Source organism: Bradyrhizobium sp. C-145 (assembly GCF_023375135.1).
GTDB classification, from domain to species: Bacteria; Pseudomonadota; Alphaproteobacteria; order Rhizobiales; family Xanthobacteraceae; genus Bradyrhizobium; species Bradyrhizobium zhanjiangense.
The window spans coordinates 3,398,499-3,456,169 of the sequence record NZ_CP088150.1 but is presented as its reverse complement, the minus strand read 5'-3'; the positions used below and the strand labels follow the sequence as shown (position 1 = coordinate 3,456,169).

Sequence of the window (57,671 nt, the reverse complement as noted above, 5' to 3'; positions counted from 1 at the left end):
CTTTTCGCTCAGCTCGAGCAAATTCGTCTTGCTCGCTGCGACGACCCGGCAGTCCACCGAGATCTGCTTGTTGGTTCCGACGCGTTCGATCGACCGGTCCTGCAACGACCGGAGCAACTTCACCTGAACGCTCAGCGGCATGCTCTCGATCTCGTCGAGGAACAGCGTCCCGCCATTGGCATACTCGATCTTCCCAATGCGCTGGCGGGTGGCTCCGGTGAAGGCTCCCACTTCGTGGCCGAACAGCTCGCTCTCGACAAGCGACTCGGGCAGGCCGCCGCAGTTGACGGCGACGTAATTGCCGTCGCGCCGCCCGCTGTGATTGTGCAGGCAACGCGCGACCACATCCTTGCCGGTACCGGTCTCGCCGTAGATCGTGACATCGACATTGGTCGAGGCCAGCGTGGATACGAGCCTGCGCACTTCCTGGATCTGCGGAGACCGGCCGAGCAGGCTCGCCTCGATTCCCTGGCGGTCCGACAGCGCGGATCGCAGCGAGCGAACCTCCAGGGTCAGGCGCCTCTTTTCAGCCGCCCTGCGGACGACGGAAACGAGTTGCTCCGACGAGCATGGCTTCTCGATGAAGTCGTAGGCACCATTTCGCATCGCCTGCACGGCCATGGAAATATCGCCATGCCCGGTGATCAGGATCACCGGCAGATCCGGATCCAGCCTGCGTAGATCGGCCTGCCATTCAAGGCCGCTCTTGCCGCGCAGCCGCACGTCACAAACCATGACGAAGGGCATCTCGGCACGCACGGATGCGCTCGCGGTCTCGACCGACGCAAAGCCTGCGACCGGGAACCCCGCAAGCTCGAGTGCCTGAACACCGCCGATGCGGACATCTTCGTCGTCCTCGACGTAGATCACACCAATAGATTGATCATCACCCATGCGAAGCCGCCTCTGTCATCTCGGCCAATGGAAGGATCACGACAAATTCGACGCCGCTTGGAAGGTTTCGCCCCTGCAATTCGCCGCCGAAGGAACGCGCGATGTGGTTCGACAGCATCAGGCCAAGGCCAAGGCCCTTACCCGCAGGTTTGGTCGTCACGAACGGCTCGAACATGCGCCTGAGAACATCGGAGGCGATCGCGGGGCCGCTGTTGCTGATGGCGATGCGGCAGCAGGCAGGGCGCCCCTCTTCCCTGGCGGCCCGGATCACGATCGACTTTCGCTCGGCGCCCTCGACGGCATCCAGCGCATTCGCCACGATGTTGCACAACAGCTGCTCGAGCCGCGTGTGGTCGGCAAGGACGCTGAGGTCGGCGTCAATGTCTGTGACGATGCGGACGTCCCCCTCCTTCACGCGCGCGGCGAGTATCTTGAGCGACTCATTCACGGCCTGGTCGACCGAGACGCTATCAAGCGGGCTGCTTGACTTGTAGGCGAAAACCCTGAGCTGGCTGGTCAGCCGCCCCAGCCGGCGTACCAGCTCGCCGATCCGGGTGAGGTTACCCCGAGCGTCGGCGACCGACCCGCGATCGACCAGCAGGATGGCGTTATCGGCCGCCGTCTGCAGCGCGGCCAAGGGCTGGTTCAGCTCATGCACAATGCCGGCTGACATCTGCCCGAGAGCTGCCAGCTTGCCGGCATGGACCAATTCATCCTGTGCCGCCCGCAATTCGGCGGTGCGCTCCTGCACTCTGGTCTCGAGTTGATCATTGGCTGCCTGCAATGCCACTTGGGTGGCCAACCTCTGCTTGATCTCTCTGCGCCGCTGCATGACAAGCCCAAGCGCCAGCAAGACAGCGACGGAGGAAAGACCCGACAACGCGCCGATGATCAGCGCGGTCTGCCGGATCGGCGCTTCGTCATCGAGGAGGACAAGCTTCCAGAGGCCCCGATTGATTGGAAGTTCGCTGACCGTGTAGGCGGTCCCGTTCCCGGTCGTGACGCGTGCGGCGGACTGAGCGATGACGGTCCATCCGAGCGGCGTCAGATCGTAGTCTGCATAAGGCTTGGACCGCGCAATATCCTCGAGCATTTCACGCGAAAGCGGCGCCATCGGGCGATAACGCCATGCATCGCGGGAGGCGAGTATCGTCACGCCCCGTTCATCGACGAGAAGTGCGTCGCCCGCAAGATCGCGCCATCCGCGCTCGAACGAATCCAGACTGACCTTGACGGCCGCGATTCCCTTGATGGCCCCGCCCTCCTTCAGGGCATAGGACAGATAATAGCCGGCGCGCGCACTGGTGATGCCGACACCGAAAAAAGCGCCCCGGCCGCGCGCGAGCGCCTCGCTCACATAGGGGCGATATGAAAGATTCCGGCCGACCGGCGTGCCGGGGTCATCGAAATCGGCCGCGGCCAAAGCTTCTCCCGAGACGCTGAGGACGTAAAGATTGTCAGCCCCGGCAAGCAGGTTGATCGACTTCAGGTACAGGCTGACCGATTGCTGCAGCGCGGGATCGCCGGGATCGCCGAGCAGTTTGAATACGCTTGGAGATGTCTCAAGCAGCGATGGCAGATATTCAAACCTGGAGAGATAACCATCGAGCCTGGCGGCCTCCACCGCAAGCCGCTGCTCAGCGGCAACGTGCAAATGGTCAAGGCCCCGTTGGAAGGACAGGGCATATCCGAGCCAAGAAGCGGCTGCGACCAAGACGAGAGCAGCTGTTCCGCGAACAAGCCAGCGCATGGAGCCGGATGCAGTCGAGCCGACTTCAGACCTCCTTTTGACGTCCACCGGGAATGGAAGCTCCGTCATCTTGTGAACCAGGACAAACCGAGGAGCGTCGGCCACGACAAAGGATGGCTCACGCATAGTCCAACTCTATGGTTTTGCCCCTGAATACGCGATAGGAAAATCCGGTATAGGCAACGATGACGGGCAGCGTGACGCAGACCCCGATCAGGATGATCTTGAGCGACTCCGGGCTGCTGGCGGCCTCCCAGACCGTGAGCCTGTCGATCACCACGAAGGGATAGATGCTGTAGCTGAGGCCGAGAAAACTCAGCAGAAAGACCAGCACGAGCAAGGCAAAGGGTAACCAGCAGAGGACGCCGCGCACGGCGGACGAGCCGAGCAGCGCACGCACGGTCACGAGCGCGATTCCTGCGGTCATTGGGATTGCCGCCACGGCGATGATCGCCGGCAAGGTGAACCACCGCTCGCGAACCGTCTCGCTGATCCAGGGCGTTGCCATCGAAATCAGAATCAGGCCGAGGACCATGGGCGGCCAGGCGATCTTGCTCCACTCGATCGCCTTGTCCTGCAGCGGGCCATCCGTCTTCATCACCAGCCACGTGGCGCCGAGCAGCGCGTAGGCCATCGGCAGCGCGACCGCGATGGCGCCGGCAAAGATCGGATAATTCCAGCCCACGCCGAAACCGCTGATATAGCGGCCGAGCATCCACCCCTGACAGACGGATGCCAGCATTGAGCCCGCGATGAACAGGCGGTCCCACATCGCCTTCCGGCTGGCCCTCGCCTTGACCCTGAAATCGAAGGCCGCGCCGCGCAGGATCAGGCCCACCAGCATGAGCGTGGTCGGCAGGTACAGTTCCGACAGCACCAGCCCGTGCGCCTTGGGGAAGGCAATCAGGAGAAGACCGACGCCGAGCACGAGCCAGGTCTCATTGGCATCCCAGAACGGACCGATGGATGCAACCATCGTATCCCGCTCCTCAGGGGTCGCTCGGTGCATCAGCATGCCGACGCCGAGATCGTAGCCGTCGCTCACGACGTAGACAAGCAGCGACACGCCCATCAGCCCGATGAAGATCAGCGGCAGCAATTCGTCGAACGACATCGATGTCATGCGAATTCTCCCTCGCCCTGATACGGCTGCGGCTCGCCTGGCACGCCCTCGGGCGTAGTCGCATAAGCCTTCTTGTCAGTGGTCTCGGCCAGGTATTTGAGCACGCCGATATAGGCCGCGAGCAGCACCACATAGAGCGCGACATAAACGGAGAACGTCACGGCGATGCTCGACGACGGGACCCGCGAAGCGACGTCAGCGGTTCGAACCAGACCGGACACTATGAAGGGCTGCCGGCCGATTTCCGTGACGTACCATCCGGCAATAGTCGCCACCCAGCCGGCAAAGGTCATGCCCGCGAATAGCCCGAGCATCGGCCGCGGCATTTTAGCGAAATCCCAGCCATCGCGCCAATGCCGCCACAACCCGACCCAGCTGACGAGCAGCATCAGGATGCCGGTGCCCACCATGATCCGAAACGACCAGAACAGCGGCAAGACCGGCGGATGGGCCGAGGGAAACTCGTTCAGCCCCGTGAGCTCCCCGTCGGGATCGTGCCGGAGAATCAGGCTCGCGAGCTTCGGCACCGCCAGCTCGAAATGGTTCGTTCTCGCCGCATCATCCGGGATGGCGAACAGCAGGAGCGGCGCGCCGCGCGTGGTTTGCCAAATGCCTTCGACCGCAGCGATCTTCTGCGGCTGATGTTTGAGCGTATTGAGCCCGTGAAAGTCGCCAGCCACCATCTGTGCCGGCGCGGCCAGCGCGGCAAGGATGAGCCCGGTCCGCAGCACGCGTGACGCACTGGCGGTGGCGACGCCTTTCAGCAGCTGCCAGGCACTGACCCCGATCAGCAGAAACGCACAGGTCAGCGCGGACGCGAGCATCATATGGACCAAGCGATACGGGAAGGACGGATTGAAGACGATCTCCAGCCAGCTGCGCGCGTGAAATTGTCCGTTGACGATCTCGTATCCGGCAGGCGTCTGCATCCACGAATTGAGAGCCAGGATCCAGAAGGCGCTCATCAGCGTGCCAACCGCGACGAGGACGGTCGCTCCCAGGTGGACCATCTCGCCGACCCGGCGATGGCCGAACAGCATGACGCCGAGAAAGCCCGCTTCCAAGAAGAAAGCCGTCAGCACCTCGTAACCGAGCAACGGGCCGGCGATGTTGCCGACGCGCTCCATGTATCCGGGCCAGTTGGTGCCGAACTGGAAGCTCATGGTGACGCCGCTGACTACGCCGAGCGCAAATGTCAGGGCGAACACCTTCGTCCATTGACGGTAAGCGCAAAGCCAATCGAATTTCTGCTGCGGATCAGTCGCGCGCAGGTGCTTGAATCTGAAGAACAGCAGCACCCAGCCCAGCGCGATCGAAATCGATGGGAACAGAATATGGAACGTGATGTTGGCGGCAAACTGCATGCGCGCAAGGAACACGGCGTCCATCAACATTCCTCCGACTTCCCGCAGCACCCCTTGCGAGAATCAACTGTCAGTGCAGCTTCACATGCGGTTCGGTGCGCCGGGTGATCAGCCGGGCCAGCGTGTCGAGTGCGACCTTGATCGAACCATGCAGCGCGCGCTCGTGCATTTTGTAGAGCGACAGGTACATCATCCGCGCGAACATGCCTTCGAACACGAGGCTGCCGCCTACGAGCGCGCCCATCATCGATCCGACCGTGCTGAATTCGCCGAGCGATACCAGCGAGCCGAAATCCCTGTAGCGATAGTCCTTCAGCGGCTCGCCCCGCAGGTAGCGCGGAATCTGCGAATAGAGGTGAGAGGCCTGCTGGTGAGCCGCTTGCGCGCGCGGCGGCACGTTGCCGCGCTCGCCCCATGAGCAAGCCGAGCAGTCACCGATGGCGAAGATGGCGTCGTCGCGCGTCGTTTGCAGCGTCGGCCGAACGACGAGCTGGTTGATCCGGTTGGTTTCGAGGCCGGCGATGTCCTTCAGGAAGTCGGGCGCCTTGACGCCGGCCGCCCAGACGATCAGCTCGGCGGGGATCGTCCCGCCGTCCGTCAAGCTCACATGGTCCGAGCCGATTTCGGACACTTTGGCGCCGGTGAGCACGTTGACCCCTAGTCTGGCAAGCAGCTTCTCGGTCTCCTTCGAAACCCGTTCGGGCAGCGCGGGAAGCACCCGATCGGCAGCTTCGATCAACGTGATGCTAATGTCTTTCTGCGGATCGACCTGGTCGAGGCCATACGCCACCACTTCTCGCGTCGTGCGGTGGAGCTCGGCGGCCAGTTCGACGCCAGTCGCGCCGGCGCCGATGATCGCGACCTTCAACTGATGAATTCCCAAAGGCGATGTCTGGGCATGGGCGCGGATGCAGGCATTGACCATGCGCTCGTGGAACCGCCGCGCATCAAGCTGCGATTCCAGCTTGATCGCATGATCGGCGACGCCAGGCGTACCAAAATCGTTGTTCTGGCTGCCAACGGCGACCACGAGGGCGTCATAGTCGAAGATCCGTTTTGGAGTGACTTCACGGCCTTCGGAATCATGATAGGGCCCGACCAGCACCTGGCGCTTATCCCGGTCGATCCCGATCATCTCCCCGATGCGATAGCGGAAGCCGTGCCAGTAGGACTGCGCGAGATAGTCGACTTCGTGAGCCGAGATATCCATGCTGCCGGCTGCGATCTCGTGCAGCTTCGGCTTCCACACATGGGTGCGGTTTCGCTCGATCAGCGTGACATCGAGCTTACCTTTGCGCCCGTATTTGTTGCCGAGGCGGGTCGCAAGCTCCAGTCCGCCGGCTCCGCCTCCGACGATGACAATCCGGGGCTTTCCCAATTGCGGCTTACCCATGATGGCCTCGACCAATCGCGCTCACAACCCACCCCAAGCATGTCCTACCGATCAGGCCCGTTCGGACACTGCATCCGCGACCGCGACCGCCGCCATGTTCACGATTCGCCGCACGGTGGACGATGGCGTGAGGATGTGGGCCGGCTTCGCCGCGCCGAGCAGGATGCCGCCGACCGTCAGTCCCTGTCCCGCCGCCATCCTGAGCAAATTGTAGGAGATGTTGGCGGCGTCGAGATTCGGCATCACCAGCACGTTCGCCGGCCCCTCGAAACCGGAATCCGGAAACTCGTGGTGCAGCACGGACGGCGACAACGCAGCGTCGCCGCGCATCTCGCCTTCGACCGCGAGATCGGGGGATCGCTCAAGAATGATCGCCCGCGCCTCCCGCATCTTGTGCGCTTCCGGGACCGCGGAGCTTCCGAAGCTCGAATGCGACAGCAACGCCACCCGAGGGGTAATGCCAAATCGGCTCACCTCCGCCGCGGCCATCAGTGCGATGTCGGCGACCTGTTCGGCGGTCGGATTGAGATTGCAATGGGTGTCGCAAATGAACAGCTGATGCTGCTGCAGGATGAGCATCTGCATCACGGCAAGCGTCCGCAGGCCGTCGCGCGTTCCGATCATGTTGCGGATCGCCTTCAGGTGATCGGACGTGCTGCCGATGACGCCGCACAGCATCGCATCTCCGAGCCCCCTTTCGAGAAGGATCGAGGCGAGCACGGTCGCATTGCTGCGCGTCTCCGAAAGCGCCAACGCGGCTGATACGCCATCACGCTTCCTGCGCCCGTGGTAGACATCCGCACACTGGGAATAGACTTCAGAATCGTGCGGATCGATGATCTCGCAGTCGCTCCCTGGTCTGAGCCGGAGACCGAAGGACTTGATCCGCTCCTCGATGGTCGAGGGCCGGCCGACCAGCAACGGCTTTGCGATCCGCTCGTCGACGACCACCTGTGCCGCGCGCAGCACGCGCTCGTCCTCACCCTCGGCCAGAAGCAGCGACTTGCCGCTTCCCTTCGCCACCGAGAACACCGGCTGCATCGCGTTGCCGGAATGATAGACGAACCGGCTCAACTGCTGGCGATAGGCCTCCATGTCCGCAATCGGACGCCTGGCGACGCCGCTGTCCGCCGCAGCCTTTGCAACCGCGGGCGCCACGACCTCGATGAGCCGCGGGTCGAGCGGCTTTGGAATGAGATAATCGCGGCCAAAGCGAAGATTCTCCCCCTTGTACGCGACAGCGACCACCTCGGGCACTTCCGCCATCGCCAGATCCGCGAGCGCTCGCACCGTCGCGAGCTTCATCTCCTCGTTAATGGTCGTCGCCCCGCAGTCGAGCGCGCCCCTGAAGATGAAGGGAAAGCAGAGAACGTTGTTGATCTGGTTGGGATAATCCGATCGTCCCGTGCCGATGATCGCATCTGGACGAACCGCCAGCGCATCTTCCGGCATGATTTCCGGAATCGGGTTGGCCATGGCAAAGATCAGGGGATCCCGTGCCATCCGCTTGACCATGTCTTGCGTCAGCACCTTGCCGGCTGACAGGCCGAGAAAGATATCGGCGTCCTGGATGATCTCGTCGAGCTTTCGCGCCTCCGTTTTGACCGCATAGCGCGCCTTGTTGTCGTCCATGCCTTCCGTGCGGCCGGCATAGACGACGCCCTTTGCGTCAGTGACGATGATACGGTCACGCCGCAAGCCGAGGCTGACGATGAGATCGAGACAGGCCAGCGCAGCTGCGCCAGCGCCCGAGCATACCAGCTTGACGTCAGCGATATCCTTCTTGACCAGCTTCAACCCATTGAGGATTGCCGCCGCAGCGATGATCGCGGTGCCGTGCTGGTCATCGTGGAAGACCGGAATCTTCATGCGCTTGCGGAGCTGCTGTTCGATGTAGAAGCATTCCGGCGCCTTGATGTCCTCCAGGTTGATGCCGCCGAAGGTCGGCTCCATCCTGGCGATGGTTTCGATCAAAGCGTCGGGGTCCTCCTCGGCGAGTTCGATGTCGAACACATCGATGCCGGCGAACTTCTTGAACAGGCACGCCTTGCCTTCCATGACGGGTTTGCCTGCCAGAGCCCCGATATTACCAAGCCCAAGCACAGCGGTGCCGTTGGTGACGACGGCCACCAGGTTGCTGCGGGCGGTCAGTTGGTCCGCCTGTAACGGGTCCTTGGCGATGACAAGACAGGGCTCCGCGACGCCAGGCGAATAGGCGAGCGACAGATCGCGTTGTGTCGCCATCGCCGTGGTCGGCACGACCGAAATCTTTCCCGGCCTCGGCAGGCGATGATATTCGAGTGCGGCTTCCCTCAGATCCTGGTCCATCCTATTCCCCGTTCTCACGCCTTTTCGATGGGCGGATACGCCCCTGTTGCCTTTTGCGGCTGGTCGACATCAGGTGCTTCCGCCACGCGCCCGCATTGCAGCCATTCCCTCGTCGAAACGCCGCCGCAATATGTCGATCATCTGCTTCTGCTGTTCCGTTGTGGTCTCGGCGAGCTGCCGCATGTTGGCGAGCGCCGTCTCGAATCCCTGTCGGGCGATCTCGGCGCGCCTTCCCGCCACGGCCTCGTTGCCGGCCTCGGCGGCGATCGCCGTCATTGTTTCCTGGAAGACTTCCGCCTGTCGCGCCATCAGGTTTCGCCAGCTTTCATAGGCCGAGCGGTTGACCGCGATCAGGGCCTCGATGTTTTTCTTCTCCATATCGAGCAGCGCCTTCATATCGACGCCGCTGATCTGGCAGGATTCGATGAGCTTAGCGAAGTCGAGACCCGGAAGGCCCCAATCGGTCGCGCCTGCCTTCGGTTTTCCGTCGGACATGTCCCTCTCCCTGATTGGTCGTTACTGCTCGTCTCGACCGGCCGGGATCGGCGCAGGTCGTCCCTCGGCATCCAGTGCAACGAAGGTGAAGATCCCCTCCGTCACTTTCACACGTTCCCCCAGGCGCCTGCGCAGTGCCCAGGCCTCCAGGCGGATCGCCAGCGACGTGCGCCCGATGCGCTCGGGCGACGCGTAAACGCACAGGACATCCCCGACATGGACCGGCTTGATGAAATGCATCGCCTCGATCGCCACCGTCGCGACTCGTCCCTGCGCGCGCTGGCCGGCATGGATGCCGCCGGCAATGTCCATCTGCGAGAGCACCCAGCCGCCGAAGATGTCGCCGCTCGGATTTGCGTCCGCCGGCATGGCGAGCGTTCGCGTCGTGAGGTCCCCTCGTGGATGAATCGACATCGCGGTCGCTCAAGCCATGTGCTGGCCGCCGTTCGCTGAAATCGTCGAGCCGGTGATGAAGCCGGCGTCATCGGACGCCAGAAACACAACCACTCGCGCGATCTCATGCGGCTCGCCCAGGCGACCAACGGGAATCTGCGGCAGGATGTTCTTGGCCACCACCTCCGGGTTGATCGCCTTGACCATCTCGGTCGCGATATAGCCCGGGCAGATCGTATTGACGGTGATGCCGGCGCGCGCGCCCTCCTGCGCCAACGCTTTGACGAAGCCGATGTCACCCGCCTTGGCGGCGGAGTAGTTGACCTGCCCCATCTGGCCCTTCTGGCCGTTGATCGACGAGATGCAGATCACTCGGCCGAACTTGCGCTCGCGCATCCCTTCCCATACAGGCCGGGTCATGTTGAACAGCGAGTTCAAGTTGGTATTGATGACCGCGTACCATTGCTCCGGCGTCATCTTGTGGAACATGCCGTCCTTGGTGATGCCGGCGTTGTTGACGAGTACGTCCACCGGCCCGAGGTCCGCTTCAACCTGCTTCAGGCCGGCGGCGCAGGCCTCGTAGCTCGACACGTCCCATTTGTAGACGTTGATGCCGGTCTCGCTCTTGAATTTGGCGGCCGCTTCGTCATTGCCGGCGTAGCTCGCAGCCACCTTGTAGCCGGCTGCCTTGAGCGCAACCGAGATTGCCTCGCCGATGCCGCGCGTTCCGCCGGTCACCACCGCAACTCTGGACATTGTCCCCTCCTCATCCTGATCGGTTCGTATTGTATTTGCCGGCTCCGGGGAGCCGTGGTCGTTCGCGGACGGCCTGTGGTCGTCCGCTTCTCGTTCCAGCCGAATGGACCGGCCGCAGAGGCCTAGCGCTCGACCGTCAGGGCGACGCCCATGCCGCCGCCAATGCACAGCGTGGCAAGGCCCTTCTTCGCGCCGCGCTTCTGCATCTCGAACAGAAGCGTCGTCAGCACACGCGCGCCGGAGGCCCCGATCGGATGGCCGATGGCGATGGCGCCGCCGTTGACGTTGACGATCGACGGATCCCAACCCATGTCCTTGTTGACAGCGATAGCCTGCGCCGCGAAGGCTTCATTCGCCTCGACGAGATCGAGATCCTTGACCTGCCAACCGGCCTTCTCGAGCGCCTTGCGGGAAGCAGGAATCGGCCCCGAACCCATCACTGCCGGGTCGACGCCCGCGGTGGCCCAGGACACGATCTTTGCGAGCGGCGCGAGGCCGCGTTTCTTGGCTTCATCCGCGCTCATCAAAACCAGGGCAGCCGCGCCATCGTTGATGCCCGAGGCGTTGCCGGCGGTCACGCTGCCCTCCTTGTTGAAGGCGGGCTTCAGCTTGGCGAGCGCGTCCACCGTGGTGCCGGCACGGATATACTCGTCCTGGTCGACGACAACGTCGCCCTTCCTGGTCTTGACAGTGACGGGAACGATCTCATCCTTGAACCGACCGGCTTTTTGCGCGTCCTCGGCCTTGTTCTGCGAGCTGGCGGCGAACGCGTCCTGCTCTTCCCGGGTAATCTGCCATTTGGCGGCGATGTTCTCGGCGGTGACCCCCATGTGATAGCCGTGGAAGGCATCCAGCAGACCATCTTTCAGCATTGAGTCCACGAACTTGACGTCGCCCATCTTAGTGCCGTTCCGCAGGTGCGACAGGTGCGGGGCCATCGACATGGACTCCATGCCGCCGGCGACGATGACCTTGGCATCACCATTGGCGATCTGCTGCAGGCCAAGGGCGACCGAGCGCAGTCCCGAGCCGCAGAGCTGGTTCATGCCCCACGCCGTCTTCTCCTGCGGAATGCCGGCTGCCATCGCGGCCTGCCGTGCCGGATTCTGCCCCTCGCCGCCTGCGAGGACTTGGCCGAGAATGACCTCGTCGACCTCTTCGGGGGCGACTTTGGCGCGCTCGAGAGCGCCCTTGATCGCCACAGCCCCGAGCTCATGGGCGGTCAGCGCGCCGAATGCTCCGTTGAAGGAACCAACCGGCGTTCGCGCCGCCGAGACAATTACCACGTCCGTCATGATCAACTCCCCGTTCTCTTCTGATTTGAACGAATGGCCATTTGCACTGCGCCGCCGTCAGAGACCTCGTCCCTCGGTGACGGCGGTCTCGAAGTCCGTCGGATCTATGTCCCGCTCGAGTCCGGAACGCAACTTCTCGCGATCGAGCTCGCCCTCCCACCACGCCACCACCACGCAGGCAACGCCGTTGCCGCAGAGGTTGGTGAGCGCCCGGCATTCGCTCATGAACTTGTCGATGCCGAGCACGATCGCCATACCGGGGAGCAGTTCGGGCCTGACAGCGGCAAGCGTGCCGGCGAGCGTGATGAACCCCGCACCCGTGATGCCCGAAGCGCCTTTCGAGGTCAGCATCGCGACGACGAGGATCGTCATCTGTTCGCCGAAGGAAAGCTCGACGTTCATCGCCTGGGCGATGAACAGCGTCGCCAGGGTCATATAGATGTTGGTGCCGTCGAGGTTGAAGGAATAGCCGGTTGGCACCACCAAACCGACGACTGACTTGGAGCAGCCGAGTTTCTCCAGCTTCTCCATCATCTGCGGCAGCGCGCTCTCCGAGGACGAGGTGCCGAGCACGATCAGCAACTCGTCCTTGATGTATTTAAGGAACTTGAGGATCGAGAAGCCGGCGATGCGGGCGATGATGCCGAGCCCAACGACCACGAACAGAAGCGCCGTGAGATAGAAAGTCGCGATCAGGCCGGCGAGATTGCCGAGCGCCTGGGGGCCATAGCGACCGATCGTGTAAGCCATCGCACCGAAGGCTCCAATCGGCGCGGCCTTGACCACGATCGAAATGACGCCGAACATCGCATGGGCAACGTCGTCCACGAACGACCGGACGGTATGAGCCCGCTCGCCGAGTCCCATCAGCGCGAAGCCGAACAGGATGGCAAACAGCAGCACTTGCAGGATTTCGCCTTGCGCGAAGGCTCCGACGACGGTATCCGGAATGATGTGCAGAACGAAGTCCACCGACTTCATCTCGCTCGCCTGTTTCGCGTAACCTGCGACGGCCGCGGCGTTCGACTGCCCCTGGAAACCTGAGCCGGGGTGCAGCACATTGGCGACGATCAGGCCCAACGCCAGCGCAAAGGTCGAAACGACTTCGAAGTAGATCAACGCCTTGATCGCGACCCGGCCGACCTTCTTGACCTCCGAAATGTGGGCAATGCCAGAGACGACCGTGCAGAAGATGATCGGTGCAATGGCCATCTTGATCAGCTTGACGAAGCCGTCGCCCATCGCCTTGATCCAGTCGTTCTTGCCGAGATCGGGCCAAAGCCAGCCGACAATGACGCCGAGCACGATCGCCGCGAGTACCTGAACATAGAGAACCCGGTACAACGGCTTCTTCTGTGTCGCAGCTATCGTTCCGGACGTCACGGTGGTCGCTCCAGACATTGTGTCTCCCTCCCTGATCTCGCTGTGTCCTGCGTTGGCAGGCCGCGCTACTTCTTTTTCTGCGGTGGCAGATCGGTGCAGTGGCCTTCAAAGACTTCCGCCGCCATGCCGATGGACTCGCCGAGCGTCGGATGCGGATGAATGGTCTTGCCGATATCTGCCGGCTCGCAGCCCATCTCGACTGCAAGGCAGATCTCGCTGATGAGATCGCCGGCATGCGTGCCGACGATTCCGCCCCCGATGACGCGGTGCGTCGTCGTGTCGAACAGCAATTTGGTAAAACCCTCGTCGCGGCCATTGGCGATGGCGCGGCCCGACGCCGCCCAGGGGAAGACCGACTTGCCGAACTTGATGCCCTCCGCCTTGCACTGGTCTTCGGTCTTGCCGGCCCACGCGACTTCGGGATCGGTGTAGGCGACGGACGGAATCTGCCGCGCGTCGAAATACGACTTCTCGCCGCGGGCGACTTCCGCGGCCACATGACCTTCGTGGACGGCCTTGTGCGCCAGCATCGGCTGCCCCACAATGTCGCCGATCGCAAAGATATGCGCCACATTTGTGCGCATCTGCTTGTCGACCTCGATGAAGCCCCGCTCAGTCACCGCGATTCCGGCCTTGTCGGCGTCGATCTTCTTGCCGTTCGGGCTGCGGCCGACCGACACCAGAACGAGGTCATAAACCTGCGGCTCAGGCGGCGCCTGCTCGCCCTCGAATTTCACTTCAATTCCGGCTTCGGTTACTTTCGCGCCGACCGTCTTTGTCTTCAACATGACCCTGTCGAAGCGACGCGCGTTCATCTTCTCCCAGACCTTGACCAGGTCGCGATCGGCGCCCTGCATCAGACCGTCGAGCATTTCGACGACGTCGATGCGGGATCCGAGCGTCGAATAGACCGTGGCCATTTCAAGCCCGATGATGCCGCCGCCGATCACCAGCATGCGCTTGGGGATCGATTTGAGCTGCAGCGCGCCGGTCGAGTCGACGATGCGCGGATCTTCCGGGAGGAGTGGCAGCTTCACGGCCTGGCTGCCGGCGGCAACGATTGCCTTGGCGAACTTGATTGTCTTCTTGTCACCGGCTTCCGACACGACTTCGAGATGATGCGGATCGAGAAAGGCACCGACGCCGGTCACGACCTCGACCTTGCGCGCCTTTGCCATGCCGGCAAGGCCGCCGGTCAGCTTCTCGATCACGCCATCCTTGAATCCGCGCAGCTTGTCGAGATCGATCTGCGGCGCACCGAAGGTGATCCCATGGTCGGGGAGATGCTTGACCTCGTCCATCACGAATGCCGTGTGCAGCAGTGCTTTGCTTGGAATGCAGCCGACGTTGAGACAAACGCCGCCGAGCGTGTCGTAACGCTCGACCAGCACGGTCTTCATGCCGAGATCGGCGGCGCGGAAGGCGGCGGAGTAGCCGCCGGGACCGGCACCCAGAACCAGCATGTCGCATTCGAGGTCCGCCTTGCCCGAATGGGACGCGGCGGCGGGCGAAACGGGTGGCGTCGCGGCGGCTGGTGGCGAGGCCGGTGCGGACGTTGCTGCGGCCGCGGCTCCCGTCGTCTCCAGCATGAGGATGACGGATCCCTCGCTGACCTTGTCGCCCACCTTGACCTTGACTTCCTTGACGACGCCGGCGTCCGAGGACGGAATCTCCATCGACGCCTTGTCGGATTCGACCATGACGAGGCTGGTATCGACCGCGACGGTCTCGCCGGCCTTCACCATCACCTCGATGACAGCGACGTCCTTGAAATCGCCGATGTCAGGAACCTTGACTTCGATCTGAGCCATACTGCGCTCCCCAACCTTAGAACAACACGCGCCGCAGATCGGCGAGCACATTGGCGAAATAGACGTTGAAGCGCGCGGCCGCCGCGCCGTCGATGACGCGGTGGTCCCAGGACAGCGACAGCGGCAAGATAAGGCGCGATGTCCAGGTCTTGCCGTCGGCCGAATGCTGCTTCCAGTAGCCTTTGCAGACGCCCATGATGGCGACCTCGGGCGCGTTGATGATCGGCGTGAAATAAATGCCGCCGATGCCGCCGAGCGAGGAGATCGAGAAGGTGCCGCCCTGCATCTGGTCCGGCTTGATCTTGCCCTCGCGTGCCAGCTTGGCCAGCGCGTTCATCTCGTTGGCGATGTCCGGTATCGATTTCTTGTCGGCATCGCGGATGACGGGCACCATCAGGCCGTTCGGCGTGTCCGCGGCGAACCCGATGTGCCAGTAGTTCTTGTAGACGAGCGTGCCGCCGTCGAGGCTGGCGTTGAACTCCGGAAACTTCTTCAACGCCGCGACGGCCGCCTTCACCATGAACGGCAGCAGCGAGAGCTTGACGCCGCTCTTCTCCAGCTCCTTGTTCATCTTCACCCGGAACTGCTCGAGTTCGGTGATGTCGGCCTCGTCATGGGTGGTGACGTGCGGGATGACGACCCAGTTGCGATGAAGATTGGCCGCGGAAATCTTCTTGATACGGCCGAGCTCCTTGCGGTCGACCGGACCGAATTTGGCGAAATCAATCTTGGGCCAGGGCAGTAGATCGATGCCACCGACGCCGCTACCGCCTGCTGGCGCGGCCTGCGGCTTGGATGGCGCAGCCCCGCTCTTGGCGAAGGCCTGGACGTCCTCGCGCAGGATGCGGCCATGATTGCCTGTCCCCTTGACCTTGCCGAGATCGACGCCGAGTTCGCGCGCCAGCTTGCGGACCGCGGGACCCGCATAGGCGAGCGCGAAGGCCTTCTCGTCCACCGCACCGGCCTGCGCCACGGGGACCGCAGCAGGCGCCGTTGACACGGGTGTTGTCGGCGCAGCAGCTGCCGGCGCGACCGCCACCCCCTCGCTGGTCGCGAGCACGAGAATGACGGCGCCCTCGCTGACCTTGTCGCCGGTCTTCAGCTTGATCTCGCGCACGATACCCGAGAGCGGCGCCGGTACTTCCATCGTCGCCTTGTCCGATTCGAGCGCAATCAGCGGATCCTCCGCCTCAACGCGGTCGCCGGGCTTCACGAAGATCTCGATGACCGGAACGTCCTTGAAGTCGCCAATATCAGGAACACGCACCTCGGCGAGGCCGGCCGGCGCGCTGACGGGCGACGGCGGAGCACTGACGACCGGTCGCGCCTCGGCCTGTTCGGCGCCGACGCCCTCGAATTGCACGATCACCGTGCCTTCGCTCACCTTGTCGCCGACCTTGACGACTACCGACTTCACCATGCCTTCACGCGGCGACGGCACCTCCATGGTCGCCTTGTCGGATTCCAGCGCGACCAGCGGATCTTCGGCCATTACCTGGTCGCCCGGCTTGACGAAGACCTCGATCACCGGAACTTCCTTGAAGTCGCCGATGTCGGGAACCTTGATATCGATCAGACTCATCGCTCTGCCCTCGGCTCGCTGTCTCACACGGTCCACGGCGCAGCGCGCCCGGCGTCGATCTGGTACTTGGCGATGGCTTCCGCGACGATCGCGGGCTTGATCGTGCCTTCGTCGGCCAGCGCCTTGAGCGCGGCGATGGCGACGTAATGCCGATCGACCTCGAAGAATTTGCGCAGCTTGACGCGATAGTCGCTGCGGCCGAAACCGTCGGTGCCGAGCACGACGTAGCGGCGTCCGGCCGCCTGGACATATTCACGGATTTGATCGGGATAGTTGCGCATGTAGTCGGTCGACGCCACGACCGGGCCCGGATGCGTTTCGAGCTGCGCTTCGACCCAGCTTTTGCGGCGCGGCTCTGTCGGGTGCAGCAAATTCCACCGTTCCGTGGCCATGCCGTCGCGACGTAACTCGTTGAAGCTCGTCGCGCTCCACACGTCCGCCGTCACGCCGAAATCGGCCTTTAGCAGATCCGCGGCCGCGATCACCTCGCGCAGAATCGTGCCCGAGCCGACGAGCTGGACGCGAAGTCCCTTCTTCGGCGTCTCGCCGCCGTTCTTGAGGAGATAGAGCCCCTTGAGAATTCCTTCTTCCGCCCCCTTGCCCGCTTCGGCGAGCGAGGGGTGCGAATAGTTCTCGTTCATCAGCGTGATGTAGTAGTAGACGTCCTCCTGCGCCTCATACATCCGGCGCATGCCTTCGCGCACGATCGTCACGACCTCATAGGCGAAGGTCGGATCGTAGGAGACGCAGTTCGGGATGGTGCCGGCCAGGACGTGGCTGTGGCCGTCCTCGTGCTGCAAGCCTTCGCCGTTCAGCGTGGTACGGCCCGCGGTGCCGCCGAGCAGGAATCCCCGCGCCCGCATGTCGCCGGCAAGCCAGGCGAGGTCGCCGACGCGCTGCAGGCCGAACATCGAATAGTAGATGTAGAACGGGATCATCGGCACGTTGTTCGTCGAGTAGGACGTCGCCGCGACGATCCAGCTCGACATCGCGCCGCCTTCGTTGATGCCCTCCTGCAAAACCTGCCCGGTCTTGTCCTCGCGGTAGTACATGAGCTGGTCGGCATCCTGCGGACGGTAGAGCTGGCCGACCGACGAATAGATGCCGAGCTGGCGGAACATGCCCTCCATGCCGAAGGTACGGGATTCATCGGGCACGATCGGCACGATGTGCTTGCCGATCGCTTTGTCGCGCACCAGCGTGCCGAGCATCTGCACGAACGCCATCGTGGTCGATATCTCGCGGTCACCGGTGGCGTCGAGCAGCCGCTGGAACGTCGACAACGGTGGAATTTGCAAGGACGCGGATTTGCGCCGGCGCTGCGGCAGGCTGCCGCCGAGCTTTTCGCGCTGGGCGCGCAGATACTTCATCTCCGGACTGTCTTCCGCCGGACGGATGAAGGGCACCTTGGTCAGGTCCTCGTCGGCGACCGGCACTTGGAAGCGATCACGGAATCCGCGCAGCGCGTCCTGCGTCATCTTCTTGGCCTGATGCGCGATCATCTGGCCTTCGCCGGACTCGCCCATGCCGTAGCCCTTGACGGTCTTCGGCAGGATGACCGTCGGCTGCCCCTTGTGGTTCACCGCCGCGGTATAGGCCGCAAACACCTTTTCCGGATCGTGACCGCCGCGCGCGAGCTGCCAGATCTCGCCGTCGCTCATGTCGTCGACGAGTTGCTTCAGCTCCTCGTACTTGCCGAAGAAATGCTCGCGGATATAGGCGCCGCTCTTGCTCTTGAAGTCCTGATACTCGCCGTCGACGCATTCCTCCATGCGCTTCAGCAGCAGCCCGCTCTTGTCGTTCGCCAGCAGCCGATCCCAGCCCGATCCCCACAGCACCTTGATGACGTTCCAGCCGGCGCCGCGGAAAACGCTTTCGAGCTCCTGAACGATCTTGCCGTTGCCGCGCACCGGCCCGTCGAGCCGCTGCAGGTTGCAATTGATGACGAAGATGAGATTGTCGAGGTTCTCGCGGCCGGCGAGCGAGATCGCGCCGAGCGATTCCGGCTCGTCGGTTTCGCCGTCACCCATGAAGGCCCAGACCTTGCGGTTCGCGGTCTCGGCCAGCTTGTGGTTCTCCAGATATTTCAGGAACCGCGCCTGATAGATCGCCATCAGCGGACCGAGGCCCATCGACACCGTCGGGAACTGCCAGAAATCCGGCATCAGCCAGGGGTGGGGATAGCTCGACAGGCCCTTGCCGTCGGTCTCTTGCCTGAAGCCGAGGAGCTGATCCTCGGTCAATCTTCCTTCAAGAAAAGCGCGCGCATAGATGCCGGGCGAACAATGGCCCTGAACGAAGATCAGATCGCCGCCGTGCGATTCCGTTGGCGCATGCCAGAAATGGCCGAAGCCGATATCGTAGAGTGTGGCGGCGGACTGGAAGCTCGCGATGTGGCCGCCAAGCTCTGAACTTTCCTTGTTGGCGCGCAGGACGATGGCGAGCGCATTCCAGCGAACGATCGAGCGCAGCTTGTGCTCGATGGCGCGGTCGCCCGGCAGCACCGGCTGTTGATGCAGCGGAATCGTGTTGCAATAGGGCGTCGTCAGCGTCTGCTGAATGGCGAGGCCGCCGCCGCGCGCGGCAGCAATGATTGCGTTGACGACGAATTCAGCGCGCTCGCTGCCGCGGTGACCGCGGATCGCCGATAGGGCATCCAGCCACTCCCGGGTTTCCTGCGGATCCAGATCGTGCGCGTCCGCGACTGTCATTTCTCTCTCCCTTGCATGCCAAGCCGACGTCAGGCGTCATTGTTCATTGCACCGCCGCCTTCAGGGGGAAGCGTGCAATGCCACGCAGGCGATATCGCCCGTCGCTAGGTTAAAGATTGAGTGCTGGCTGGCATTTTGAGCGTTCCCCTCGCCTTGCTTGTTCAGAACTGCTTATTCTTTTGCAGACATCTAAGCAGCATTCGTGCCAGACCTCGAAAAGGTCCGCCGATCGCGCACATGCCTTTAATTTTGCTCAGGATTGTCGATCAGCCGCCCGACCGCGCCGATGTTATGGGCCCGCACTTGTCTGAAGCTCCGGAAAACGAGCTGCCGGTTCCGCCCGAAAGATCGGATCGTTGAGCTGTCCAGCAAACGCTGGGCACAGCCGACGTGAGCAAAGGCCGAACCCTAGCGATGCGTCTGGAAAAAGGTCGGCGCATGTGCGCTTGACGATCGATTTGACTTACTCGGTTCGAACAACGAATGTCTGCGGCCGGAGGCCTTTGCAGTTTTCTCGCAAGCCAGTTTGCCGGCGCCGGATCCTAGGCGCCGTCGTCTTCTCGCGCAACACGAGGTTGACCAGATGACCGCCCTGCTCGATCTCCTCGACAAAGATCCGCGCGCGAAGCTGCGACCGGACGCGCCGCGCCACCCCGAGAAGGTGAACCGCCCGGAGACGCCCTTGCAGAGCAAGCCGGCGTGGATCCGCGTGAAGGCACCGGGCTCAGACGCCTGGGCCGAGACGAGACGCATCGTGCGCGAAAACAAGCTCGTGACCGTCTGCGAGGAAGCCGGATGCCCCAACATCGGCGAATGCTGGGCGAAGAAGCACGCGACCTTCATGATCATGGGGGACACCTGCACGCGCGCCTGCGCATTCTGCAACGTGCGCACCGGCCTGCCCGGCCCGCTCGATGCCGATGAACCCGCCAGGGTCGCCGAAGCAGTCGCCAAGCTCGGGCTCGAGCACGTGGTCGTCACGTCGGTCGATCGCGACGATCTTGCCGATGGCGGGGCGGCGCATTTTGCTGCGACCGTCGCCGCGATCCGCGCAGCGAGCCCCGGCACGACAATCGAAATCCTGACGCCGGATTTTTTGCGCAAACAGGGCGCTCGAAACGGTCGTGGCGGCGAAGCCCGACGTGTTCAATCACAATCTGGAAACGGTGCCCTCGAAATATCTGACCGTGCGCCCGGGAGCGCGCTATTTCCATTCGGTCCGACTGCTGCAACGCGTGAAGGAACTCGATCCGCAGATATTCACCAAGTCCGGGATCATGGTTGGCCTCGGTGAGACCAGGAACGAGGTGCTGCAATTGATGGACGATATACGTTCCGCAGACGTGGATTTCCTAACTATTGGCCAGTATCTGCAGCCCACTCGAAAGCATCATCCTGTGGTTGGCTTTGTGACGCCCGACGAATTCGACGCCTATGAGAAGATCGCCTATGCTAAGGGATTTCTGCTCGTATCTGCGACGCCGTTGACGCGCTCTTCCCATCACGCTGGCGATCATTTCCGCAAACTACGCGCGCGCAGGCGCGACTAGCGGGCCGACGCGCCTGCTACCGCAATTTGCGGCGACTGCGCCAATCGCGGAGAGAGTGCGAGTCAAATCCTCGATTTTCGTTCATTTCGCGTCGAACAGCTGAGACTGCACGTAAGCACTCGCCCGCCTCCTGCCTCGGAAATCCGGATCCGGCCCAAGCGCCAGGCCTGCTCACGTTACCTGTGGTGAGATTTTTCTTGATTTCCCAGTGCACACATCGTGCACACGCCACCTTCTAAGTCATTGAAGAACTTAAACTCTCACTCCAATCCATCATGGGTGCAATGCAAAATCGATGCGCTAACATGCTGATTCTGTTAGCACTTCGGACATCAATCAGTCTATTCGTTTTTTCGGTCCCCGGTACTGCGTTGCAGTACCGGGTGACTGCGCGCAGTACCGCCGCTGATCGCGCCCAACCTTTGTTGATCTATTTGCTTCGGCCGGAAAGTACCGCGCTGCTCTTCACACGCCTAGCATTGCATGGCCCGGATAGTAGTTTTGGCTACGATAGAGAAAGAAGGCTTGCGGATTGCTGTTCGCGGCGGATGCTAGCGTTCTCAGAAAGGCCACCGAAAACTTCGGGCCTACACTGATAGCCGAAGCGCGACGCCAGATGCTTCCGGAGGGCAGATCATCTTGAGCCTCGAGCGGATGGACATGATCCGCGAAATCGAACCGATCTCCATGACGATCTCCGTCGACGCCGACGCCATTCAAAAAAATGTGCAGAACGCTGCGGCGGATGTCGGGCTTCTGTTGCCGCTCAGCCTCGCCGCGGAAGGCAGTTGCCAGATCGGCGGTAACATCGGCACGAACGCCGGCGGGCTGTCAGTCGTCAGGTACGGGATGACGCGCGATCTGCTGCTCGGGATCGAGGCGGTGCTGGCGGACGGCACGGTGGTCTCCGACATGCGTAAGCTGCGGAAGAACAACACCGGCTAGAGTGCTTCGTCGGAAGCGAGGGGACTCTCGGCATCGTCACCGGCGCAGTGTTGCGTCTCGCGCCTTTGCCGGCCCGCCGCGCGACTGCGTGGCTGAAGCTCGCGAACGGCGCGCCGCTCGCCGAGCTTCTCGCGTTGGTGCGTCGCGAATCCGCAGACCTGCTGACCACGTTCGAATTCATGGCGGCCAGATCCATCGCGCTCGCGACCGAAGCAATGACTGACCCGCCCTCCCTTCGAGCAGGCCCAGCAGGCCCCGTCCTCGTCGAGTTCGCGTCTTCCTCACGCCATCTCGATCTCGACGAACTGATGGAAGCTGTTCTGGCCGAGGCGATCGAGTCCGGATGGATCGAGGACGCCTGCTGGCGCAGAGCGGATCGCAGCGGACCGCAATGTGGCGGCTCCGCGAGACTATCCCCGAGGGCGAGAAGCGCCGGAACGGATCGGTCAAGCACGACATCTCGGTACCGCTTTCCTCCATTCAGCGCTTTCTCAATCTGGCCGGCTCGCAGGTGCGATCGTACGACGCCGACCTTGAACTGTCCGTCTACGGCCATGTCGGCGACGGCAATCTGCACTACAACGTGCTCGTTCCTCCCGATGTCGACCGGCTGGAGTTCACCAAGCGAAATCGAAGGCAGCCTGTCGCTGCAACTCTACGACACCGCCGCGGCGCTCGGCGGCACGTTCAGCGCAGAGCACGGCGTCGGTCGTTTCAAGAAGCACCTTCTGGAGCGGTACGGCGATGTCGGGCGTATCGCGGCGATGCGCCGGATCAAGACCGCCTTTGATCCGGCGGACATCATGAACGCCGGCGCGGTCGTTCGTCCGTTGGGAGAGAAGTCTGCCCGTTGAACCATCGGCCGGCGAGCTGGCGATGCTTACGTCGACGCCCAAACGATGCATCTTCGGCCGAGTCACCTCGATCAGCCGAATCGTCTTGCCATAAAGAAAGAGCCACTCCCAAAGGAGTGGCTCAAGTTGGGGAGGAAACGCCCTTTAGGAACTGCTAAATCGCGATCAGGCCGCGACCTGTTCGGTCGCCGGCTCGATCTTCAGATGGCGGCGATGTCCAGCTTCGAGCCGTCGACCAGACGCGACAGCCGGAACGGTGTGGGATCGACGCAAGGCGTGTCGTTTACGACGAGCTCTGCGGCCAGATAGCCGAGTCCCGGCCCCAAACCGAAGCCGTGACCCGAGCAGCCCGCCGCGAGAACCAGGCCTTTCACCCCGTCCACCTGCGATACCACGGGCACTGCATCCGGCGTGCAGTCGACGAAGCCGCCCCAGGCGCTATCGATCTCTATTTTGCCGAGTTGGGGGAAGGTTTTCCGGACGCTCTCCACCACTTGGCTCACCAGCCATTTCAAGGGCGGAGGATCCAGCACGCGATTCTGCTCGAAGATCCGATCATCGTTGGTCAGCAGCGCCGGCATCGAATCCGGCCCCGAAACGAACGATCGGCCGATGCCGAGCCTGACGTTCTTCAGGCGACGCAAGAACTGCGGCATGAATTCCCGGCTATACCGGATCGCCTGGGGCGTGATTTCGAGGTTCGCCTTGCCGCTGATCGCAAGCGTGTAGCTGCCGTCCAGTCGGCGCGTGATCGTGCAGTAGGGTGTGGAGATCGCCTCGCCTATGTTGATTGTCGGGGTGGAACGCAGCGCGGTCTGCCGGATGCTCGCTTGGGGGAAACTGACCCCAAGCGGCCGAAGGAAGCGCGAGGACCAGGCGCCGGCGGCGCACAGCACCGCGTTGGTTCTGATGTAGCCCTTTTCCGTGTGCACGCCCGCAATCTTGCCATTGGCCAAGTCGAGCGTCCGCGCGGCACATCCCTGGTGGATCGTGGCGCCCAGAACTCTGGCCCCCTCAGCGATAGCCGGCGCGGCGAGCGCAGGTTCGGCCTTGCCGTCTCGCTCCGAATAGGTCCCGCCGACCCATTTGTCGCGCGCTTCGGGAACGCGCTCGGCCACCTCCGCCCGACTCAGCACGCGGGTATCGACGTCGTACTCCCTGGCGACCTCGCGCCACTTTTCCCAGCCGGCGAGCACAGCCTCGTCGTGGGTCGCATAGACGAGACCGCAGCGACGAAATCCGAGGTCCCGATTGATATCGCGCGTGAGCTCGTCCCACAGCCGCATGGAGATCACCGAGAGCGGCAGTTCGCGCCGGTCGCGGTTCTGCTGGCGGCACCAACCCCAGTTTCGGCTCGATTGCTCACAGGCAACGTGGCCCTTCTCGAGGAGCGCTACGGAGAGGCCGCGCTTCGCCAGGAAATAGGCGGCCGTAGAGCCGAGGATGCCGCCACCGACGATGACGACGTCGGCCTCGGCCGGGAGACGCTCATCGCTGTGAATGCGCTCGACGTGGGGCGACATGTTCCGACGAACCTCGGCTGCCAGGAATGCGAAAAGCAAGTTCCGATCAGCCCTTCATCGCACCGTGCGCTCGATACAATGTGCTGAAATCATCTCGGACTTCGCAAGATGCTCGGGTTTTTGGCCGCTTGATTGAACGAAGCTGCTCATGCCCGACCGAGTCCCAGTTCGGCGAAGGGCGGCGGGCCCCCTCGAGGACCGCGCCGATTGCGTTCAAAACCAATTCGCCGCGTTCGATCCTTTCGGAAACATGCTGAAATTCCCCGATCTGAATCGATTGCTCCGGTAGATCGCTGGCGTTCACCGGTAAAATCCGAGAACGGCCTTGGTCTCCAGATACTCCTCCATGCCCTCGCGGCCGTATTCGCGACCGTTGCCGGAACGCTTGTAGCCGCCAAAGGGAGCATTGGGGTCCCAGTCAGGATAATTGAGATGAACTTGACCCGACTGGATCTGCCCGGCGACGATCCGCATCGTCTCCATATCAGTGCCCTGCACATGGGCGCCGAGGCCGTAGACGGTGTCGTTGGCGATCGCGATCGCCTCGTCGACCGACTCGTAGGGAATGATCGCCAGCACCGGGCCGAAGATCTCCTCCTGCGCAATCCGCATGTCGCGACGGACGTCCGAGAAGATGGTCGGACGCGCATAGAAGCCAATCTGAAGGTCGTCGGGCCGCCCCGGCCCGCCGATGACGAGCTTGGCGCCTTCCTTCAGACCGACATCGATCATAGTCTGCACGCGCTCGAACTGCGGCCGGTTGGCAATCGGGCCATGAGTCGTGCTTTCCGCAAGGGGATCGCCGACCACCAGTTCTGAAGTGGCAGCGGCCGCCAAGGTCTCGACCTCTTCCATGTGTGAGCGAGGCACGAGCATGCGCGTCGGTGCGCTGCAGGATTGGCCTAGATTGCGGAAGGCGGCACCGACGCCGAGCGGAACAGCACGGCTGAGATCGGCGTCCGGCAAGATGATATTCGGCGACTTGCCGCCGAGCTCCTGGGCAACGCGCTTGACGGTGGGCGCTGCCGCCTGCGCGACGAGAACGCCGGCGCGCGTCGAGCCGGTGATCGAGATCATGTCCACCTGCGGATGCGACGCCAGACGAGTGCCGACGATCGGACCTGTTCCATTAACGAGGTTGAAGACGCCGGGCGGACAACCGGCATCGCCCATGACCTCAGCGAATAGCAAGGCGCTCAGCGGCGACAATTCGCTCGGCTTCAACACCACCGTGCAACCAGCCGCGAGCGCGGGGCCGACCTTGGCCGTGATCTGGTAGAGAGGCCAGTTCCAAGGGGTGATGAGCCCGCAGACACCGATCGCCTCGCGCATGATCGCCGTGCTGCCGCGCGCGGCGATGAACGGATAATTCGCGAGATTGTCGCGGGCGACACGGATATGTTCGGCGGCCAGCGGCACCTGAGCGCGCCGGGCATAGGTGATGGCAGCTCCCATCTCGCACATAAGGACCTGCGCGAACAGCTCCAGCCGCTCAAGGAGCAAGGCGTGAATCCGGTCGAGCAGCGCCGCTCTCTCAGCAGGCGCGGTCATGGACCAGCCGGCGAAGGCTCGTCTGGCGGCTGCGATGGCGCAGTCCACGTCATCGTCATCGCCGAGCGCGACCTCAGCGATCGGCTGTTCCGTCGCCGGATTGACGACGGTTGCTGCTGCCGCGACTGATCCGATCGGCTTCCGCCATTCTCCGTCGATGTAGAATTTTCCGAGGAAGCCGGCTTCCGTCAGGTGTCGAAGGGGCGAGGTCATTGGAAGCGATCCTTTCGACAGCCTACCAGCCGCGCATCCGTGGCCATCGTGCTTCGATCGCGTCGCTGCCGGCGGAGACGACGTTGTACAGTTCGTGTTGCGACGCCGTTGCACAGGCGTGATTGGGCAAAATCCTGACCTTCGCGCCGATCGGAAGGTCGGGCAAAGCCTGACCCGAGCCGGGCCTGATGGCGAGGATGCCGTGCTCCTGGCTCGCATGCGAAACAATCAGGTCTGAATAGACCTTGCCGGCCACATCGCAGACCAGACCGTACCCCTGGTCGACCCGCTGCGCCGCGGTGCCGCGGTCGCGCGACAGCGCCATCCAGCCTGCATCGACCAAAATCCAACTCTTCTCGGGCTTCTTGCCGATCACGGTGGCGAGCACCGAGATGGCGATGTCATCGGTGGCGCAGACACCGATGCCGTGCATCAGCAGATCGAAGAACATGTAGACGCCGGCCCGAATTTCCGTGACGCCGGTCAGGTCTTCGGCGAAATGGGCCGTCGGGGTGGAGCCGACGCTCACGATGGGGCATTGGTGCCCGGCCGCACGCAATGTCGTTGCGGCGGCGACGGCCAAGGCGCGCTCGTTCTCCGCTGCCGCGACAAGGGCGGCGGGCGTGCTGAGGCCGTAGGATTCGCCGGCATGGGTGAGAATGCCGGCGATCTTGACGCCGGCCTCGGCGAGCGCCGCCGCGACGGCGATGAGCTTCGGATCGGTCGCCGTCAGCCCCCCGCGGTGACCGTCGCAGTCGATCTCGATGAAGGCGGATGGTGTCACACCGGCTGCGCGACCGGCCGCGCCAAGCACGACCGCCTGCTCAGGCGAATCCAGCAGCACCTTGATGTCGATGCCTGCTTTCCGCAGGCGCATTGCTCTGTCGGCGGTGAGAGGAGCAAGTCCTACGGCATAGGTCATGTCCCGGAAGCCGTGCTGCGCGAAATATTCCGCTTCCGCCAAGGTGGAGACAGTGATTGGTCCCGCCCCGGACCGATGGGCGCGTTGGGCGACGTCGATGGATTTCGCCGTCTTCAGATGAGGACGCAGCACGACGCCTTGCCGAGCCATGCGAGAAGACAGGCGCGCGAGATTGCGATCCAGCCTGTCCTTGTCGAGCAGGAGAGCCGGTGTTGCCAGCGCACCAATCGTTGCGGCCGTCTCGCCCGGCCCGGCGTTCGGGACATCCGTCCTGTCTATCTCCACGCGCAGCATCCCGATATCCCTTAGCCGAATGACTGGTTGGCGAGCCCGAACATGCGGGCCGGTCCGGTCCATGGAGCCGGCGTCCCCAGCACCATGGTGGTGGCATCACTAACCTGCTGGAGGCCGATGCTTTCGAGCCATTCCCCGAGTTGCGAGGAGGCTGGAATATCGATCCGGACGAAGACAGGCCCGAGCCGCGCGATCGTGAATTCGATCAGCGCGCGCGCATCGGTCGGGCTTTCGGCCACGACGGGACCGATGACATGCCCACGCCCGAAAAGGCGAGAGATGGCGTATCCGCAAAGCAAGCCGTCACGCACCAGGACATAGCCGTCACCGCTGTCAAACAGCCGATTCAGCAACTGCCGCCGCTCCAACCCTGTAGCCGCGCGGTCGAGCCGCGCGATCGCCTCGAACTCCGATGCGGCCATTGGTCTGAGGCCTGATCGCGGCGTTCCTTGGCTTTGGCGGGGAATTCCGTGATGCTGGTGGATGATCCCGATCGGGACGAAGCCACGGCGGCGATACAGCGTCATGCCTTCCGGCGTCGAATTCAGCGCGATGGTCCGCGGGCGCGCGGACGTCAGCAACGCATCCATCAGCCGGGCCCCATAGCCACGACCCTGAGCGGCCTTTGCAACGATGATCATGCCGGCGGACGCATGAGTCTCGCCGTATGGCCACCACGCCGCGGTTCCGATCACCGTCCCGTCGCGCTGCAGAACAAAGCCATGGCCCAACTGCAGCGCGACATCCCAATCCTCGATGCGGTAGGGCCAGGACATCTCCTGCGAGAGCTTCAGGGCGCCTTCCAGATGCGCTCTGGCGAAAGGAAGCAGGGCCACGTCCTCATTGTCGCGCTGCCCGACTGGATAAGCTGCGGCTGTCATGATCGGTCAACGTCTCTTGCTCGGGTTGCAGGCCTGATGGCCAGCGCCTGACCGCGTGAGGCCATCTCATGATCCCCGCGCAGTTCGCAGCGTAACTTCGGTCCGACAGCATTACGCAGCCGGACTGGCGCAAAGTTCGGCATATAATTTCATTGATGATGCGGCAGCAGTTCAATCTGCTGTTCCGCGACAGGAGCCCTCTCGAAGGGCGTATTCACGCCTTCCAGTCCAGCACGATCTTGCCGCAGTTGCCGGTGCGCATGATCTCAAATCCGGTCTTGAACTCTGTGACCGGCAGGCGGTGCGTTATGATTTTGCGGATGTCGAGACCGCTCTCGAGCATTGCGAGCATCTTGTGCCAGGTCTCAAACATCTCTCGACCGTAGATTCCCTTGACGGTGAGCGTCTTGAAGACAAGCTTGGTCCAGTCGACAGTCGCGGGTCGAGCAGGGATACCAAGCATGGCGATCTTGCCGCCCATCACCAGATTTTCAACCATTTGGTCGAACGCGGCCGGCGCACCGCTCATCTCCAGCCCGACATCGAACCCTTCCTTCATGCCGAGGCACTGCGCTACAGACCGAAGATCTTCCTTGCTCACGTCGACGGGAACGACGTCAGCGACACCAGATGCCAATGCCAGACGATGCGGATTGACGTCGGTAATCACGACGTGCCGCGCACCGACATGCCTGGCTGCGCTCATGATGCCAATGGGACCTGCCCCGGTGATGAGCACATCCTCGCCGACGAGGTCGAACGACAACGCGGTGTGGACGGCGTTGCCGAGCGGATCGAGGATGGCCCCGATCTCGTCATCGATCGCATCAGGGAGCGGCACGACATGAAGGCGGGCAAACGCAGATATTCGGCAAAAGCTCCGGGAATATTGACACCGATGCCCTTGGTTTCAGGATCCAGGTGAAACCGCCCTCCTCGCGCAGCGCGGCTGCTCATGCCGACAACATGGCCCTCACCCGAAACGCGTGACGTTCGCGCCCACTTCGGCGATCTCGCCTGCATATTCATGGCCGACGACCATCGGGACAGGCTCGGTCCGCTGCGCCCACTCATCCCAGGCGTAGATATGGATATCCGTGCCGCAGATCCCGGTCTTGTTGATCTTGATGAGAACGTCATCCGGTCCGATCTGCGGAATCCCCCGTTCGTCGAGCCAGAGCCCGGGTTCGGCGGCTGCTTTGACAAGAGCTTTCATGAGAGCACCTTTGTAACCATCAAATCACGCCAAGCGCTTTGCCGGCGTCGGCGAAAGCGTCGACGGCCTGTTCAACGTCCTTTTCGCTCAGGGCGGCGGACATCTGTGTCCTGATCCGCGCCTTTCCTTTGGGGACGACGGGATAGAAGAACGCGGCGACGTAGATGCCGCGTTCATCCAGCGCGGCTGCCATATCCTGCGCCAGGCGCGCGTCGTGCAGCATGACCGGAATGATTGGCGTCTCTCCCGCGAGCAGCTCGAATCCAGCTTTTCCAAGCCCGACCGAAAGCGCCGTGTATGCGCAGCAAGAAGCTGCCGGCGGTCGTCGGCTGTTTCCGCGATCTGGATCGCCTTGATCGATCCCGCCGCCACTGCCGGGGCGAGGCTGTTGAAGAAGAGATATGGACGCGCTCGCTGTCGAAGCAGATCGACGAACGGTTGCGACGGCGCGACGAAGCCTCCCATCGCGCCGCCGAGGCTCTTACCGAGCGTCCCCGTGACAATCTCGACCTGCCTCCTTGCGCCCGTCAGCGTCGGCGTGCCGCGACCTGCTTCGCCGAGATGACCGGTGGCATGGCAATCATCGACCATGACGACAGCACCGTACCTCTCGGCCAAGGCGCAAATGGCGGGGAGCTTGGCCACGTATCCGTCCATCGAGAACACGCCGTCAGTGGCGATCAATTTGAACCGGGCTCCGTCCCTGTCCGCCTCCTTGAGCCGGTCCTCGAGCTCGTTCATGTCGCCGTTGGCGAAGCGGTAGCGCCTCGCCTTGCAAAGACGCACTCCGTCGATAATTGAAGCGTGATTGAGAGAATCAGAAATGATGGCGTCGTCGGTCTCTAGAAGCGGTTCGAAGACCCCGCCATTGGCGTCGAAGCAGGCCGCGAACAGGATGGCGTCATCCTTGTCCAGATAGCGAGCGATCGTGCGCTCGAGTTCGCGGTGCAGGGTTTGCGTACCGCAGATGAAGCGCACGGATGCCATGCCAAACCCGAACTCATCCAGGCCTCGCTTTGCGGCTGCGATGACTTCGGGATGATCGGTAAGACCCAGATAGTTGTTCGCGCAAAGATTGACGAGTTCGCGCTCGGAGGACTTCGAAACAACGCGGATCCGGCCCGCTTGCGCGCCAGTGATCAGCCGCTCATGCTTGTAGAGGCCCTCCGCCTGGATCTGCGAAAGAAGCTCGCGAATTCGGCCTTCTAAGGTCGGCGCCATCGTACCCTCCATCCTCGCTGCCGCAAATTGGACGATCATGATAATGCGAACTCTCCCCGGAGCATGAGCAAGATTCGCTCGAAGCGGCTGGGATCATGTCGCTTGAGGAGCGCAGCCTGCCGAGGCAGGTGCACATCCCATAGGCGCGACAGCCAAAACCGGAATGCCGCAGCGCGCTGCATCGCAGGAAGCAGCTTGTGTTCGGAGGAAGTCAGCGGTCGGACGCTCTCATAGGCACCCAGGAAAGCGGCGGCTCGCTCGACATTGGGGCGGCGGGTGAGGCCATCGACGCACCAGTCGTTGAGGCACACCGCTATATCGAACAGAAACGTGTCGCATCCGGCGAAATAGAAATCAATGACGCCGGACAGGCGCCCCCTCTCGAACAACACGTTGTCGCGGAAGAGATCGGCGTGGATCGGCCCCCTGGGAAGTTGCCTGTAAGTCGAGGACAAAGCGAGCTCTTTCTGAAAGTTCAGTTCAGCCGAGAGTAACGAGCGTTGTCCGGCGGATACGTAGCGGCCGAGCACCGGCACGACCTCGTTCCACCATTAAAGCCCCCGCGGATTGTCTTGTTGTCGTGGATAATCGCTCCCGGCCAAGTGCAGGCGCGCCAGGCACTCCCCGACGGAACTGCAATGGGCGGCCGTAGGTTCTGCCTCGCTCGCACCAGGAAGCCTGTTGACGACCACCGCGGGCCGCTCCCTCAGCGAGTGAAGGATCACGCCATGCGCGTCAGCAACCGGATCCGGCATGGGCAAGCCGCGAGCCGCAAGATGCTTCATCAAGTGCAGGTAAAACGGCAATTGCCCGGATGTGAGACGCTCAAACAAGGTGAGCACATAGGCCTCGCCGTCCGTATCGACGAAGTAGTTCGTGTTTTCGATCCCTCCGGTAATCCCACGAAGTGAACGAGGCGTGGCGAGTCCCAGCGCTCGAAAGAACGCCGTCACCTCGTCGAATGACAATTCCGTAAACACGGCCATGATTGTCCTCGATCCCAAGCGGCCGTTCAGCTGGTCACAATCTCGGCGATGTAGTCCTTGACTGCCCGTGCGTCCGGGGGGAGGACTTTGACGCGCCTCGGCAGTTCTTCCAGGCCCTTGTACCGTTCTGGAAGACCCGGCTCGCTCCCCAACGCTTCCTTGATCGTCGCCGCGAATTTGATTGGCAGTGCAGTTTCGAGCACGATCATTGCCTCCTCGGCGGAGGCGTGTGTGCGCGCGACTGTGACGCCATCCGCCGTGTGCGGGTCGATCACAGTGTGGTAACGCTTCCACGTATCGCGGATCGCCGCCACCCGATCAGCATGGCTGCTCTTGCCACTTCGAAAGCCAAACCTGGCGGCCGCCCCCGCGAATCGGGGATCTCCACTCAGGTCGAACCCACCCCGTTCCCTGAGCTGACCATCAAGCAGCGCTTTCGTCCGACCGGCGTCGCGACCGACCAAGTCGAAGACGAACCGCTCGAGATTCGATGCCTTGGAAATGTCCATCGAGGGGCTCGACGTTTCGAGAGTGTCGGCCCGGCTCCGAGCGCGATACACGCCGGTGCGGAAAAACTCGTCCAGCACGTCGTTCTCGTTGGTCGCAACGACCAGGCGGGATATCGGAAGTCCCATCATGCGCGCAACATGGCCGGCGCAGATGTTTCCGAAGTTCCCTGAAGGTACCGTAAAGCTTACGCCTGCCGGTCCCCGTTCGAACGCCTGCAGGTAACCGGAAAAGTAATAGACGACCTGCGCAAGCAGCCTCGCCCAGTTGATCGAATTCACCGCACCGATCTTGTATTGCTGCTTGAACTCCAGATCGCTCGCCACCCGCTTGACGATGTCCTGGCAATCGTCGAAGACGCCATCTATCGCGATGTTGTGGATGTTGTGGTCCTGGAGGCTGAACATCTGAGCTTGTTGAAAGGCGCTCATTCGTCCGCGGGGCGAGAGCATGAACACCCGCACCCCTTTCTTGCCGCGCATGGCGTATTCTGCGGCGCTTCCAGTATCGCCACTGGTCGCACCAAGAATATTCAAGTTCTCCTGCCGGCGCGTCAGCTCGTACTCGAGCAGATTGCCGAGCAACTGCATGGCCATGTCCTTGAACGCCAGCGTGGGACCATTCGACAGCTCCTGGAGATAAAGTCCCATCTCCAGCTTTCGCAGCGGCGCGATGTCAGACTTTCCGAATATCTCCGGCGTGTAGGTCTTTGCACAGATGGCTTTCAGGTCGGCGGAGGGAATATCGCCGACATAGAGTGACAGGATCTCGAAAGCCAGGTTGGCGTAGGACAGCGTACGCCACGCATCCAGCGTGGCGTGGTCCACGCGAGGATAGGTCTCCGGGACGTACAGCCCGCCATCCGGGGCGAGGCCTTCAAGCAATGCCTCGCAGAATTGCTTGCGGCCTGAATGGCCGCGCGTGGACACGTACTGCATCGTCATCTTCTTTCGAGAGGCGGAAGTGCCTCCGGAATTCACGCCCTGGGTTGTAAGCTGCGCTGCCGGCCATCAACGGCTGGCGCGCCACATCGCGATCCGGTCACGCATCCGGTAGCCCTGAATGAAGGCAGGCATGAACCACGGATTGCCTCGATAGAACGGGATGAAGGCCGGAGGCCTGAAGTCGAACGCGGTGCGCGCCCGCTCTTCGTGTCCCATGAGCTTGTGGGCCGCATGCATACCGACCCATGGCGCCCAGACCACGCCCGACCCGCAGAAGCCGCTGGCATAGACGATACCTTCCTTCTCGAAGATGCGCGGAATCATGTCGCGGTTCATGGCCACATGGCCGAACCAGCAGCGTGAGAGGCGAACGGCCTCCAGCTCAGGGAACAGATTCACCAGGCCCTTGCGCAGAAGCAGCTTCGGGGCGACGGGGTCGCCGACCCGAGAGCTGTCGCGGCCGCCGAGCAAGATGCGTTTGCCATCAGGCGAGGGCCGATAATAGAAGCCGACCTCCCGGTTCTCGGTGATCATCATGCGTTTCGGCATCAGCCGCGCCATGACTTCGGGCGCAAGCTCCTCCGTCGCAATGATCCGGCTGCGAACCGGGACCAGCCGACGGCGCAGGAAGGGCGCGGCGCCATCGGTGTAACCGTTGGTACACACCAGCACCTGACGCGCCTGCACCGGACCGGCCGCGGTGAAGACGCGGAAGCCGGAGCCATCTCTGTCGATCGAGATCACGGGCGTCCGCGCGTGGACTGTCAATCCGGAAGCGAGCGCGACCCGCAGCAGTTCGGCGTGGAATTTCGCCGGGTGCAGTCCGCCGATATCCATCCGAACCGAACCGCCGCGATAGACATTGGTGCCGATGTACTTGCGCTGCTCGGCATAGGGAACTGCGTACGCTTCGATCCCAAGTTTCTTTGCGAGCCGCTCCGCGGTCCGCGCCATGGCTTCGTATTGTTCATAGCCGAAGGCGCCCTTGAACTGCGCCACCGGCTGGAAGTCGCAGGCGAGGCCTTCCGTCCTGATGAAATCGTACAGGAACTCGCGCGCGGCCTTGCCTTCCGCCTCGATCGCCAGCGCCTTCTCTTCTCCGAACCGGCGCGTGAGCGTCGCGTAGTCGGGCCGAATGGATCCGCTGGTGATACCGCCGTTGCGCGTCGAAGCTCCTTCGCCAGGGTCCATAGCATCATAGGCCGCAACTGAGCGGCCCTCGCGCGCTAGCACCAGACCGGCCGAGAGCCCTGCATAGCCCGCGCCCACGATCAACACGTCGAGCTTCTTGGCTATTGGCTGCTGAGGCGGCGGCTTAAGCGGCGCGGCTTCCCACCAATAGGGCGTGGCCTTCTCGGCAACTCTCGGCGCGTGCATGGCTTTTCTTCTCGTATGGTTGCTGGGTTCAGCCGCGACTCGGTTGAAATCGTTCAGATGTGGTCGTTTCGAACGTCGAGGGCATCTCGCAGACCGTCACCGATGAAATTGAAGCTCGTTACCGCAATCGTAATCGCGGCACCGGGAATGATGGCGAGCCAGGGAGCGCTCGCCAGATATTGCTGGGCGCCATTGAGCATGTTGCCCCAGCTGGGCAGCGGCGGCTGGATGCCGTAGCCGAGAAAGCTGATATAGGCCTCCAGAAGGATCGCGCGCGCGACGGCCAGACTAGCGGCGACGATGATTGGCCCCATGGCATTTGGCAGGATCTCGCGGAACATGATGTGCGCCCTGCTAAGTCCGACCATGCGCGCAGCCTGGACGAACTCGCGCTCGCGCAGCGAACGGACCTCGGCCTCGACAATTCGCGCCGTCTCCATCCAGCTCGTGACGGCAATGATCACCGTGATCATCACCGGGCTCGGGCGCAGCGTTGCGGCGAGCGCCAGCACGAGGAAGATCGAGGGATAGGATAGGAAGCCATCCACCATCCGCATCAGTGCGGCCCCGACCCAGCCCCCGCGATAGCCGGCCGTCACGCCGACGAGCGTACCGATCAACGTCGACAGCAACATCGCGGAGAATCCCACCGCCAGCGAGACGCGCCCGGCCATCAACAGCCGCACCGCGAGGTCACGCCCCAAAGGATCCGTGCCGAAGTAATGGTGGCCTGTCAGGGGCGGAGCAAAGCGGGCGCGCAGATCGATATGGAGCGAGTCGTAGGGCAAGGCATAGGGACCGATGGCGCACGCCAGCACGAGCAGGCTGATCATCGCGATTCCCAGGAGTGCCAGATGGTGACGCATGAAGCGGTTAACAGCGCGGCTGTTCCACCAGCGGGTCGGAGCTGCGTGCGCGACGATGGCGGTCATATCTACTCGCTCCTCTTATCTGGCGTGGGTCCGCAGGCTCAGGCCAGGCGAATGCGCGGATCGACGGTTGCGATCACGATGTCTGCGATCAGATTGCCCAACACGACCAGGATGGCCGAGAAGATCAACAGCCCCATCACGACCGGATAGTCGCTGTAGCCAAGGCTGTCGAGAAACAGCCGCCCCATGCCCGGCCAGGTGAACACGGTCTCCGTGACCAGCGCGCCGGTGAGAATGCTGGGCAATTGCATCCCTGCCAGCGTGATCATCGGCAACAGCGCATTGCCGATGACATGTTTCAGCAAGATGCGGCGCTCGCTCACGCCCTTGGCCCGCGCCGTCTTGACGAAATCCTGACTCAACGCATCGAGCGTCGCCGTCCGCATGTAACGGCTCCAGATCGCGACATGAACGAGCGACAGCACCATGCTCGGCAAGATCAGGTGATGCAGATAGTCCAGGACGGAGCCGTCGCCGATCGTGTACATGTTGCCTGCGGGCAACCAACCCAGCTTCAGGGTGAAGATGTAGATGCCGATCAGGCCGAACCAGAACGTCGGAACGGACAGCGCCACCATGGCGCCGACAGTCGCGCAGTAGTCGAAGAGGGAATAGCGGTGGGTGGCACCGCGGATCCCGATCCACGTGCCGGCCGCGATCGCCAATGCGGTGGATGTGCCCATCAGCAGCAGCGTCGCCAGCAGATGGCGACCGATCACTGCAAGCACGGAAGAGCCGTCCCGGAAAGAGTGTCCCCAGTCGCCCTGCATCAGTCGCCAGGCCCAATCGAGATACTGAATCCACAGTGGGCGATTGAGGCCCAACTGTGCAGCGAGCCGCTCGACGTCCTTCTGGGTCATGCCGGGATCCAGCCCGAATTGGGCGAGGGGCCCGCCCGGCATGAGGTTGAGAACCGTGAAACCGATGATCGAGACGATCACCAGCAGCACGATGCTCTGGAAGAGACGATTCAGCAGGAAGGCGGACATTCGAGTCCTCCATTAGCGTGACAATGCCGTCCGCCGTGGTCCGTCCGGCAAGACATCAGCTCGCCCAATACCAGGCAAGCGCGTTCCAGGACTCGGTGCGGGTATTGCCATTCGGCACGAATCCGTTGATCCCCTTCTTGAGACCTTCGACCGAGTTGCTCTGATACAGCGGCAGGAAAGGCAGGTCGCGGCGCACGAGTTCCTGCACGCGAGAGTAGATCGCGCGACGCGCTTCGGGATCGAAGGTGCGTGCGCCTTTGTCAAGGAGTGCATCGACCTCCGGATTTGCATACTGCGCGTTGTTCGAGCCGCGGCCGCCCTTCGCTCCGATCGAGCGCGAGTGCAAGCGATTGGTGACATCCGGATCGGCGCCAATTAGATACGAGCTGCCGACGATCACGGAATCGAACTGCGATTGCATCCAGAACTCGCCCCACATCACGGCGGCCGGCAGGTTCGATATCTTCATCTCGACGCCGAGCTGCGCAAAGGTCTGCTGCAGGAACTGCTGCAGCTGCTCGCGAAGCGGATCGCCCGACGTGGTCGAATTGGAAAAGGACAGGCGAACGCCGTTCTTGGCACGAATGCCGTCCGCGCCCTTTGCCCAGCCGGCTTGATCGAGGATCTTGCCCGCGCGATTCAGGTCGAATTGGTGCAAGGGCAGGTTGGCGTTGAAGAAGAAGGACTGCCTCGGCATGAACGTCTCCGTCGGGGTCGGCACGCCGTAATAGAGCCCCTGAATGATCGCCTCCTTGTCGATCGCCGCGTAGAGCGCCTCGCGAACAGCAAGCTCCTTGAACTGCGGGCGCTCGAGGTTCAAGTAGAAGGATTCGAACGAGGTCCTCGGGAGGAGCGTCACAACCCGATTCGGCAGCGTCTTGGCTTCCACGTAATGATCGGGCGTGATGTAGGGCTGACCTACGAGATCAATGTCGCCGCTCTTGAACTGGGTGTAGAGGACCGTGAGATCGGGAATGTATTTGAAGACCAGCCTCTCGATGTGAGGGCCATCACCGAAGTATTCGGTGTTCGCAACGAGTTCGAGATGATCACCAGCAACCCTCTTGCCCCACTTGAAGGCGCCGGTGCCGACCGGGGCCTGGTTGAAGGCGGCGTTGTTCGGATTGGCCTCTTTCTCGAGGATGTGCTTGGGGACGATGAAGGTTTCGGTCAGGAACGACAGATAGGGCGCAAAGGCCTCCTCCATTCGCCACGAGATCTCCGTCGGCGAGAGCACCGTAATGTCGCGCACGAGAGCATGGCCAGCCGTGCGCCAACTCCGGAAGTTGGGACTCGTGATCAGTTCCAGTGTGAATTTGACGTCCTCGGCGCTGAAAGGCTTGCCGTCGTGCCACCGGACGTCATCACGCAAACGAATGCGCCATTTGAGACCGTCTTCCGAAATACCCCCGTTCTTTTGGTCCGGCACTTCCACGGCAAGATTGGGCTGAATGACGCCTTGAGGGTCGATGCGGAAGAGCGCGTCGAACACCGAGAAATGCACACCATCATCGACTTCAATGTGTGCCATCAGCGGATTGAAGACGGTCGGCTCTTGTCCAAGGCCGACGATCACGCGGCCAGTTGGCTTTGTCGGAGTGCGCGCGTGGGCCGGCTTGCCCAATAGATTGGGCGCGATCAGACCGGCAGCTCCGCCGATCGCCATCATGCGCAGAGCGTCACGCCGCGAGTAGCTCGATGTCGTCGCAGAACCCTTGGTCATAACGTCTCTCCTCCCTTGTGCTGTCCGCCGTAGTCTGCATGTTCGGGCATGGTCCGGGCTTGCTCGCCCGGGATCGCTGCCACCAGCTCTCGCGTGTAGGTGGATTTCGGATCGAGGAATATCTGGGACGGCGGTCCGCGTTCCACGATTTGCCCTCGATGCATGACGGCGATTTCATCGCAGATTTGGCTTGCGACGCGCAGATCATGCGTGATGAAGATCATCGAGACGCCGGTCTCCCGCTGGATCTGATCAAGCAGCTTCAAGATCTGGGCCTGGATCGATACGTCGAGCGCTGAGACCGCCTCGTCGGCAATCAGCAATTTTGGTTTGAACATCAGCGCTCGAGCGATGCCGACGCGCTGGCGCTGCCCGCCGGAGAACTCGTGCGGATAGCGCTCAAAGGCGCCTGCATCCAGGCCGACATGGGACAGGAGCTCCCGCGCGCGCCCGCAAGCTTCGTCATAAGGCATGCCATGCGCGACCGGGCCGACTGTGAGAATTTGCCCGACCGTCGATCGCGGATTGAGCGATGCGAAAGGATCCTGAAAGATCATCTGGATCTTCGGCCGTAGCGGCCGAAACTCGGCTTCGGAAAGCCCGGCGATGTCGCGGCCTTCGAACAGAATCGAGCCGCCGTCGCACTCCATGAGCTTGATCAGCAGCCGACCGAGCGACGACTTGCCCGAACCGCTTTCCCCGACGACGCCGAGCGTGCGACTCGACGTGAGGTCGAAGCTGACCCCATTGACCGCAGGCACGATGCGCTGCGTACGGAAAAGCGCGCTGCCGCTGCGATAAGTCTTTGCCAGGCATTCCACCTTCAGGATCGACGCTCGCTCCCCGGCTTCCGAGGGAACGCGGTCCTTGCCGGTCAGGTGGGGCACGGCTGCGATCAGACGGCGCGTATAGAGATGACCGGGCGACTTCAGCACCTGCGCGGCACTGCCCTGCTCCACGCAATGGCCCTTCTCCATCACCACAACGTGGTCGGCAATCTCCGCGACGACGCCGAAATCATGGGTGATGAACATGACGCTCATTCCCTTGCGGCGTTGAATGTCGCGGATCAATTGCAGGATCTGCGCCTGGGTCGTCACGTCGAGTGCGGTGGTCGGCTCGTCCGCGATCAGGATCGCAGGTTCGAGGGCCAGAGCCATGGCGATCATCACCCGCTGCCGCTGCCCGCCCGAAAGCCGGAAGGGATATTGGTGATACATGAGCTGCGGATCAGGCAGACCCACTTCAATCAACAAGTCTATGGCCCGGCTGCGACGGGAGGCCGGCATGCCAACGTCGTGCGAGGCCATCACCTCCTCGATCTGCGCGCCCACGGTCATCAGCGGATTGAGCGCTGAGAGAGGGTCTTGAAAGATCATCGAGACGACTCGGCCGCGCAGGCTGCGGAGCTTCTCAGGCGCGAGGCCTACGATGTTCGTCCCATTCAGGTGGATCGCCCCCGAGGTGACCCTGATCACCTTCGGCAGAAGCCCCATGATCGCATTGGCGGTGACCGACTTGCCCGATCCAGATTCCCCGATGATGCAGAGAATTTGTCCGCGCTTCAGATCAAAGGAGATGTTCTCGATGGCGTAGGCCCGCTCCATTCCTTGCGGCAGACTTACGCTCAGCTCCCGCACCGAGAGCGCGACATCGACGGGGGCTGCAGCCGGCTTGCCAGAGGCCATCGGAACACCCTCCCTTTTTAGCTTCGTTCGGCCATCCTGCTGCGGGCCGCGCCTTCGGTTCTTTGCCTTGCCACGCTTCTTCGACAGGTCGATGATTTGACGCTCGACGTGCCATTCCTCCATTGGAGGCTGCGACATGATTCAGGCCTCCCCGCGCAAGAGGCAAGAACTCTTCTTCGGAGCGCGGAGCCGACCGAACGGGTCAGTTCGATCGAAGCGAAGCATGGATGGCGCCGACGTCATAGCTTGATCGCTTCCGCCAAGATCTGCTCCTGGATAAGGCTCATGCGGGTTGCCTCTATGGACTTCGATCCGTTCCGCCGATCTTGATGATTTCAATCACCGCGGAGTCGCCGAAAGGCAGCATCCGGGCAGCACGAACTTCTGAAAACGAAGTCCGATTTGGCATTTCAATCTGCGCCGCCAGGCCTTCCGTGGCCCCTGCCAGGAAGGGCGCGCGACGGATCGCAGGAGCACGTGCATCAGTCTCGCCGCCTGCACGCTGCGACGCAAGCAAGGTATTTTCGCAATATTTGCCTGCGTCAAAGGCAGTAAACCGCAGGATATTCGGTCTCACGACGAAAGTCCGCGGGGGCTGCCGCAATTCCTCGGTTACGCTACGGCGACCATCGGAGATCCCTGTCGGATGAGCGCGCCGCTCCTGCATATCGAATCCAGTCCATCCCTTCCTCGTGAAGCGGACGTCGTCGTCATCGGCGGCGGCGTCGTAGGCGTGTTCACAAGCTACTATCTCGCGCGTCGCGGCCTCAAGGTTGCCTTGCTCGAGAAGGGCCGCGTCGCCGCCGAGCAGTCCAGCCGCAACTGGGGATGGTGCCGCCAACAGAACCGCGACGCACGCGAGCTGCCGCTTGCGACCAAGAGCCTCGATCTCTGGGAACGAGTTGCCCAGGAAACGGGTGAAGACACGGGCTTTCGTCGCTGCGGCCTATTGTATTTGTCGAACGACGAGAATGAGCTGGCAGGCTGGGCCAAGTGGCGCGACTTCGCCAGGACCGTTGGCGTCACGACGCATATGTTGAGCTCGGAAGAGGCGAGCGGTCGGGGCAAGGCGACGGGTCGCAAGTGGAAGGGCGGCGTCTTCTCGCCGACAGACGGGACGGCGGATACTTCAAAGGCCGTCCCCATCGCCGCGCGTGCGATCATTGCGGCGGGTGGCACGGTGCACCAGCTCTGCGCCGCGCGCGGCATCGAGCTCAGTGCCGGCCGGGTCAGCGGCGTGGTGACCGAGGCGGGCACGATCCGGACGAAGACGGTCGTCATGGCAGGAGGCGCGTGGGCATCTTCGTTCTGCAACCAGCTGGGAATTCGCTTCCCGCAGGCATCCGTGCGCTCTTCGATTCTCGCCCTGGCCCCGGGCGCGGCCGGCCTGCCTGATGCCCTTTACGCAGGGCTCGTGTCGGCCACGCGACGCGGCAATGGCGGATACGCGCTGGCCATCAGCGGGCGCGCGCGAGTCGATCCGACGCCGCAGCAGGTCAGGTTCGGCCGCGAATTCCTCCCCATGTTCGCCCGCCGCTGGCGAAGCCTCAGCCCCGGGGCCTTCGAGGGCATGCGGCAAGGCCACGAATCCCTGGCGAAATGGAGGCTCGACGAGGTGACGCCGATGGAGCTGAACCGAACGCTCAATCCCCGCCCCGACATGAGGCAGATTCGGCTGACGCATCGGCGAGCGTGCAAGCTGGTGCCCGAGCTGCGGCACCTCGCCATCTCAAACGTCTGGGCCGGCTACATCGACAGCACACCGGACGGCATTCCGGCAATCGGCGAAGTTGAATCCATTCCAGGCTTCATCCTTGCGGCGGGGTTCAGCGGCCACGGTTTTGGAATTGGCCCGGGCGCGGGGCATGTGATCGCCGACATCATCACGGGCAGTCCGCCGATTGTCGACCCGCGCCCTTACAGGCCGGAGCGGCTGAAAATGAGCGCCTGGGGCAAGGTCAGTGAGTTCTAAAGGCAGTTTCCACCGTCCGGTGGGAAAAGATGCTGGTTGATGTTATGACAATGTATATGACGCCGAAGTCTCAAATCCTTGACGCCGTTGTCGCCCCCATCTCATGGCATTGCTATGAAGCTTGATAAGATCGACATCAGGATTTTATGCGAACTGCAGAAGAACGGGCGGATCTCCAACGTCGAGCTCGCAGAGCTGATCAATCTTTCTCCGAGCCCATGCCTGATGCGCGTGAAGAGGCTCCAGACGGAAGGCTTCATCACCGGCTATTCCGCTCAGATTGACGTTTCCAAGCTCGGCCAAACTCTGACTGTCTTCGCCGAAATCACCCTCAAGAATCATCGTCAGATCGATTTCGCGCGCTTTCTCACGACGATCGAAAAGATCGATTCCGTGGTCGAGTGCCATCTCGTTTCGGGCGGGTACGACTATCTCGTCAAGTTCATCACGGCAGGGATCAGCGAATACCAGGCGATGATGGAGCGCCTGGTCGAGATGGATATCGGTATCGACAAATACTTCAGTTTCGTCGTGCTGAAGTCGCCGATCGTGAAATCTCATCTGCCTCTCGAAAGCATATTCAACGGCTAAAGGACAGGCTCGGTCCTTACCCTTTCATGGCCGCGCGGATGTCCTTGTCTTCAAGCGTCTGGTCGAGCGTCGTCCTGGTTCGCTCAATGATGCCGTCGATGTCCGCATCCCTGCAGCAGAGCGGCGGCGCATAGCCCAGCACGCCCTGGGCAAAGGCGCGGATGACGAGGCCGTTGTCCCATGCGCGGTCGAAAATACGACGCGCCGCGTCGGCTTCCGCCGGCAGCGGCGTCTTGCGCTCCTTGTCAGTCACGAGCTCGATCGCAGCCAGCATGCCGCGCCCCCTGATATCGCCGACCAGCGGATGATCGACAAGCGCGCGAAGCCCTTCCATCAGACGATGCCCGGCCTTCCGGCCGTTTTCCAGCAGGCCGCTTTCGTAAAGGTCCAGGCACGCGAGCCCGACGGCTGCACTGACAGGATGTGCGGAATAGGTGTAGCCGTGGCCGACGGCCGCCTTGCCGGCGCCGTCGGCAATGGTGTTGTAGACGCGGTCGGACATCAGAACGGCCCCCATAGGCACATAGCCCGAAGTCAGGCCTTTTGCCGTGGTCATAAGATCCGGCACGACGTCGTCCTCTTCACAGGCGAAGAGCGGACCGACACGGCCAAAGCCAGTGATGACCTCATCGGCAACGAACAAAACATCGTGCTCCCTGCAAACGGCATGCATCGCCTTCAGCCAAGACGGCGGCGGAACGAGGACACCTCCTGATCCCTGTATCGGCTCGACATAGAAGGCGGCGACGCGGTCGGCGCCGAGCTCGGCGATCTTGGCCCGCAGAGCGGCGACCGATGCCGCAATGATAGCCTGGGGATGCGAACCGACAGGATTGCGATAGGCGTAGTGCGATGGAATTTTGTGCTGCCAGTTGTAAGGCACTCCGAAGCCCGCGTGAAAGGCCGGCAGCGCGGTCAAGCCGGCCCCTGCCGTCGACGATCCATGGTAGCCGGATTCGACGGAAATGAACTGATCCTTCTGCGGCCTCCCCTCGGCATGATAATAGTACCGGATGAAGCGGATCGTGCTGTCGACGGCGTCGGAGCCGCCCAAGGTGAAATAGACATGGTTCAGATCGCCAGGCGCCAGTTCAGCCAGCCTTGCGGCCAACCGGATGGCCGGGTCGGAGCCCAACCCGAAATAACCCGTCGCATAAGGCAGTTCGCGCAGCTGCCTCAAAGCCGCATTGACGATGCTGTCCTGCCCGTAGCCCGCATTGACACACCACAGGCCGGCGAAGCCGTCCAGCAATTGACGGCCCGAGACATCGGTCAGCGTCGCGCCTTTTCCTGACTTCAGCACACGGACGCCCGTCGCCTCATGGCTGCGATAGGATGAGACCGGATGAATCAGATGCGCGCGATCGAGTTCAATCAGCGAGTTGCTCAACATGTCGTCCTCCAGATCGACCGCAATGCTTGTGCGGCACTCCCGATATCTTCGGAGCTCAACGTAAGACGCCCAGGACAGCAGTTGCTCCCGGGCTGGACATGGACGAAGGGCATTTTGACTATCATTGACGACCGGCGCCGCATCTTATGCGGGCATCGGGGTGCACAAGACATTGGCGCACAAGTCGGAGGCGCCTTTTCACACAACTCTCTGCCACGGCGCCGATCCGATACGACACATTCTGCTCTCGGTCGCCGCGACAGCGGTGCTTTATCCGGTCGCCTGCCCGCTATGATCCATATCGTACCGGAACGCGGTGCGTGAGGACCGAAAAAGGATCGAGCCATGGCAACGTTTAGACCCAAGTACATCACCTTCGACTGTTACGGCACGCTGACCAATTTCGACATGGCCGGCGCGGCAAGGAGAGTCTATGGCTCCGAACTCTCGTCGACGGCTATGGCAAAGCTGATCAAGGATTTTTCAGCCTACCGCCTGGACGAGGTTCTCGGCGCGTGGAAGCCGTACTTCGAGATCGTGCACAATGCGCTGGAGCGCGCATGCAAGCGCAACGGCATCGCGTTTCGACCGGAACATGCCCAGCGCATCAATGAGGAGATCCACACATGGGGTCCGCATCCGGACGTCCCGGCGGGTCTGGCCAAAGTTGCCAGGGAGATTCCGCTGGTCATCCTGTCGAACTCCATGAAGAATCTCATCATGTCGAATGTGGAGAAGCTCGGCGCTCCGTTCCACATGGTCATCACCGCGGAGGAGACCGGCGCTTACAAGCCGCATATGAAGGGCTTCGAGTATATGCTGGACAAGCTGGGCTGCGGCCCGGAGGACATCACCCACGTCTCCTCCTCCTTCCGCTACGACCTGATGACCGCCTACGACCTCGGCATCAAGAGCAAGGTCTGGGTCAACCGCGGTCACGAACCCGCCAACCCCTTCTATGAATACACCGAGGTCGCCGGCATCGACGGGCTTGCCGCGGCAGTCGGCCTGGAGCCCCTGCGCAAGAGCGCGTGAGCGTATTCTTTTCAGGTTCACTCGCGGCGTTTCAGCTCTTGGAGAGCTCCAATAGAAATCGGAGCACTGTGAAGGAAAAGGGGGCGGTTCGATCGCCCCCTTTTCTTGTTTCAGATATTGACCTGATGGGCCGCTCAATCCAGCCCGCCGATATGGAGCGCCTTGGTCTCGATATATTCTTCGATCCCGAGCTGGGATCCCTCGCGTCCGAGGCCCGACTGTTTGACACCGCCGAAAGGCGCCACCTCGGTCGAGATCAGGCCGGTGTTCAGGCCGACCATGCCGAATTCCAGCGCTTCGGCAACACGCCATGAACGCTTGAGGTTTTCCGTGTAGAAATAGGCGGCAAGGCCAAAGGGCGTGCCGTTGGCGATCGCAATCGCCTCGTCCTCGGTCTCGAACCGGAAAAGCGGTGCGACCGGCCCGAAGGTTTCTTCTGAAGCCAGGAGCATCTCGGTCGTCGCTCCGCCGAGCACGAGAGGGCGCGCATACTGCCGACCTTCCGGCACCGCCTCACTCTCCGAGATGATCTTTGCGCCCTTGTCCAGGGCATCCACGACGTGCCGCTTGATCTTCTCGATCGCCGCGCCGTTGATCATCGGACCGATTGCGACCCCCTCTTCCGTACCGGCACCGACCTTCATTTTCGAAACCCGGCTGGCTAGCTTCTGGGCGAAGGCGTCGTAGATGCCAGCTTGCACCAGGATGCGATTGCAGCAGACGCACGTTTGCCCGCCATTGCGGAATTTTGACGCAATCGCCCCCTCGACCGCTCGGTCGATATCGGCATCGTCAAAGACGATGAACGGCGCGTTGCCACCGAGCTCGAGGCTGAGCCTCTTGATGTTGTCGGAGGCGCCTTTCATCAGCAAGGCGCCGACGCGCGTCGATCCGGTGAACGAGATCTTGCGCACGGTTTCGTTGGCCATCAGCTCCGCGCCAATTTCCGCCGGCATGCCCGTCACGATGTTGATCACGCCCGCCGGGATTCCGGCCCGCTCAGCCAGAACAGCGATGGCGAGAGCTGAAAAAGGCGTAAACTCAGATGGCTTGATCACGACTGTGCAGCCCGCGGCAAGCGCTGGTGCCACCTTGCGCGTTATCATCGCGTTGGGGAAATTCCAGGGCGTGATGATCCCGCAGACGCCGACTGGTTCTTTCAGCACCAGAATGCGGCGATCGACGGTAGGTGCCGGGATTGTCGATCCGTTGATGCGGCGGGCCTCTTCGGCAAACCATTTGACGAAGGATGCCCCATAACGGATCTCACCGAGCGATTCAGCAAGCGGCTTGCCCTGTTCCAGCGTCAGCAGAAGGGCCAAATCCTGCTCATGGCGTCGCATGAGCTCATGCCAACGCTCCAGCAGCGCAGCACGCTCTGCATGAGCCTTGGTCTTCCAATGCTTGAACGCAGCCGCCGCTGCGTCGATTGCTGCCCTGGTCTCGTCTCGGCCCATATCGGGGATGGTGCCAAGCACTTTCTGGCTGGCAGGATCGATGACATCGACCCTGGCTTTCGTGCTCGCATCCCGCCAGGTGCCGCCGATCAGCGCTTGCTGGCGAAACAGATCGTTGTCCTTCAATGCAATCATGAGTTTGCTCCTTGGCTTCGGGCCCGGCCGCACCACCACTGCCTGATTTGCGAGTGGCGAGACGAAGCCGTCTCATGCGAGCAGTACAGGACCGCACGCCGCATTTTTCGTTGAGAATGAAGTGTCTCGCCGCCTTGAATCTGGATAGGCGCGGCTCCCGAGGTCGAATATTCTGAGGGCTGCTAGTGCTGCCCTCAGCATCGTCTCAGTCGTAATGACAGACGTAGATCTTTCTCACGGTTTCGATCGTCCGCCAGACCCCGACGAAGCCGGGTTTCATCACAAAGCTGTCGCCGGCGCGGTACCTTCTGGCCTCGCCACCCTTTTCCTCGATTTCGATGAGGCCCGAGAGAATGTGGCAGAACTCGAAGGTGGTGCCCTTGATGGAATGGGTCTCGCCCGGCGTTGCTTCCCAGACGCCGGTCAGCACCTTCTCGCCTTTCGAGGCGTCCTGGGCCCAGGTCTTGAACGATGGATTGCCGGAGATGAGCCGTTCCGAAGCAGGCAAGGCGTTCTTCGGCGCGAAGTCCGGATTGGTGTCGATGGTGACCAGAAGTGACATGGCGCTTTTCCTGTTAGTAGCCGAGCGTTCGATCGACAAGGCCGATCGGATTTCGTCCAGCGCGGTGCCGCCGGATGTTCTCTATGACGGATTGTGCTGCCGTATGCGGTTGCGTCACGGACGCGATATGCGGCGTGATGATCATCTTCGGATGGCACCAAAGTGGATGGTTTTCCGGCAGCGGCTCGGGATCGGTGACGTCAAGCATGGCGGCTGCCAGGTGCCCGCTATCCAGCGCCTCGATGAGCGCGCCCTGGTCAAGCTGCGGGCCGCGGCCGACATGCAGCAGCCTCGCTCCGACTGGCAAAAGCGAGAAAAGTCTTGCGTTCAGGATGCCGCTTGTTTGCTCCGTCAGGGGGAGAAGACAGACGAGGATATCCGTTCCTCGCAGGAAGTCGCCAAGCTGGTCGTCGCCATGAAAGCAGGCGACTCCCTCGACCGTTTTCTTCGTGCGGCTCCAGGCGGCAAGCGGAAATCGAAACGGCGTCAGGCGATCGATCGCAGCTTGCGCCAGGATCCCAAGCCCGAGGAAGCCCACGCGCCGATCGGTCGACTGTACACTTGCATGGGCTTGCCATAGGCCCCTTCCCTGTTGCTCCCGATAGGCCAGCATCTCCCGATGGAGCGTCAGAACGCCGAGCACGACATATTCCTGCATCATGCGTATGATGCCGTCTTCAACCATGCGCACGAGTTTCACGCGGTTCGGCATGGTCTCAGGCTTGAATTGATCGACCCCCGCACCGATGGAAAAGAGCATTTCTAGATTTCGAAACCGCGCGACATCATTGGGTACGTTCCAGGTCAGCAGGTAGCGCACCTTTTCCGGTTCGACGCATTCACCGGAATGATAGAATTCCAGATCAGGGAGCTCGCGCGCCAAGGCCTGCCGGAAAATGGCCCCGCGAGCGGCATCGGAATTGAAAAGAAACGCCATCGACGGGGGTCCTCTCAGGTCCTCGCCTGGGACGCCGGGCATTGAGACCGGCTTGGCCGGCCACTGAGGTCTGGAAGGGCGGCGAGCCCTCCCGCGAAGCCTTCAATATTCATTGGGGCTCACCCTGCCTGCTGTTGCCGGATATCGATAGGCGGCAACCAGGAGCTTTCCCTGCTGAATCGAGTTGCGCTTGCGGCGGAACATTCCGAATACCGCCTGCCAAACAGGCGAAACCTGCTGGCCTTCCGCGTTATGCTGCTGCAAAACAGGCTTGTGCGGCGCGAAGCAGAAGGCCGGCGAGGCCCCAAGTTTGGGTGCCGCAAAGGAACGGATGAGCTGAATGGGACGAACGGTACGCGTGAAGTCCTTTGAACTGGTGGCCAAGGACATCAACGACGTTGACGTGAAGCTGCTCCACGCGCTTTCGATCGGTGTCGGCTGGCCGCACCGCCCCAAGGATTGGGATTTCCTGCGCCGCGCCGGCCACGGCATCGTTGCCGTGGATGGCATAGGGCGCGTCTTCGGCAGCGCGATGTGGTTCCCTTATGGCAACGAATTCGCGACGATTGGCCTGGTGATCACATCGCCCCGAACCCAGGCACAAGGTACAGGCCGCTGGCTCATGGAGCAGGTCTTCGAGCGGTGTGGCGATCGGAATTTGGCCCTCAACTCAACCCATGCCGCCTATCATCTGTATCTGTCGCTGGGGTTCACGAAGGAAGCCACGGTGTATCTGTGGCAAGGAGAGGCCGTCTCACCCCCTCCGCCGGTGCCGGCTCTGGCCGGTGAATTGAGCTCGCTGTCCACTGCGAACATCGGAGAGATCACGGCACTGGATGAACGCGCCTTCGGAGCTAACCGGCAGAAGCTGCTCGCATTGCTTTCTGAAGGTGCCTCAATCTCCGTCTTGCGCCGCGGCGGAGAGGCCGTCGGTTTTTCCATGAAGCGAGAATTCGGGCGCGGTCATGTGATCGGCCCGATCGTGGCCAGCAATGATTGGGACGCGGTCCATCTCACGGCTGTACATCTCAAAGACCTCGCGGGGCAATTCGTCCGCGTCGATACGCGGGAGCAGACGGGTCTGTTTGCGGACTTCCTTCAGCAGAGCCGCCTCGGGGTGAACGACACCGTCTCGACCATGTCCAAAGGAAAGCGATTTCTGAACCGGAAGGAAAACGAGCCGTGGGTCTACGGATTGGCCGGTCACGCCCTGAGCTGAAGCGCCGTCCATTTCAACTCGATCAACTCGCTGCGGCGGCAGCCGGTCAGCGCAAGCTGGCGAACGATGTCCACAATCGTGGTGTACTTCTCCTGCTTGGCAGCCTCGCGGAGCATCCGACCCAGTATTCGGTACTCCGCCTCCGATAGCCGACGCTTTCGCACCTGGTCCCTTGGCTTGCGGAGGCCATGGGCGGGGTTGCTTTCGACAGTGCGGCTTCGACCGCATAGGTCAGGATCCGGCAGGCGATATCCCCTGCCCTCTGTAATGCCGGTCGCTCCAAGCAGGAGGCTACCCCAGTCCCTGCTTGCGTTGGCTCTGATGAGATTTTTCTTGATTTCCCGGTGCACACGTCGTGCACACGACGCCTCTTAACTCATTGAGAAACTTGAACTCTCGCTCCAGTCCATCATGGGCTAACTTGAGCAAAACAGAGGCAACATGAGCAACCTTCAAGAAGCGAGCGATAAAGTATACAGACTGGATAACTCGCCATAGGTTCAAGTCGAGAGTGCGTTGCCTCATTTCGTCGTACATGTCGGAGCTGCGATACGCTCTTCAACGTCCAGCTCGGCGAGAACTGCCAGTATGGGCAGAATTCTCGCGGAGATTGCGCGATCGCCCTTGTGAGGTGACGTGACAGGCAACCAGATCCTCGCCCCTCCGCCGCCTTTTCGAGCGATGGCTCACGTTCGCCAAGCGCGTCCTGATCTGCAACTTGACAACGGATTAAGAACGACATCGCAGGCGACTGCATCACAGTTGGCGACCTGCCGGCATGTTGCGCGACGCGCGCTTGGCGCTCTTGGTCCGCCACTCAGAAACCGGACGCGCTGGCCAGAATACGCGCGGTGATGATGCGGCCTTTCCCCTCAGATCTATAAGGCGGCGCATTCGGGGCACGCAGACCTGCTCCGCGTCATAATGATCGACAACATAGCGGCGGGCGCTTTCGCGGACCACGGAAAATTTTGCCGGCCGCTCGAGCACTTCGACGACCCGCCCGGCAAGCTCGTCAACTGCGAAGAATGGGACCAGCAGGCCATTTTCGCCCGAATTGATGACTTCGCGCACCGGCGCCGTGTCAGAACCGATGACGATGCAGCCAGTGCTCATCGCCTCCAGCATCGACCAAGACAGCACGAAGGGGTATGTAAAATAGACGTGCGCCGATGATACCTGAAGGGCTGCAATGAAGGTCTGGTACGAGACTCCTCCCATGAAATGAACACGCGACAGGTCCAGGCGATCGCGCATCTCGTCAAGGAAGATCGACTTCCAGGTTGTGCCCGCCGGGGGCGGAAGTCCGTAGGATACGCCATCCCTGCCGATGATGACGATCTGTGCATTCGGCCGCCGTCTCAAGATCTCAGGCAGCGCACGCATGAAGATATGGTAGCCCCTAAGCGGCTCGAGATTGCGCGCGACAAACGTCACGACCTCGTCGGACGGTCGGACGTGCTGTCCATTCGGCAGCAGCAGAAGCGCCTGCGGATTCGGCCGCATGCGCGCCGTGTCGACGCCCTCGTGAATTACGTCGATCTTGCCCTGGTAATGTGCGGGAAACGTCGATTGCTGCCACTTCGTTGGCGAAATGCCCATTTCGCAATCCTCAAGCGCGAGCAGGGTCGTCGCATTCTTCAACTGGAGCCCGATGTGACCATCGAGCCCAGGCATTGGAAATTCCGGATCAAATCCGATGTCACGCCCCTCGGCCCCGTAAAAAAATTCACAATAGATGAGCAAACGTGCCTCGGGAAACATCGTACGTAATGGCAGCGTCTCGCCCCACCCGGGATGGGCGAGAATCAGATCCGGCTTGAACCCAGACGTCGCTAGACTCGAAAGACTGTACAGCACCTGTTCGGCACGCCGGCACTCGACATCGAAGCGTCGTGCAAACGGATGCGTTCCTGAAACGTCAGCGTCAGGAAGCGCGTATTTGATCAATCGTACGGACGGCATCGATCTTGCAGTCGATGCACCGACGGCTACGACCTCGAAGCCAGGCTCCTTGGCCAAGGCAGCCGCAATGTTGCGATACTGTGCCGGGAAATTGTTGTGAACGATTAGGATCTTCATCGACGCCGCTCTCGGCCCAGTCCCTTGTGGCATGCAATCAATCGGGAACGAGTGCAAGCCTAGGAGATATCTATAGCAAGAGTTGGCGACAGCGAAGCACGCAGATTCCAACAGGTAATTGAGTTTAAACTTTATCTGTTCTCGTCTTGCTCGCTCCATGAGCAAAGGCGCCATCTGATTGAACAGACTCAAACTCGAAGCTTTCGATGCGCCTGACATTTTCCTGCCCCAAATTAGCGCGATTAAGTTCAAACGTATGCCACTTTGGGTTTTGTTCTCGCCACGCGAGTTTTTGATGATTGCTTCAACCTTAGAGACCAAAATCCGAGCGCGCGGTGAGCGATCCGATGACGATTAAGCAACCCCCTTTCGACCCTGAGTTGTGCAACTGGCATCCTGACTTGATCGGCGTCGATGATATCGCGGACATCATCGCGCTGCTGAGAGACGAGAATGAAAGGCTTCGTCAGATTGCGGAGCTGCTCAGCGCAGAAACCGAATACATGCGCCGATCTCTATTGCCGCCGGATTGGCGTCCCGCCGTTCGCTTGAGAAGCGTTCCCTAGGGCGTCTTGTTCGCGGACCGGTTCGTCGTCCCGACGCTCCGAATCTCAGGGGATCACGCAAAATCGTCGAGCGAGAAGAAGCAATCTTTGATTCATCGAATCTGATTGGGGGCAATGATGGATGATGTTGAGCAGCAGAAGGTCGTAAGTCTAGATCGGGGACTCTTCCTCGTGAGCTACAAGAGTGCGGACGATCTCGCTTCGCCGCCGCACGTGACGGTTGTACCGACGCAGGGACATGAAGGGCGCATGGAGCTCATCATGCATCCCGACGCAACCGAGCCGACACTTTGGGAGCCGAATTCGGGTCTGATGGTCCGGGTCAACACCCCCGGCACGTTGCAGATTCAGGTTCAGCCGATGCGACCCGGCGGATCGCGCGCGGCCATGGTTCGTATCGAACCGATTCAGTCCGGCCGAGCGCCGCTCGGCGCGCAAAATGAGAGCCTGGCCATGCACGCAAATGTTGCAATGGACGGTCTCAAGATCCTCGGCCACGTCGCAGGTCGCGGCGATGTTGTCGTCGCGTCTAATGCTTGGATTGCAGGTCCAGCGGCCCCATCGCGCATCGAAGGAATTGCCCTTGAATGGCCGGAGAAGCCGGCGGGTCTCGATATTCGCTATGCGGTCCAATTCCCCATTAGCCAGGCGGGGAGCGGCAAAATGGTGTCGCTCGGGACCTATGCCGGCACGCGTGGACGTGCCTTGCCGATTACAGGCGTCGTGCTGGAAATCAGTGGCGCCGGGGGATTCGAGTTCGTGGCGGAAGCGACGTTCTTGAACGCGCCGACCTTGCGCGCCGTCGGCAAACGCGTCGTTCTGTCGGGGCCGACTAGCCGCGAGCCTCTGGTTGGCATTCGCATCGGCGTCAACCAGTTAGCAGCCTCGGACAATGTTGTCGTTCCCGCAAAACCGTCACGAAAACCGGTCGGCTCCAGCCGGGTCCGCGTCTTCCGCAGCCGGGCGCGCCAAGAGAGCTCCATCGGCTAGGGGCAATCCGAAAATGGAGCCGCGTAGCGTGGGTGAGCGATCGGCTGGGTCGGACCACCATCGCAAGATTCCCGATGTTTCCTTCCTTATCGGGCCTCACGCGCATATCGCGCTCGAACGCCTCGCAGCCGAGGCGTTGACCACGCAGGAGTTCGCGACGGCGCTCAAATACGCCGATCGACGCATTCGAGTTTCGCCTCCACCAGCAGCGCACTGCTTCGTTCTCCGCGCCGAAGCCGCTTGGAGGCTTGGACTTAACGAAGCTGCGCTGTCCGATCTTGCACGGGCGCTTCTTGTCGATCCTTACGATGTCGGCGCCAACCGCCGAATGCTGGCGTGGGCTGTCGACGAACGACGACTGGCCGCAGCCGCTCAACTAATACGCCGCGAAGGCAATCCGGCCATCCTTCGAGCCGCCATCGCGGAGCTGCGGCGTGCCGGGGGCCGCCATTGGGCGGCCTGCTCTGTGTTCGACAATCACGTGACGGGCTGGGTCGCCTGGACCAATGCCCTTTCCGTCGAAATTAGCCTTGCAACCGAAGACGGCACGCTGACGAGCATTCTCGAACCCAATCCGTTTCACCCCCTGGCGAGCGCAGATGTGCAGGCAACAACCTTCTTGGTTCGGCGGCCACCGTCCACTACAGCTCAAATCGTGACGCTGAGATGCGGCGAAGACGTCGTCCAGGTTCGACGCGTGGCGCCCAACCTCACCTCGACGATGAACCTCCGAGCCGCTCGCGATTCTTCCATCAGAATCGGACCGGACGTCGACCTGCCGACCGTTATTGTCCCCGTCTATGGGGATGCGCGGGCAACGATCGAATGCTTCGAGAGCCTCGACAAGGCAAGGCGGCCACGAGGGACTGGTAAGGACGCCTTTCAGGTTCTCGCCATCGACGATGCCAGTCCGGAAGTGGAGCTGCGGCCCCATCTGAGCGAGCTTGCGGCGGCAGGCAAGATTCGTCTCCTCGTAAACCCGGTCAATCTCGGCTTTGTCGGCGCGATCAATCGGGGGCTGAACGAGATCCAGAAGGGCGACGTAGTACTGCTCAACTCCGACACGCTCGTCCCGCCCGGCTTCGTCGATCGGTTAGCCAACGTGGCATATTCGGCGTCAAACATCGGAACCGTCACACCACTTTCCAACAACGGCGACATCTTTTCCTTTCCAACGCCGAACGACGTTAATCCGATGCCGCGCTATGACGAGATTGTCGCAATCGATCGCGCCGCCAGCGCAGCTAATGCGGGGAAAGCGATCGATGTCGCAAGCGGCATCGGATTCTGCCTCTATGTTACACGCGCCTGCCTCGACAGTGTGGGCAAGCTCTCGGACAATTTCGATCGCGGTTATCTCGAAGACATCGATCTCTGCCTCCGCGCGCGGACCAACGGCTTCCGGAATGTTTGCGCGCCGTCGATCTATGTCGGACATCACGGCTCGAAATCTTTTCAAGAGGAGAAGCGCGGTCTCGTACTTCGCAATCTTAACTTTTTGGACCAGCGATTCCCGGACTACCGGGAGGAATGCCGCGCCTTTGAAATCGCCGATCCTTTACGGCCGGCGCGCGCTGCGCTCGAGCGTGCGCTGCCATGGCCCGCTGAGCCATCGGTACTAGTTCTCGCGGGAGCGCGGACCTGCCCTGCCGTGACCGACGCGCGGATACGCCATCTGCGCCTGCATGGCGAGCGCACGGTCCTGCTCTCGCGGGACGACAACGTGCTTCACCTCCGAGCTGCCGACGGAGGTTTGCCGCAGACCACGCGTTTGAGGCTCGACACAGAGGCAAATCTCGCCAGCGCTGGCGACATCCTGAGGCGACTATCCCCAACGCGTGTCGAGATCCTTGAGCCAAACCCGCCGCCGCGGCTCATCGAGCTGATCCAGTGCCTCGATGTTCCGATCGATCGCTGGCTGATATCGGAGAGCATTGGCGAGATTGCTTCCCTGCCCTCCGGCACAACTCCACTTTTCGTGCCCAGCAAAATGGCAGAAGCCTATGCACAAAGCAGGTGGCCCGATCGCAAGATCGTGCTGCATGACTGGCCCACATGTTTCGTGACACTGCCGCCAATCTCCGCCAATGACAAATCCCTTGTAATCGTTCCCTCGACGCCAACGCTCGCATCCCTGCGCATGATAAAAACATTGGCCGATCGTCTGTTGCGGCGCGAACCATCGCTACAGATCGTCGTCGCCGGGGCGACCTGCGGCGATGATCGCCTGATGTCACGGCCCAATATCTTCGTCACGGGCGCGATTGCCGCAGACGAACTTGGCGATGTCCTGAGACCGCATAATCCGGGCTGGATCCTCACCGATTTTGAGCAGCCCGTCTTCGGCCATCCTCTCGTCGAGACCGCCAGACAGGCGACAAGGCCAGTCGCCTACCGCGACTGGTCCGGCGGCGCGCTGAAGCCCCGCAAAGGCGACCTTGCCATTTCTGCCATTGTGAACGCGGCAGCGCTTGCCGATCTCGTGGTCGACTGGGTCACGCGGTCCTGAGTATGTCGCGTCTCTCTCGCCACCCATCCGAATTGTCGATCAGACCAAAGCTCGTCAGCCGGCTTGAGCTCGCGCGCGATGGCACGTTGTCCGGCTTCGTCTACGACGCGCAGATGCCGGAGCGCCGCTATAGCATCGAGATTTTGCTCGACGGCCTGGTGTTCAGCACAACCTATGCCGACGCCTTCGTTCCCGAACTTGCTGAACAAGCGCATCAGGCGAGTTGCGGTTTCGCGATCACGATTGAGCTCGATCTGCTGCGCGCCGCACGCACCCTCGAGGCCCGCCTCGCCAATCTCGGCACGCCCGTCGGCCAGCCGTTCGATTTGGAGAGCGAGTACGCAAATCGCGCCGATCTGCGCGAGACGTGCCAGTTGCGCTGGCTCGGCGGGCTGCATTTCCAGGGCTGGATCGATAGCGACTCCGCGCTCTTTCTGGAGGCAATCGTCGACGGAGAGGCTATCGCCCAGGTTAATGCAACCGCCTGGACGCATGTTGGCGAAGCTGCGGCACACCGGAATGCGCGCGCTTTTGATTTCCACGTCCCGCAACGCTTTGCCGACGGGCGCGTTCACCGCGTTTCGTTGCGCAGGGAGGACGGTGAGCCAATTCCAGCGACGGCCGTATTTGTCGCCTTTCCCGACGGCCTTGCCGGAATGATCGACGCGCTCGGCGGCTACGGTGCCGAGCGCCTGCGCGGCCAGCTGTATGATCAACTGATTCCCGCCTCGCTTCCGTTCTCCGACTACGTGAATTGGCGCGATCGCTTCCCGCTGCCGATGCCGCGAGCAAGTGGCCTTTCGCTCGCGGTCGTCGTTGCCGGCGCCCCCGGCGCAGAGCAAACGCTTGCCGCGCTGGAGACCCAGACCCACGAAAGCTGGACGGCAGGCGTCATTGACGGGGAGCCACTCTCCGTCGACAGCGACGCTCTGTTGGAGTTTCTGGACGGCGCCGCCTCCGATTCACATCACATCGTCATCGCGATGGCGGGTGTGGTGCTCGAGCCGAATGCCCTGGCCCGCATTGCCGCAGCATTCGACGCCTATCCGGATGCGATCGCCCTGTACGGAGACTTCGATTTTCTCTCCGAGGATGGCCGGCTCTGGCCGCTGGCCTTTCCTGCATTCGACTACGAAAGGATGCTGGAGCAAGGCTATTGTGCGCATTTGTTCGCTGTTCGACGAGACGCCTTGCTCGCCGGCCTTGAGGTTCGTCCCGACAATCTTTACCGCCTCTTCAACTGCCTGCTCGATCACGCTGGTCCACGTGAGGACAACATCCTTCATCTGCCCGGAGCACTGGCGACGCTTCCTAAACTCGATCGAACGTATGCCAGCCATCAGCTTGCCGCGGCGAGCCAAATGCACCTCGACGCACGTGCCGTCAGTGCCGACGTCACCCCACAACAAGTTAACCTCTTTCCTGCGGTTCGAGTTGGTCGAGCGATTCCGCGCCAGCGCGTGACAGTGGTCATCCCGACCCGAGACCGTCTCCCGCTCTTGCGCACCTGTATCGACAGCATCGCGCCGGCGGTCGAGTGCTGCCGCGCAGATATTCTCGTCGTTGATAATGACAGTGTCGACCCCAAGACGATCGCCTATCTTGCAGGCTTGGCGAGACGCGGCGTGCGAACTTTGCGGGTCGAAGGTCCCTTCAATTTCGCGAGGCTGAACAATCAAGCCGCAGCAACACTCGACAGTGACGTGCTCTGTCTCCTCAACAATGACATCGAGGCGAGTTCCAAAGACTGGCTCGAGGAGATGCTCACGCGGCTCGCCGAGCCTGATGTCGGTGCGGTCGGCGCGCTCCTGACTTGGCCTGGCGGCGTCGTTCAGCATGGCGGTGTCGTCCTGGGAATGAATTTCGCGGCGACTCACGCCTTTACCGACAGATTCGGTGATGATCCCGGGTTTCTCGATCAGCTCCTTGTCGCGCACCAATGCAGCGCCGTGACAGCGGCCTGCCTCGCAACCAGACGCAGCGACTATCTTGCCGTTGGCGGGATGGACGAGTCGCGCTTCGCGGTCGCCTTCAACGACGTCGACTATTGCTTACGGTTGCGCCAAGCGGGCAAGCGTATCGTTTTCACGCCGCATGCGAAGTTGGTTCACGCCGAATCAGCCAGCCGCGGGCGGGATGATCGCGCCGACCGGCGCAGCCGGTTCGAGCATGAACTCAATCTGCTTCGGGCGCGCTGGGGTGAATGGCTCAACGAGGACCCTACCTACAATCCGCAGCTCTCGCGCGACGGGATTCCCTACAGCGGCCTCGCCTGGCCGCCCGGGCCACGCGCCCCTCGCTACAATCATCTCAAACCGGCGCGCGACGTGCCGTTGGGGTTCTGAGGCGGCGCCTCATCGTCCTTCAGGCCGCCGTGCGCCCCCTTCGCTCGATCCGCCGTTCAGTCACGAATAGGCTCGCTGCTGGAGCTGGCGCGCCGGCTCGGCGCGTGCTGCTTTTTCTTGCAAGGCAACGAAATCGTCGAGCTCGACCGATAACGCGTCCTGCCAATTCGGCGTGGTCACTCCAAACTGTTTCTTCAGGCGCGACAGGTCGAGCCGCGAATTGCCGGGCCGTATCGCCTTGGTCGGGAAATCGGCCGTTGCGATCGGAATGACGCTTTCAACCT

General features: G+C 62.0%; 43 protein-coding genes and 6 pseudogenes (2 of these 49 cut by a window edge). 12 read left to right on the top strand and 37 right to left on the bottom strand.

Annotation, left to right across the window (positions count from 1 at the left end; genetic code table 11):
- From LRP30_RS15875 to aceE, 14 genes are all read right to left on the bottom strand, one after another.
- Positions 1-894, bottom strand: the 5' portion of a protein-coding gene (locus tag LRP30_RS15875; protein ID WP_249760961.1) for a sigma-54 dependent transcriptional regulator. The gene continues 483 nt to the left of window position 1, outside the view; the window shows 894 of its 1,377 coding nt (coding positions 1-894); its start codon is at positions 892-894; the stop codon falls past the left edge of the window.
- On the bottom strand, positions 887-2,251 hold the full coding sequence (locus LRP30_RS15870) for an ATP-binding protein (RefSeq protein ID WP_249760960.1): 1,365 nt from the start codon (positions 2,249-2,251) through the stop codon (positions 887-889). The genes LRP30_RS15875 and LRP30_RS15870 overlap by 8 nt, the downstream gene beginning before the upstream one ends.
- 511 nt (positions 2,252-2,762) lie before the next feature.
- Positions 2,763-3,767 (bottom strand): cytochrome d ubiquinol oxidase subunit II, encoded by a 1,005-nt coding sequence (locus LRP30_RS15865; RefSeq protein WP_249760959.1) that lies wholly within the window; start codon positions 3,765-3,767, stop codon positions 2,763-2,765.
- Positions 3,764-5,155, bottom strand: a complete 1,392-nt coding sequence (locus tag LRP30_RS15860; protein ID WP_249760958.1) for a cytochrome ubiquinol oxidase subunit I — start codon at positions 5,153-5,155, stop codon at positions 3,764-3,766. The genes LRP30_RS15865 and LRP30_RS15860 overlap by 4 nt, the downstream gene beginning before the upstream one ends.
- Before the next feature lie 46 nt (positions 5,156-5,201).
- On the bottom strand, positions 5,202-6,524 hold the full coding sequence (locus LRP30_RS15855) for an NAD(P)/FAD-dependent oxidoreductase (RefSeq protein WP_249760957.1): 1,323 nt from the start codon (positions 6,522-6,524) through the stop codon (positions 5,202-5,204).
- Between the two features lie 51 nt (positions 6,525-6,575).
- A complete protein-coding gene (locus LRP30_RS15850; protein WP_249760956.1) occupies positions 6,576-8,852 on the bottom strand; it encodes an NADP-dependent malic enzyme in 2,277 nt (758 codons plus the stop codon).
- Between the two features lie 69 nt (positions 8,853-8,921).
- Entirely contained in the window at positions 8,922-9,347 is a 426-nt protein-coding gene (gene phaP / locus LRP30_RS15845; protein WP_249760955.1) for a TIGR01841 family phasin, read from the bottom strand.
- Between the two features lie 21 nt (positions 9,348-9,368).
- On the bottom strand, positions 9,369-9,761 hold the full coding sequence (locus LRP30_RS15840; RefSeq protein ID WP_249760954.1) for an acyl-CoA thioesterase: 393 nt from the start codon (positions 9,759-9,761) through the stop codon (positions 9,369-9,371).
- 9 nt (positions 9,762-9,770) lie between these two features.
- Positions 9,771-10,496 carry an acetoacetyl-CoA reductase gene (gene phbB / locus LRP30_RS15835; protein WP_249760953.1) on the bottom strand — a complete coding sequence of 242 codons (726 nt, stop codon included), beginning with the start codon at positions 10,494-10,496 and terminating at the stop codon, positions 9,771-9,773.
- A 122-nt stretch (positions 10,497-10,618) separates the two neighbouring features.
- Positions 10,619-11,791, bottom strand: coding sequence for an acetyl-CoA C-acetyltransferase (locus LRP30_RS15830; RefSeq protein ID WP_249760952.1), 1,173 nt, complete (start codon positions 11,789-11,791; stop codon positions 10,619-10,621).
- Positions 11,792-11,848: 57 nt separating this feature from the next.
- The gene (locus LRP30_RS15825) at positions 11,849-13,192 is read right to left on the bottom strand and encodes a dicarboxylate/amino acid:cation symporter (protein ID WP_249760951.1); all 1,344 of its coding nucleotides are present in this window, start codon (positions 13,190-13,192) and stop codon (positions 11,849-11,851) included.
- Between the two features lie 47 nt (positions 13,193-13,239).
- Positions 13,240-14,985 (bottom strand): dihydrolipoyl dehydrogenase, encoded by a 1,746-nt coding sequence (lpdA, locus tag LRP30_RS15820; RefSeq protein ID WP_249760950.1) that lies wholly within the window; start codon positions 14,983-14,985, stop codon positions 13,240-13,242.
- 16 nt (positions 14,986-15,001) lie between these two features.
- Complete coding sequence (locus LRP30_RS15815; protein ID WP_249760949.1) at positions 15,002-16,567, bottom strand: dihydrolipoyllysine-residue acetyltransferase; 1,566 nt, start codon at positions 16,565-16,567, stop codon at positions 15,002-15,004.
- A gap of 23 nt (positions 16,568-16,590) precedes the next feature.
- Positions 16,591-19,278: a pyruvate dehydrogenase (acetyl-transferring), homodimeric type gene (gene aceE / locus LRP30_RS15810; protein ID WP_249760948.1), complete on the bottom strand. Its 2,688-nt coding sequence runs from the start codon at positions 19,276-19,278 to the stop codon at positions 16,591-16,593.
- A 583-nt stretch (positions 19,279-19,861) separates the two neighbouring features.
- Here aceE and lipA point away from each other — a divergent pair.
- The 4 genes and pseudogenes from lipA (at position 19,862) to LRP30_RS44960 (ending at position 22,627) form a co-directional block, all read left to right on the top strand.
- Positions 19,862-20,828, top strand: a pseudogene (lipA, locus tag LRP30_RS15805) (lipoyl synthase).
- A 639-nt stretch (positions 20,829-21,467) separates the two neighbouring features.
- Positions 21,468-21,773, top strand: a complete 306-nt coding sequence (locus tag LRP30_RS15800) for an FAD-binding oxidoreductase (protein ID WP_249760947.1) — start codon at positions 21,468-21,470, stop codon at positions 21,771-21,773.
- A gap of 343 nt (positions 21,774-22,116) precedes the next feature.
- A pseudogene (locus LRP30_RS44965) lies at positions 22,117-22,320 on the top strand (FAD-linked oxidase C-terminal domain-containing protein); the annotation flags it as partial.
- Between the two features lie 52 nt (positions 22,321-22,372).
- Entirely contained in the window at positions 22,373-22,627 is a 255-nt protein-coding gene (locus LRP30_RS44960; RefSeq protein ID WP_256477663.1) for an FAD-linked oxidase C-terminal domain-containing protein, read from the top strand.
- Positions 22,628-22,827: 200 nt separating this feature from the next.
- On the opposite strand, the gene LRP30_RS15790 is transcribed toward LRP30_RS44960, so the two are convergent.
- The 15 genes and pseudogenes from LRP30_RS15790 to LRP30_RS15720 form a co-directional block, all read right to left on the bottom strand.
- Positions 22,828-24,150, bottom strand: coding sequence for an FAD-binding oxidoreductase (locus LRP30_RS15790; RefSeq protein ID WP_249760946.1), 1,323 nt, complete (start codon positions 24,148-24,150; stop codon positions 22,828-22,830).
- Positions 24,151-24,196: 46 nt separating this feature from the next.
- Complete coding sequence (locus tag LRP30_RS15785; RefSeq protein WP_249760945.1) at positions 24,197-24,454, bottom strand: hypothetical protein; 258 nt, start codon at positions 24,452-24,454, stop codon at positions 24,197-24,199.
- Positions 24,451-25,914, bottom strand: a complete 1,464-nt coding sequence (locus tag LRP30_RS15780; protein ID WP_249760944.1) for an aldehyde dehydrogenase family protein — start codon at positions 25,912-25,914, stop codon at positions 24,451-24,453. The genes LRP30_RS15785 and LRP30_RS15780 overlap by 4 nt, the downstream gene beginning before the upstream one ends.
- A gap of 22 nt (positions 25,915-25,936) precedes the next feature.
- Complete coding sequence (locus LRP30_RS15775; protein ID WP_249760943.1) at positions 25,937-27,130, bottom strand: alanine racemase; 1,194 nt, start codon at positions 27,128-27,130, stop codon at positions 25,937-25,939.
- A gap of 11 nt (positions 27,131-27,141) precedes the next feature.
- Positions 27,142-28,011, bottom strand: a complete 870-nt coding sequence (locus LRP30_RS15770) for a GNAT family N-acetyltransferase (protein WP_249760942.1) — start codon at positions 28,009-28,011, stop codon at positions 27,142-27,144.
- Between the two features lie 214 nt (positions 28,012-28,225).
- Positions 28,226-29,227 (bottom strand): annotated as a pseudogene (gene tdh, locus LRP30_RS15765) (L-threonine 3-dehydrogenase).
- 19 nt (positions 29,228-29,246) lie between these two features.
- Positions 29,247-30,448, bottom strand: a pseudogene (locus LRP30_RS15760) (glycine C-acetyltransferase).
- Between the two features lie 35 nt (positions 30,449-30,483).
- Positions 30,484-31,434 (bottom strand): annotated as a pseudogene (locus tag LRP30_RS15755) (homoserine kinase).
- A 26-nt stretch (positions 31,435-31,460) separates the two neighbouring features.
- Positions 31,461-32,879, bottom strand: coding sequence for a threonine synthase (thrC, locus tag LRP30_RS15750; RefSeq protein WP_249760941.1), 1,419 nt, complete (start codon positions 32,877-32,879; stop codon positions 31,461-31,463).
- 72 nt (positions 32,880-32,951) lie between these two features.
- Positions 32,952-34,262, bottom strand: a complete 1,311-nt coding sequence (locus tag LRP30_RS15745; protein ID WP_249760940.1) for an FAD-binding oxidoreductase — start codon at positions 34,260-34,262, stop codon at positions 32,952-32,954.
- A 53-nt stretch (positions 34,263-34,315) separates the two neighbouring features.
- The gene (locus LRP30_RS15740; protein ID WP_249760939.1) at positions 34,316-35,194 is read right to left on the bottom strand and encodes an ABC transporter permease; all 879 of its coding nucleotides are present in this window, start codon (positions 35,192-35,194) and stop codon (positions 34,316-34,318) included.
- A 38-nt stretch (positions 35,195-35,232) separates the two neighbouring features.
- Positions 35,233-36,183 (bottom strand): ABC transporter permease, encoded by a 951-nt coding sequence (locus tag LRP30_RS15735; RefSeq protein WP_249760938.1) that lies wholly within the window; start codon positions 36,181-36,183, stop codon positions 35,233-35,235.
- Positions 36,184-36,238: 55 nt separating this feature from the next.
- Positions 36,239-37,906 carry a peptide ABC transporter substrate-binding protein gene (locus LRP30_RS15730; RefSeq protein ID WP_128945529.1) on the bottom strand — a complete coding sequence of 556 codons (1,668 nt, stop codon included), beginning with the start codon at positions 37,904-37,906 and terminating at the stop codon, positions 36,239-36,241.
- Positions 37,903-39,594 (bottom strand): ABC transporter ATP-binding protein, encoded by a 1,692-nt coding sequence (locus tag LRP30_RS15725; RefSeq protein ID WP_249761766.1) that lies wholly within the window; start codon positions 39,592-39,594, stop codon positions 37,903-37,905. The genes LRP30_RS15730 and LRP30_RS15725 overlap by 4 nt, the downstream gene beginning before the upstream one ends.
- A 298-nt stretch (positions 39,595-39,892) precedes the next feature.
- On the bottom strand, positions 39,893-40,171 hold the full coding sequence (locus LRP30_RS15720) for a hypothetical protein (RefSeq protein WP_249760937.1): 279 nt from the start codon (positions 40,169-40,171) through the stop codon (positions 39,893-39,895).
- Positions 40,172-40,240: 69 nt separating this feature from the next.
- On the opposite strand from LRP30_RS15720, the gene LRP30_RS15715 reads away from it, so the two are divergent.
- Positions 40,241-41,566 (top strand): FAD-binding oxidoreductase, encoded by a 1,326-nt coding sequence (locus tag LRP30_RS15715; RefSeq protein ID WP_249760936.1) that lies wholly within the window; start codon positions 40,241-40,243, stop codon positions 41,564-41,566.
- Positions 41,567-41,680: 114 nt separating this feature from the next.
- Positions 41,681-42,157 (top strand): Lrp/AsnC family transcriptional regulator, encoded by a 477-nt coding sequence (locus LRP30_RS15710; RefSeq protein ID WP_128934601.1) that lies wholly within the window; start codon positions 41,681-41,683, stop codon positions 42,155-42,157.
- A gap of 16 nt (positions 42,158-42,173) precedes the next feature.
- Here the strand turns inward: LRP30_RS15710 and LRP30_RS15705 are convergent, their stop codons facing one another.
- Positions 42,174-43,550, bottom strand: a complete 1,377-nt coding sequence (locus LRP30_RS15705) for an aspartate aminotransferase family protein (RefSeq protein ID WP_249760935.1) — start codon at positions 43,548-43,550, stop codon at positions 42,174-42,176.
- A gap of 345 nt (positions 43,551-43,895) precedes the next feature.
- On the opposite strand from LRP30_RS15705, the gene LRP30_RS15700 reads away from it, so the two are divergent.
- Complete coding sequence (locus LRP30_RS15700) at positions 43,896-44,585, top strand: haloacid dehalogenase type II (protein ID WP_249760934.1); 690 nt, start codon at positions 43,896-43,898, stop codon at positions 44,583-44,585.
- A 134-nt stretch (positions 44,586-44,719) separates the two neighbouring features.
- Here the strand turns inward: LRP30_RS15700 and LRP30_RS15695 are convergent, their stop codons facing one another.
- The 4 genes from LRP30_RS15695 to LRP30_RS15680 form a co-directional block, all read right to left on the bottom strand.
- Positions 44,720-46,177: an NAD-dependent succinate-semialdehyde dehydrogenase gene (locus LRP30_RS15695; protein ID WP_249760933.1), complete on the bottom strand. Its 1,458-nt coding sequence runs from the start codon at positions 46,175-46,177 to the stop codon at positions 44,720-44,722.
- A gap of 205 nt (positions 46,178-46,382) precedes the next feature.
- Positions 46,383-46,739 (bottom strand): cupin domain-containing protein, encoded by a 357-nt coding sequence (locus tag LRP30_RS15690; protein ID WP_249760932.1) that lies wholly within the window; start codon positions 46,737-46,739, stop codon positions 46,383-46,385.
- A 13-nt stretch (positions 46,740-46,752) separates the two neighbouring features.
- A complete protein-coding gene (locus LRP30_RS15685; RefSeq protein ID WP_249760931.1) occupies positions 46,753-47,676 on the bottom strand; it encodes a glyoxylate/hydroxypyruvate reductase A in 924 nt (307 codons plus the stop codon).
- Between the two features lie 102 nt (positions 47,677-47,778).
- On the bottom strand, positions 47,779-48,060 hold the full coding sequence (locus tag LRP30_RS15680; protein WP_249761999.1) for a hypothetical protein: 282 nt from the start codon (positions 48,058-48,060) through the stop codon (positions 47,779-47,781).
- Between LRP30_RS15680 and LRP30_RS15675 the strand changes: the two genes are divergently transcribed.
- Positions 48,017-48,895, top strand: a complete 879-nt coding sequence (locus LRP30_RS15675) for a GNAT family N-acetyltransferase (protein WP_249760930.1) — start codon at positions 48,017-48,019, stop codon at positions 48,893-48,895. The genes LRP30_RS15680 and LRP30_RS15675 overlap by 44 nt on opposite strands.
- 5 nt (positions 48,896-48,900) lie before the next feature.
- Here LRP30_RS15675 and LRP30_RS15670 read toward each other — a convergent pair.
- Positions 48,901-49,133: pseudogene (locus tag LRP30_RS15670) on the bottom strand (integrase); the annotation flags it as partial.
- A gap of 518 nt (positions 49,134-49,651) precedes the next feature.
- Complete coding sequence (locus tag LRP30_RS15665) at positions 49,652-50,977, bottom strand: glycosyltransferase family 4 protein (protein ID WP_249760929.1); 1,326 nt, start codon at positions 50,975-50,977, stop codon at positions 49,652-49,654.
- Between the two features lie 335 nt (positions 50,978-51,312).
- Between LRP30_RS15665 and LRP30_RS15660 the strand changes: the two genes are divergently transcribed.
- The 4 genes from LRP30_RS15660 to LRP30_RS15645 all read left to right on the top strand — a co-directional run bounded on the left by LRP30_RS15660 (position 51,313) and on the right by LRP30_RS15645 (position 57,387).
- Positions 51,313-51,543, top strand: coding sequence for a hypothetical protein (locus LRP30_RS15660; protein WP_249760928.1), 231 nt, complete (start codon positions 51,313-51,315; stop codon positions 51,541-51,543).
- Between the two features lie 114 nt (positions 51,544-51,657).
- On the top strand, positions 51,658-52,533 hold the full coding sequence (locus LRP30_RS15655; RefSeq protein ID WP_249760927.1) for a hypothetical protein: 876 nt from the start codon (positions 51,658-51,660) through the stop codon (positions 52,531-52,533).
- 28 nt (positions 52,534-52,561) lie between these two features.
- Positions 52,562-55,042, top strand: coding sequence for a glycosyltransferase family 2 protein (locus LRP30_RS15650; protein ID WP_249760926.1), 2,481 nt, complete (start codon positions 52,562-52,564; stop codon positions 55,040-55,042).
- Positions 55,043-55,128: 86 nt separating this feature from the next.
- The gene (locus tag LRP30_RS15645) at positions 55,129-57,387 is read left to right on the top strand and encodes a glycosyltransferase family 2 protein (protein ID WP_346016217.1); all 2,259 of its coding nucleotides are present in this window, start codon (positions 55,129-55,131) and stop codon (positions 57,385-57,387) included.
- Positions 57,388-57,447: 60 nt separating this feature from the next.
- Here LRP30_RS15645 and rfbD read toward each other — a convergent pair whose 3' ends face one another.
- Positions 57,448-57,671, bottom strand: partial view of a dTDP-4-dehydrorhamnose reductase gene (gene rfbD / locus LRP30_RS15640; protein WP_249760924.1) — the 3' portion only. The gene runs 727 nt beyond the window's last position; 224 of the gene's 951 nt are visible here — the last part of the coding sequence; its start codon lies beyond the right edge, outside the window; it ends in the stop codon at positions 57,448-57,450.

Excerpts from the sequence above, each read along its gene's own strand:
- LRP30_RS15865 (WP_249760959.1), bottom strand. The coding sequence starts at position 3,767 with ATGACATCGATGTCGTTCGACGAATTGCTGCCGCTGATCTTCATCGGG.
- LRP30_RS15860 (WP_249760958.1), bottom strand. The coding sequence starts at position 5,155 with ATGGACGCCGTGTTCCTTGCGCGCATGCAGTTTGCCGCCAACATCACG.
- LRP30_RS15855 (WP_249760957.1), bottom strand. The coding sequence starts at position 6,524 with ATGGGTAAGCCGCAATTGGGAAAGCCCCGGATTGTCATCGTCGGAGGC.
- LRP30_RS15850 (WP_249760956.1), bottom strand. The coding sequence starts at position 8,852 with ATGGACCAGGATCTGAGGGAAGCCGCACTCGAATATCATCGCCTGCCG.
- phaP (WP_249760955.1), bottom strand. The coding sequence starts at position 9,347 with ATGTCCGACGGAAAACCGAAGGCAGGCGCGACCGATTGGGGCCTTCCG.
- LRP30_RS15840 (WP_249760954.1), bottom strand. The coding sequence starts at position 9,761 with ATGTCGATTCATCCACGAGGGGACCTCACGACGCGAACGCTCGCCATG.
- phbB (WP_249760953.1), bottom strand. The coding sequence starts at position 10,496 with ATGTCCAGAGTTGCGGTGGTGACCGGCGGAACGCGCGGCATCGGCGAG.
- LRP30_RS15830 (WP_249760952.1), bottom strand. The coding sequence starts at position 11,791 with ATGACGGACGTGGTAATTGTCTCGGCGGCGCGAACGCCGGTTGGTTCC.
- LRP30_RS15825 (WP_249760951.1), bottom strand. The coding sequence starts at position 13,192 with ATGTCTGGAGCGACCACCGTGACGTCCGGAACGATAGCTGCGACACAG.
- lpdA (WP_249760950.1), bottom strand. The coding sequence starts at position 14,985 with ATGGCTCAGATCGAAGTCAAGGTTCCTGACATCGGCGATTTCAAGGAC.
- LRP30_RS15815 (WP_249760949.1), bottom strand. The coding sequence starts at position 16,567 with ATGAGTCTGATCGATATCAAGGTTCCCGACATCGGCGACTTCAAGGAA.
- aceE (WP_249760948.1), bottom strand. The coding sequence starts at position 19,278 with ATGACAGTCGCGGACGCGCACGATCTGGATCCGCAGGAAACCCGGGAG.
- LRP30_RS44960 (WP_256477663.1), top strand. The coding sequence starts at position 22,373 with ATGTCGACCGGCTGGAGTTCACCAAGCGAAATCGAAGGCAGCCTGTCG.
- LRP30_RS15790 (WP_249760946.1), bottom strand. The coding sequence starts at position 24,150 with ATGTCGCCCCACGTCGAGCGCATTCACAGCGATGAGCGTCTCCCGGCC.
- LRP30_RS15780 (WP_249760944.1), bottom strand. The coding sequence starts at position 25,914 with ATGACCTCGCCCCTTCGACACCTGACGGAAGCCGGCTTCCTCGGAAAA.
- LRP30_RS15775 (WP_249760943.1), bottom strand. The coding sequence starts at position 27,130 with ATGCTGCGCGTGGAGATAGACAGGACGGATGTCCCGAACGCCGGGCCG.
- LRP30_RS15770 (WP_249760942.1), bottom strand. The coding sequence starts at position 28,011 with ATGACAGCCGCAGCTTATCCAGTCGGGCAGCGCGACAATGAGGACGTG.
- thrC (WP_249760941.1), bottom strand. The coding sequence starts at position 32,879 with ATGCAGTACGTGTCCACGCGCGGCCATTCAGGCCGCAAGCAATTCTGC.
- LRP30_RS15745 (WP_249760940.1), bottom strand. The coding sequence starts at position 34,262 with ATGCACGCGCCGAGAGTTGCCGAGAAGGCCACGCCCTATTGGTGGGAA.
- LRP30_RS15740 (WP_249760939.1), bottom strand. The coding sequence starts at position 35,194 with ATGACCGCCATCGTCGCGCACGCAGCTCCGACCCGCTGGTGGAACAGC.
- LRP30_RS15735 (WP_249760938.1), bottom strand. The coding sequence starts at position 36,183 with ATGTCCGCCTTCCTGCTGAATCGTCTCTTCCAGAGCATCGTGCTGCTG.
- LRP30_RS15730 (WP_128945529.1), bottom strand. The coding sequence starts at position 37,906 with ATGACCAAGGGTTCTGCGACGACATCGAGCTACTCGCGGCGTGACGCT.
- LRP30_RS15725 (WP_249761766.1), bottom strand. The coding sequence starts at position 39,594 with ATGGCCTCTGGCAAGCCGGCTGCAGCCCCCGTCGATGTCGCGCTCTCG.
- LRP30_RS15715 (WP_249760936.1), top strand. The coding sequence starts at position 40,241 with ATGAGCGCGCCGCTCCTGCATATCGAATCCAGTCCATCCCTTCCTCGT.
- LRP30_RS15710 (WP_128934601.1), top strand. The coding sequence starts at position 41,681 with ATGAAGCTTGATAAGATCGACATCAGGATTTTATGCGAACTGCAGAAG.
- LRP30_RS15705 (WP_249760935.1), bottom strand. The coding sequence starts at position 43,550 with ATGTTGAGCAACTCGCTGATTGAACTCGATCGCGCGCATCTGATTCAT.
- LRP30_RS15700 (WP_249760934.1), top strand. The coding sequence starts at position 43,896 with ATGGCAACGTTTAGACCCAAGTACATCACCTTCGACTGTTACGGCACG.
- LRP30_RS15695 (WP_249760933.1), bottom strand. The coding sequence starts at position 46,177 with ATGATTGCATTGAAGGACAACGATCTGTTTCGCCAGCAAGCGCTGATC.
- LRP30_RS15690 (WP_249760932.1), bottom strand. The coding sequence starts at position 46,739 with ATGTCACTTCTGGTCACCATCGACACCAATCCGGACTTCGCGCCGAAG.
- LRP30_RS15685 (WP_249760931.1), bottom strand. The coding sequence starts at position 47,676 with ATGGCGTTTCTTTTCAATTCCGATGCCGCTCGCGGGGCCATTTTCCGG.
- LRP30_RS15675 (WP_249760930.1), top strand. The coding sequence starts at position 48,017 with ATGGGACGAACGGTACGCGTGAAGTCCTTTGAACTGGTGGCCAAGGAC.
- LRP30_RS15665 (WP_249760929.1), bottom strand. The coding sequence starts at position 50,977 with ATGAAGATCCTAATCGTTCACAACAATTTCCCGGCACAGTATCGCAAC.
- LRP30_RS15655 (WP_249760927.1), top strand. The coding sequence starts at position 51,658 with ATGATGGATGATGTTGAGCAGCAGAAGGTCGTAAGTCTAGATCGGGGA.